66 protein-coding genes (2 of these 66 only partly in view) are annotated in these 53,744 nt (G+C 68.3%); 58 read left to right on the top strand and 8 right to left on the bottom strand.

Annotated elements, in window-relative coordinates; all coding sequences use genetic code 11:
- The 5 genes from ABZS64_RS06445 to tuf form a co-directional block, all read left to right on the top strand.
- Positions 1-1,830 carry the final stretch of a DNA-directed RNA polymerase subunit beta' gene (locus tag ABZS64_RS06445; protein ID WP_355823913.1) on the top strand. The gene continues 2,070 nt to the left of window position 1, outside the view, so only the last 1,830 of its 3,900 coding nucleotides appear in the window; its start codon lies beyond the left edge, outside the window; its stop codon occupies positions 1,828-1,830.
- Between the two features lie 317 nt (positions 1,831-2,147).
- Positions 2,148-2,519 carry a 30S ribosomal protein S12 gene (gene rpsL, locus ABZS64_RS06440; protein WP_003948652.1) on the top strand — a complete coding sequence of 124 codons (372 nt, stop codon included), beginning with the start codon at positions 2,148-2,150 and terminating at the stop codon, positions 2,517-2,519.
- 2 nt (positions 2,520-2,521) lie between these two features.
- Positions 2,522-2,992, top strand: a complete 471-nt coding sequence (gene rpsG / locus ABZS64_RS06435) for a 30S ribosomal protein S7 (RefSeq protein ID WP_014047773.1) — start codon at positions 2,522-2,524, stop codon at positions 2,990-2,992.
- A 38-nt stretch (positions 2,993-3,030) separates the two neighbouring features.
- A complete protein-coding gene (gene fusA, locus ABZS64_RS06430; protein ID WP_355823909.1) occupies positions 3,031-5,157 on the top strand; it encodes an elongation factor G in 2,127 nt (708 codons plus the stop codon).
- A gap of 153 nt (positions 5,158-5,310) precedes the next feature.
- The gene (gene tuf / locus ABZS64_RS06425; protein ID WP_142214210.1) at positions 5,311-6,504 is read left to right on the top strand and encodes an elongation factor Tu; all 1,194 of its coding nucleotides are present in this window, start codon (positions 5,311-5,313) and stop codon (positions 6,502-6,504) included.
- 112 nt (positions 6,505-6,616) lie between these two features.
- On the opposite strand, the gene ABZS64_RS06420 is transcribed toward tuf, so the two are convergent.
- Positions 6,617-8,713 carry a PIG-L family deacetylase gene (locus ABZS64_RS06420; protein ID WP_355823905.1) on the bottom strand — a complete coding sequence of 699 codons (2,097 nt, stop codon included), beginning with the start codon at positions 8,711-8,713 and terminating at the stop codon, positions 6,617-6,619.
- Between the two features lie 577 nt (positions 8,714-9,290).
- On the opposite strand from ABZS64_RS06420, the gene rpsJ reads away from it, so the two are divergent.
- The 31 genes from rpsJ (at position 9,291) to truA (ending at position 26,419) form a co-directional block, all read left to right on the top strand.
- Complete coding sequence (gene rpsJ / locus ABZS64_RS06415) at positions 9,291-9,599, top strand: 30S ribosomal protein S10 (RefSeq protein ID WP_003948644.1); 309 nt, start codon at positions 9,291-9,293, stop codon at positions 9,597-9,599.
- A 14-nt stretch (positions 9,600-9,613) separates the two neighbouring features.
- Entirely contained in the window at positions 9,614-10,258 is a 645-nt protein-coding gene (gene rplC, locus ABZS64_RS06410) for a 50S ribosomal protein L3 (RefSeq protein WP_327325483.1), read from the top strand.
- A 5-nt stretch (positions 10,259-10,263) separates the two neighbouring features.
- On the top strand, positions 10,264-10,914 hold the full coding sequence (gene rplD, locus ABZS64_RS06405; RefSeq protein ID WP_355823900.1) for a 50S ribosomal protein L4: 651 nt from the start codon (positions 10,264-10,266) through the stop codon (positions 10,912-10,914).
- Positions 10,914-11,237 carry a 50S ribosomal protein L23 gene (gene rplW / locus ABZS64_RS06400; protein WP_355823897.1) on the top strand — a complete coding sequence of 108 codons (324 nt, stop codon included), beginning with the start codon at positions 10,914-10,916 and terminating at the stop codon, positions 11,235-11,237. Before rplD ends, rplW begins: the two co-directional genes overlap by 1 nt.
- Before the next feature lie 40 nt (positions 11,238-11,277).
- Positions 11,278-12,114, top strand: coding sequence for a 50S ribosomal protein L2 (rplB, locus tag ABZS64_RS06395; protein ID WP_108151510.1), 837 nt, complete (start codon positions 11,278-11,280; stop codon positions 12,112-12,114).
- Positions 12,115-12,126: 12 nt separating this feature from the next.
- Positions 12,127-12,408, top strand: coding sequence for a 30S ribosomal protein S19 (rpsS, locus tag ABZS64_RS06390; RefSeq protein ID WP_142214205.1), 282 nt, complete (start codon positions 12,127-12,129; stop codon positions 12,406-12,408).
- Between the two features lie 40 nt (positions 12,409-12,448).
- Positions 12,449-12,796 carry a 50S ribosomal protein L22 gene (gene rplV / locus ABZS64_RS06385; RefSeq protein ID WP_004571827.1) on the top strand — a complete coding sequence of 116 codons (348 nt, stop codon included), beginning with the start codon at positions 12,449-12,451 and terminating at the stop codon, positions 12,794-12,796.
- Entirely contained in the window at positions 12,796-13,641 is an 846-nt protein-coding gene (gene rpsC / locus ABZS64_RS06380; RefSeq protein ID WP_355823893.1) for a 30S ribosomal protein S3, read from the top strand. Before rplV ends, rpsC begins: the two co-directional genes overlap by 1 nt.
- 5 nt (positions 13,642-13,646) lie before the next feature.
- Positions 13,647-14,066 carry a 50S ribosomal protein L16 gene (gene rplP / locus ABZS64_RS06375; RefSeq protein WP_014047785.1) on the top strand — a complete coding sequence of 140 codons (420 nt, stop codon included), beginning with the start codon at positions 13,647-13,649 and terminating at the stop codon, positions 14,064-14,066.
- The gene (gene rpmC / locus ABZS64_RS06370; RefSeq protein WP_040024284.1) at positions 14,066-14,290 is read left to right on the top strand and encodes a 50S ribosomal protein L29; all 225 of its coding nucleotides are present in this window, start codon (positions 14,066-14,068) and stop codon (positions 14,288-14,290) included. Before rplP ends, rpmC begins: the two co-directional genes overlap by 1 nt.
- On the top strand, positions 14,290-14,574 hold the full coding sequence (gene rpsQ / locus ABZS64_RS06365) for a 30S ribosomal protein S17 (protein ID WP_142214202.1): 285 nt from the start codon (positions 14,290-14,292) through the stop codon (positions 14,572-14,574). Before rpmC ends, rpsQ begins: the two co-directional genes overlap by 1 nt.
- A gap of 100 nt (positions 14,575-14,674) precedes the next feature.
- Complete coding sequence (rplN, locus tag ABZS64_RS06360) at positions 14,675-15,043, top strand: 50S ribosomal protein L14 (protein WP_003956455.1); 369 nt, start codon at positions 14,675-14,677, stop codon at positions 15,041-15,043.
- 2 nt (positions 15,044-15,045) lie between these two features.
- Complete coding sequence (rplX, locus tag ABZS64_RS06355; RefSeq protein ID WP_142214201.1) at positions 15,046-15,369, top strand: 50S ribosomal protein L24; 324 nt, start codon at positions 15,046-15,048, stop codon at positions 15,367-15,369.
- A complete protein-coding gene (gene rplE, locus ABZS64_RS06350) occupies positions 15,369-15,926 on the top strand; it encodes a 50S ribosomal protein L5 (RefSeq protein ID WP_142214200.1) in 558 nt (185 codons plus the stop codon). The genes rplX and rplE overlap by 1 nt, the downstream gene beginning before the upstream one ends.
- Positions 15,927-15,931: 5 nt before the next feature.
- Positions 15,932-16,117, top strand: a complete 186-nt coding sequence (locus ABZS64_RS06345) for a type Z 30S ribosomal protein S14 (protein ID WP_003956452.1) — start codon at positions 15,932-15,934, stop codon at positions 16,115-16,117.
- Between the two features lie 210 nt (positions 16,118-16,327).
- Positions 16,328-16,726, top strand: a complete 399-nt coding sequence (rpsH, locus tag ABZS64_RS06340) for a 30S ribosomal protein S8 (RefSeq protein WP_067163170.1) — start codon at positions 16,328-16,330, stop codon at positions 16,724-16,726.
- 21 nt (positions 16,727-16,747) lie between these two features.
- The gene (gene rplF, locus ABZS64_RS06335; protein WP_355823886.1) at positions 16,748-17,287 is read left to right on the top strand and encodes a 50S ribosomal protein L6; all 540 of its coding nucleotides are present in this window, start codon (positions 16,748-16,750) and stop codon (positions 17,285-17,287) included.
- A 3-nt stretch (positions 17,288-17,290) separates the two neighbouring features.
- The gene (rplR, locus tag ABZS64_RS06330) at positions 17,291-17,674 is read left to right on the top strand and encodes a 50S ribosomal protein L18 (protein ID WP_142214198.1); all 384 of its coding nucleotides are present in this window, start codon (positions 17,291-17,293) and stop codon (positions 17,672-17,674) included.
- Positions 17,675-17,720: 46 nt separating this feature from the next.
- On the top strand, positions 17,721-18,326 hold the full coding sequence (rpsE, locus tag ABZS64_RS06325) for a 30S ribosomal protein S5 (RefSeq protein ID WP_006376045.1): 606 nt from the start codon (positions 17,721-17,723) through the stop codon (positions 18,324-18,326).
- The gene (gene rpmD / locus ABZS64_RS06320) at positions 18,326-18,508 is read left to right on the top strand and encodes a 50S ribosomal protein L30 (protein WP_005313525.1); all 183 of its coding nucleotides are present in this window, start codon (positions 18,326-18,328) and stop codon (positions 18,506-18,508) included. Before rpsE ends, rpmD begins: the two co-directional genes overlap by 1 nt.
- 1 nt (position 18,509) lies before the next feature.
- Positions 18,510-18,965: a 50S ribosomal protein L15 gene (gene rplO / locus ABZS64_RS06315; protein WP_355823882.1), complete on the top strand. Its 456-nt coding sequence runs from the start codon at positions 18,510-18,512 to the stop codon at positions 18,963-18,965.
- Positions 18,966-19,217: 252 nt separating this feature from the next.
- Positions 19,218-20,537, top strand: a complete 1,320-nt coding sequence (gene secY, locus ABZS64_RS06310; RefSeq protein ID WP_355823879.1) for a preprotein translocase subunit SecY — start codon at positions 19,218-19,220, stop codon at positions 20,535-20,537.
- Positions 20,537-21,196: an adenylate kinase gene (locus ABZS64_RS06305; RefSeq protein ID WP_355823876.1), complete on the top strand. Its 660-nt coding sequence runs from the start codon at positions 20,537-20,539 to the stop codon at positions 21,194-21,196. Before secY ends, ABZS64_RS06305 begins: the two co-directional genes overlap by 1 nt.
- A gap of 98 nt (positions 21,197-21,294) precedes the next feature.
- On the top strand, positions 21,295-22,137 hold the full coding sequence (map, locus tag ABZS64_RS06300; protein ID WP_355823873.1) for a type I methionyl aminopeptidase: 843 nt from the start codon (positions 21,295-21,297) through the stop codon (positions 22,135-22,137).
- Positions 22,138-22,277: 140 nt separating this feature from the next.
- Positions 22,278-22,499 carry a translation initiation factor IF-1 gene (infA, locus tag ABZS64_RS06295; RefSeq protein ID WP_003956442.1) on the top strand — a complete coding sequence of 74 codons (222 nt, stop codon included), beginning with the start codon at positions 22,278-22,280 and terminating at the stop codon, positions 22,497-22,499.
- Positions 22,500-22,562: 63 nt separating this feature from the next.
- Entirely contained in the window at positions 22,563-22,676 is a 114-nt protein-coding gene (gene rpmJ / locus ABZS64_RS06290; RefSeq protein WP_003956441.1) for a 50S ribosomal protein L36, read from the top strand.
- A gap of 191 nt (positions 22,677-22,867) precedes the next feature.
- A complete protein-coding gene (rpsM, locus tag ABZS64_RS06285) occupies positions 22,868-23,248 on the top strand; it encodes a 30S ribosomal protein S13 (protein WP_142214193.1) in 381 nt (126 codons plus the stop codon).
- A 64-nt stretch (positions 23,249-23,312) separates the two neighbouring features.
- The gene (gene rpsK, locus ABZS64_RS06280) at positions 23,313-23,717 is read left to right on the top strand and encodes a 30S ribosomal protein S11 (protein ID WP_003956432.1); all 405 of its coding nucleotides are present in this window, start codon (positions 23,313-23,315) and stop codon (positions 23,715-23,717) included.
- A gap of 109 nt (positions 23,718-23,826) precedes the next feature.
- Complete coding sequence (locus tag ABZS64_RS06275) at positions 23,827-24,849, top strand: DNA-directed RNA polymerase subunit alpha (protein WP_003956430.1); 1,023 nt, start codon at positions 23,827-23,829, stop codon at positions 24,847-24,849.
- Between the two features lie 134 nt (positions 24,850-24,983).
- Positions 24,984-25,472, top strand: coding sequence for a 50S ribosomal protein L17 (gene rplQ, locus ABZS64_RS06270; protein ID WP_324986086.1), 489 nt, complete (start codon positions 24,984-24,986; stop codon positions 25,470-25,472).
- A gap of 77 nt (positions 25,473-25,549) precedes the next feature.
- Positions 25,550-26,419: a tRNA pseudouridine(38-40) synthase TruA gene (truA, locus tag ABZS64_RS06265; RefSeq protein WP_355823870.1), complete on the top strand. Its 870-nt coding sequence runs from the start codon at positions 25,550-25,552 to the stop codon at positions 26,417-26,419.
- Here the strand turns inward: truA and ABZS64_RS06260 are convergent.
- Positions 26,390-27,373 (bottom strand): hypothetical protein, encoded by a 984-nt coding sequence (locus ABZS64_RS06260; RefSeq protein ID WP_355823868.1) that lies wholly within the window; start codon positions 27,371-27,373, stop codon positions 26,390-26,392. The genes truA and ABZS64_RS06260 overlap by 30 nt on opposite strands.
- 55 nt (positions 27,374-27,428) lie before the next feature.
- Between ABZS64_RS06260 and ABZS64_RS06255 the strand changes: the two genes are divergently transcribed.
- The 4 genes from ABZS64_RS06255 to glmM all read left to right on the top strand — a co-directional run bounded on the left by ABZS64_RS06255 (position 27,429) and on the right by glmM (position 32,220).
- A complete protein-coding gene (locus tag ABZS64_RS06255; protein ID WP_355823865.1) occupies positions 27,429-29,051 on the top strand; it encodes an ATP-binding cassette domain-containing protein in 1,623 nt (540 codons plus the stop codon).
- 656 nt (positions 29,052-29,707) lie between these two features.
- On the top strand, positions 29,708-30,151 hold the full coding sequence (gene rplM, locus ABZS64_RS06250; RefSeq protein ID WP_266381617.1) for a 50S ribosomal protein L13: 444 nt from the start codon (positions 29,708-29,710) through the stop codon (positions 30,149-30,151).
- Between the two features lie 42 nt (positions 30,152-30,193).
- Entirely contained in the window at positions 30,194-30,721 is a 528-nt protein-coding gene (gene rpsI / locus ABZS64_RS06245) for a 30S ribosomal protein S9 (protein WP_355823860.1), read from the top strand.
- A 140-nt stretch (positions 30,722-30,861) separates the two neighbouring features.
- Positions 30,862-32,220, top strand: a complete 1,359-nt coding sequence (gene glmM, locus ABZS64_RS06240; RefSeq protein ID WP_355823858.1) for a phosphoglucosamine mutase — start codon at positions 30,862-30,864, stop codon at positions 32,218-32,220.
- Between the two features lie 30 nt (positions 32,221-32,250).
- Here glmM and ABZS64_RS06235 read toward each other — a convergent pair whose 3' ends face one another.
- Together ABZS64_RS06235 and coaA are read right to left on the bottom strand one after the other, a co-directional pair.
- Positions 32,251-33,201 carry a DUF389 domain-containing protein gene (locus ABZS64_RS06235; protein ID WP_355823856.1) on the bottom strand — a complete coding sequence of 317 codons (951 nt, stop codon included), beginning with the start codon at positions 33,199-33,201 and terminating at the stop codon, positions 32,251-32,253.
- 12 nt (positions 33,202-33,213) lie between these two features.
- Positions 33,214-34,209 (bottom strand): type I pantothenate kinase, encoded by a 996-nt coding sequence (coaA, locus tag ABZS64_RS06230; protein ID WP_355823853.1) that lies wholly within the window; start codon positions 34,207-34,209, stop codon positions 33,214-33,216.
- A 136-nt stretch (positions 34,210-34,345) separates the two neighbouring features.
- On the opposite strand from coaA, the gene glmS reads away from it, so the two are divergent.
- From glmS to ABZS64_RS06195, 7 genes are all read left to right on the top strand, one after another.
- Complete coding sequence (glmS, locus tag ABZS64_RS06225) at positions 34,346-36,193, top strand: glutamine--fructose-6-phosphate transaminase (isomerizing) (RefSeq protein ID WP_355823851.1); 1,848 nt, start codon at positions 34,346-34,348, stop codon at positions 36,191-36,193.
- On the top strand, positions 36,190-36,558 hold the full coding sequence (locus ABZS64_RS06220) for a holo-ACP synthase (RefSeq protein ID WP_355823849.1): 369 nt from the start codon (positions 36,190-36,192) through the stop codon (positions 36,556-36,558). Before glmS ends, ABZS64_RS06220 begins: the two co-directional genes overlap by 4 nt.
- A 4-nt stretch (positions 36,559-36,562) precedes the next feature.
- Positions 36,563-38,008, top strand: a complete 1,446-nt coding sequence (locus ABZS64_RS06215) for an NAD(P)H-hydrate dehydratase (RefSeq protein WP_355823846.1) — start codon at positions 36,563-36,565, stop codon at positions 38,006-38,008.
- Positions 38,009-38,123: 115 nt separating this feature from the next.
- A complete protein-coding gene (gene alr, locus ABZS64_RS06210; protein WP_355823844.1) occupies positions 38,124-39,281 on the top strand; it encodes an alanine racemase in 1,158 nt (385 codons plus the stop codon).
- 10 nt (positions 39,282-39,291) lie between these two features.
- The gene (locus ABZS64_RS06205; protein ID WP_355823842.1) at positions 39,292-40,518 is read left to right on the top strand and encodes an alpha/beta hydrolase; all 1,227 of its coding nucleotides are present in this window, start codon (positions 39,292-39,294) and stop codon (positions 40,516-40,518) included.
- Positions 40,490-41,002, top strand: a complete 513-nt coding sequence (gene tsaE, locus ABZS64_RS06200; RefSeq protein ID WP_355823839.1) for a tRNA (adenosine(37)-N6)-threonylcarbamoyltransferase complex ATPase subunit type 1 TsaE — start codon at positions 40,490-40,492, stop codon at positions 41,000-41,002. Before ABZS64_RS06205 ends, tsaE begins: the two co-directional genes overlap by 29 nt.
- Positions 41,003-41,148: 146 nt before the next feature.
- A complete protein-coding gene (locus ABZS64_RS06195) occupies positions 41,149-41,334 on the top strand; it encodes a hypothetical protein (RefSeq protein ID WP_355823837.1) in 186 nt (61 codons plus the stop codon).
- A 62-nt stretch (positions 41,335-41,396) separates the two neighbouring features.
- On the opposite strand, the gene ABZS64_RS06190 is transcribed toward ABZS64_RS06195, so the two are convergent.
- Complete coding sequence (locus ABZS64_RS06190; protein WP_355823834.1) at positions 41,397-41,957, bottom strand: hypothetical protein; 561 nt, start codon at positions 41,955-41,957, stop codon at positions 41,397-41,399.
- A 102-nt stretch (positions 41,958-42,059) separates the two neighbouring features.
- On the opposite strand from ABZS64_RS06190, the gene tsaB reads away from it, so the two are divergent.
- From tsaB to ABZS64_RS06155, 7 genes are all read left to right on the top strand, one after another.
- Positions 42,060-42,713, top strand: a complete 654-nt coding sequence (gene tsaB, locus ABZS64_RS06185) for a tRNA (adenosine(37)-N6)-threonylcarbamoyltransferase complex dimerization subunit type 1 TsaB (RefSeq protein WP_355823831.1) — start codon at positions 42,060-42,062, stop codon at positions 42,711-42,713.
- A gap of 29 nt (positions 42,714-42,742) precedes the next feature.
- On the top strand, positions 42,743-43,195 hold the full coding sequence (gene rimI, locus ABZS64_RS06180) for a ribosomal protein S18-alanine N-acetyltransferase (RefSeq protein WP_355824121.1): 453 nt from the start codon (positions 42,743-42,745) through the stop codon (positions 43,193-43,195).
- Positions 43,196-43,198: 3 nt separating this feature from the next.
- Entirely contained in the window at positions 43,199-44,290 is a 1,092-nt protein-coding gene (gene tsaD, locus ABZS64_RS06175; RefSeq protein WP_355823829.1) for a tRNA (adenosine(37)-N6)-threonylcarbamoyltransferase complex transferase subunit TsaD, read from the top strand.
- Positions 44,287-44,550 carry a hypothetical protein gene (locus tag ABZS64_RS06170; protein ID WP_355823826.1) on the top strand — a complete coding sequence of 88 codons (264 nt, stop codon included), beginning with the start codon at positions 44,287-44,289 and terminating at the stop codon, positions 44,548-44,550. Before tsaD ends, ABZS64_RS06170 begins: the two co-directional genes overlap by 4 nt.
- Before the next feature lie 153 nt (positions 44,551-44,703).
- On the top strand, positions 44,704-45,060 hold the full coding sequence (locus ABZS64_RS06165; protein ID WP_355823824.1) for a YciI family protein: 357 nt from the start codon (positions 44,704-44,706) through the stop codon (positions 45,058-45,060).
- 103 nt (positions 45,061-45,163) lie between these two features.
- The gene (locus ABZS64_RS06160; protein WP_355823821.1) at positions 45,164-46,426 is read left to right on the top strand and encodes an RNA polymerase sigma factor; all 1,263 of its coding nucleotides are present in this window, start codon (positions 45,164-45,166) and stop codon (positions 46,424-46,426) included.
- A 64-nt stretch (positions 46,427-46,490) separates the two neighbouring features.
- Positions 46,491-47,114 carry a hypothetical protein gene (locus ABZS64_RS06155; RefSeq protein WP_355823819.1) on the top strand — a complete coding sequence of 208 codons (624 nt, stop codon included), beginning with the start codon at positions 46,491-46,493 and terminating at the stop codon, positions 47,112-47,114.
- Between the two features lie 39 nt (positions 47,115-47,153).
- On the opposite strand, the gene ABZS64_RS06150 is transcribed toward ABZS64_RS06155, so the two are convergent.
- On the bottom strand, positions 47,154-48,341 hold the full coding sequence (locus tag ABZS64_RS06150; RefSeq protein WP_355824118.1) for an SAM-dependent methyltransferase: 1,188 nt from the start codon (positions 48,339-48,341) through the stop codon (positions 47,154-47,156).
- A gap of 82 nt (positions 48,342-48,423) precedes the next feature.
- Between ABZS64_RS06150 and ABZS64_RS06145 the strand changes: the two genes are divergently transcribed.
- The 4 genes from ABZS64_RS06145 (at position 48,424) to groL (ending at position 52,328) form a co-directional block, all read left to right on the top strand.
- Positions 48,424-49,350 (top strand): polysaccharide deacetylase family protein, encoded by a 927-nt coding sequence (locus ABZS64_RS06145; RefSeq protein ID WP_355823816.1) that lies wholly within the window; start codon positions 48,424-48,426, stop codon positions 49,348-49,350.
- The gene (locus ABZS64_RS06140; RefSeq protein ID WP_355823813.1) at positions 49,347-50,000 is read left to right on the top strand and encodes a polysaccharide deacetylase family protein; all 654 of its coding nucleotides are present in this window, start codon (positions 49,347-49,349) and stop codon (positions 49,998-50,000) included. Before ABZS64_RS06145 ends, ABZS64_RS06140 begins: the two co-directional genes overlap by 4 nt.
- Positions 50,001-50,302: 302 nt before the next feature.
- Positions 50,303-50,611: a co-chaperone GroES gene (gene groES, locus ABZS64_RS06135; RefSeq protein WP_266486653.1), complete on the top strand. Its 309-nt coding sequence runs from the start codon at positions 50,303-50,305 to the stop codon at positions 50,609-50,611.
- A 94-nt stretch (positions 50,612-50,705) separates the two neighbouring features.
- Positions 50,706-52,328: a chaperonin GroEL gene (gene groL / locus ABZS64_RS06130; protein ID WP_355823811.1), complete on the top strand. Its 1,623-nt coding sequence runs from the start codon at positions 50,706-50,708 to the stop codon at positions 52,326-52,328.
- Positions 52,329-52,426: 98 nt separating this feature from the next.
- On the opposite strand, the gene ABZS64_RS06125 is transcribed toward groL, so the two are convergent.
- Together ABZS64_RS06125 and ABZS64_RS06120 are read right to left on the bottom strand one after the other, a co-directional pair.
- A complete protein-coding gene (locus ABZS64_RS06125; RefSeq protein ID WP_355823808.1) occupies positions 52,427-53,122 on the bottom strand; it encodes an ester cyclase in 696 nt (231 codons plus the stop codon).
- A gap of 69 nt (positions 53,123-53,191) precedes the next feature.
- On the bottom strand, positions 53,192-53,744 hold the 3' portion of the coding sequence (locus ABZS64_RS06120; protein WP_355823805.1) for a hydroxyacid dehydrogenase. 476 nt of this gene lie beyond the right edge of the window; the window shows 553 of its 1,029 coding nt (coding positions 477-1,029); the start codon falls outside the window, past its right edge; it ends in the stop codon at positions 53,192-53,194.

The raw sequence follows: 53,744 nt of genomic DNA, 5'->3' as shown, positions 1-53,744 counted from the left end.
ATCGTCAACGACCTCGCCGAGCGCTACCCCAAGGTCATCGTGGCGGCGACGCTCGACAACCTGAAGGCGGCGGGCTTCTTCTGGGCCACCCGTTCCGGTGTCACGGTCGCCATCTCCGACATCGTCGTTCCCGAGGCGAAGAAGGAGATCGTCAAGGGCTACGAGGCGCAGGACGAGAAGGTCCAGAAGCAGTACGAGCGCGGTCTGATCACCAAGCAGGAGCGCACGCAGGAACTCATCACCATCTGGACCAAGGCGACCAACGAGGTTGCCGAGGCGATGAACGCGAACTTCCCGAAGACCAACCCCATCTTCATGATGGTCAACTCGGGTGCTCGCGGAAACATGATGCAGATGCGTCAGATCGCCGGTATGCGTGGTCTGGTGTCCAACGCCAAGAACGAGACCATCCCGCGGCCCATCAAGGCGTCGTTCCGTGAGGGTCTGTCAGTGCTGGAGTACTTCATCTCCACGCACGGTGCCCGTAAGGGTCTGGCGGACACCGCCCTGCGTACCGCCGACTCGGGTTACCTGACCCGTCGTCTGGTGGACGTCTCGCAGGACGTCATCATCCGCGAGGAGGACTGTGGCACCGACCGCGGTCTGAAGCTCAAGATCGCGGAGCGCGGCGCCGACGGTGTGCTGCGCAAGACCGAGGACGTCGAGACCTCCGTGTACGCGCGGATGCTCGCCGAGGACGTCGTCGTCGACGGCAAGGTCATCGCGCCGGCCAATGTCGACCTGGGTGACGTGCTCATCGACGCCCTGGTGGGCGCCGGTGTCGAAGAGGTCAAGACCCGCTCGGTCCTGACCTGTGAGTCGGCGGTCGGCACCTGTGCCTTCTGCTACGGCCGTTCGCTGGCCACCGGCAAGCTGGTCGACATCGGTGAGGCGGTCGGCATCATCGCCGCCCAGTCCATCGGTGAGCCCGGTACCCAGCTGACGATGCGTACCTTCCACACCGGTGGTGTGGCCGGTGACGACATCACCCAGGGTCTGCCCCGTGTCGTCGAGCTCTTCGAGGCTCGTACGCCCAAGGGTGTCGCCCCGATCTCGGAGGCGGCAGGCCGCATCCGTATCGAGGAGACCGAGAAGACCAAGAAGATCGTCGTCACCCCGGACGACGGCAGCGACGAGACGGCGTTCCCGATCTCGAAGCGTGCCCGTCTGCTGGTCGGCGAGGGCGATCACGTCGAGGTGGGCCAGAAGCTCACCGTGGGTGCCACCAACCCGCAAGACGTGCTGCGGATCCTCGGTCAGCGCGCGGTCCAGGTCCACCTGGTCGGCGAGGTCCAGAAGGTCTACAACTCGCAGGGTGTGTCGATCCACGACAAGCACATCGAGATCATCATCCGGCAGATGCTGCGCCGTGTGACGATCATCGAGTCCGGCGACGCGGAGCTGCTGCCGGGCGAGCTCGTCGAGCGCTCGAAGTTCGAGACCGAGAACCGTCGTGTGGTCACCGAGGGCGGTCACCCCGCCTCCGGCCGTCCGCAGCTGATGGGTATCACCAAGGCCTCGCTGGCGACCGAGTCGTGGCTGTCGGCGGCGTCCTTCCAGGAGACGACCAGGGTTCTGACCGACGCGGCGATCAACGCCAAGTCGGACTCCCTGATCGGCCTCAAGGAGAACGTCATCATCGGTAAGCTCATCCCGGCCGGTACGGGCCTGTCCCGCTACCGCAACATCCGGGTGGAGCCCACCGAGGAGGCCAAGGCCGCGATGTACTCGGCCGTGGGCTACGACGACATCGACTACTCGCCGTTCGGCACGGGCTCCGGCCAGGCCGTTCCGCTGGAGGACTACGACTACGGTCCGTACAACCAGTAAGAGCGTGTAGTAGGTCTACAGGGCGGTCATCCCTCGCGGGATGGCCGCCCTGTGTCGTATGTTGCAGGCTGGTGTGTCCTGCGCGTGTGCAGTTGTTTTGACCGGAGCCGATGCGGTAGGTACGCTCTGACCTTGTGCCTGGGGTGTGCCTGGGCTCGTGTGCGTGTCCTCAACCGCATGGCGAGTCCGCGAAAGGCCACCGCAATCTGCGCTCTCTTCCTTTGCGGGGGAGCCTGCAGCATTCGACACACCCGACCGCGTGGGTCGGCGACGTTCCAGGTTAGTTTCACATACGGCACACAGAAACCGGAGAAGTAGTGCCTACGATCCAGCAGCTGGTCCGGAAGGGCCGGCAGGACAAGGTCGAGAAGAACAAGACGCCCGCACTCGAGGGTTCCCCTCAGCGCCGCGGCGTCTGCACGCGTGTGTTCACGACCACCCCGAAGAAGCCGAACTCGGCCCTGCGGAAGGTCGCGCGTGTGCGTCTGACCTCCGGCATCGAGGTCACGGCCTACATTCCGGGTGAGGGACACAACCTGCAGGAGCACTCCATCGTGCTCGTGCGTGGTGGCCGTGTGAAGGACCTGCCGGGTGTTCGTTACAAGATCATCCGCGGTTCCCTCGACACCCAGGGTGTCAAGAACCGCAAGCAGGCCCGCAGCCGCTACGGCGCCAAGAAGGAGAAGTAAGAATGCCTCGTAAGGGCCCCGCCCCGAAGCGCCCGGTCATCATCGACCCGGTCTACGGTTCTCCTCTTGTCACGTCGCTGATCAACAAGATCCTGCTCAACGGCAAGCGTTCCACTGCCGAGCGGATCGTCTACGGCGCCATGGAAGGCCTCCGCGAGAAGACCGGCGCTGACCCGGTCATCACGCTGAAGCGCGCTCTCGAGAACGTCAAGCCGTCTCTCGAGGTCAAGTCCCGCCGTGTCGGTGGCGCCACCTACCAGGTGCCGATCGAGGTCAAGCCCGGTCGCGCCGCCACCCTCGCGCTCCGCTGGGTCGTGGGTTACTCCCGCGCCCGTCGCGAGAAGACCATGACCGAACGCCTCATGAACGAGCTGCTCGACGCCTCCAACGGCCTCGGCGCTGCGGTCAAGAAGCGTGAGGACACGCACAAGATGGCCGAGTCCAACAAGGCCTTCGCGCACTACCGCTGGTAGTCGCTACCCACATCGAGACCGAGAGAAGATTGAGCCTTATGGCCACCACTTCGCTTGACCTGGCCAAGGTCCGCAACATTGGGATCATGGCCCACATCGACGCGGGCAAGACGACGACCACCGAGCGCATCCTGTTTTACACCGGTGTGAGCTACAAGATCGGTGAGGTCCACGACGGCGCTGCCACGATGGACTGGATGGAGCAGGAGCAGGAGCGCGGCATCACGATCACGTCCGCCGCGACGACCTGTCACTGGCCGCTCGAGGACGTCGATCACACCATCAACATCATCGACACCCCGGGTCACGTCGACTTCACGGTCGAGGTGGAGCGTTCGCTCCGCGTGCTCGACGGTGCCGTCACGGTGTTCGACGGTGTTGCCGGCGTTGAGCCCCAGTCCGAGACTGTTTGGCGTCAGGCGGACCGTTACGGCGTTCCGCGTATCTGCTTCGTCAACAAGCTCGACCGCACCGGCGCGGAGTTCCACCGCTGCGTCGACATGATCGTGGACCGCCTCGGCGCGACCCCGATCGTGATGCAGCTGCCGATCGGTGCCGAGGCGGACTTCAAGGGCGTCATCGACCTCGTTCGTATGAAGGCACTGCTCTGGTCCGCCGAGGCGACCAAGGGCGAGATGTACGACGTCGTCGACATTCCGGGCACGCACACGGAGGCTGCCGAGGAATGGCGCGGCAAGCTCCTTGAGGCCGTTTCCGAGAACGACGACGAGATGATGGAGCTGTACCTGGAGGGCCAGGAGCCCACCGAGGAGCAGCTCTACGCCGCGATCCGTCGTATCACCATCGCGTCCGGCAAGGGCGGCGGCACCACCGTCACCCCCGTCTTCTGCGGTACCGCGTTCAAGAACAAGGGCGTTCAGCCTCTGCTCGACGCGGTTGTGCGCTACCTCCCCTCCCCCCTCGACGTCGAGGGCATTGACGGCCACGACGTCAAGGACCCGGAGAAGGTCGTCACGCGCAAGCCGTCGGACGACGAGCCGCTGGCCGCGCTGGCCTTCAAGATCGCGAGCGACCCGCACCTGGGCAAGCTCACCTTCATCCGGATCTACTCCGGCCGCCTGACGTCCGGCACCGCGGTGCTGAACCCGACGAAGGGCAAGAAGGAGCGCATCGGCAAGATCTACCGTATGCACGCGAACAAGCGTGAGGAGATCGAGTCGGTGGGCGCCGGTGACATCGTCGCCGTCATGGGCCTGAAGCAGACCACCACCGGTGAGACGCTGTGCGACGACAAGAACCCGGTGATCCTGGAGTCCATGGACTTCCCGGCGCCGGTCATCCAGGTCGCGATCGAGCCCAAGACCAAGGGTGACCAGGAGAAGCTGGGTGTCGCCATCCAGCGTCTCGCGGAGGAGGACCCCTCCTTCCAGGTCCACTCGGACGAGGAGACCGGCCAGACCATCATCGGTGGTATGGGCGAGCTTCACCTCGAGGTGCTCGTCGACCGCATGCGGCGCGAGTTCCGCGTCGAGGCGAACGTCGGCAAGCCCCAGGTCGCGTACCGCGAGACGATCCGCAAGGCCGTCGAGCGTATCGACTACACGCACAAGAAGCAGACCGGTGGTACCGGTCAGTTCGCGAAGGTGCAGATCGCGCTGGAGCCCATCGAGGGCGGCGACGCGACCTACGAGTTCGTGAACAAGGTCACCGGTGGCCGCATCCCCCGTGAGTACATCCCCTCGGTGGACTCGGGTGCGCAGGAAGCCATGCAGTTCGGCATCCTGGCCGGCTACGAGATGGTGGGCGTCCGCGTCACCCTTCTCGACGGTGGTTACCACGAGGTCGACTCCTCCGAGCTCGCGTTCAAGATCGCTGGTTCGCAGGCGTTCAAGGAGGGTGCCCGCAAGGCGTCCCCCGTGCTCCTCGAGCCGATGATGGCCGTCGAGGTCACCACGCCCGAGGACTACATGGGCGATGTCATCGGCGACCTCAACTCCCGCCGTGGCCAGATTCAGGCCATGGAGGAGCGCAGCGGTGCCCGGGTCGTCAAGGGCCTGGTTCCGCTGTCGGAGATGTTCGGCTACGTCGGAGACCTCCGCAGCAAGACCTCGGGTCGCGCAAGCTACTCGATGCAGTTCGACTCCTACGCCGAGGTTCCGCGGAACGTCGCCGAGGAGATCATCGCGAAGGCCAAGGGCGAGTAACTCAAACGAGTTCACGCTTTAGGCTTGTCACCGGAGCCTGCTGGGGCATTCCCTCCGATACCCGGAGAGAATGCCCAGGGCCCCGGCATCCCAGCAAAGATCACCTGGCGCCGATGAGTAAGGCGTACAGAACCACTCCACAGGAGGACCCCAGTGGCGAAGGCGAAGTTCGAGCGGACTAAGCCGCACGTCAACATCGGCACCATCGGTCACATCGACCACGGTAAGACGACCCTCACGGCCGCCATTACCAAGGTGCTGCATGACGCGTACCCGGACCTGAACGAGGCCTCGGCCTTCGACCAGATCGACAAGGCTCCTGAGGAGCGCCAGCGCGGTATCACGATCTCGATCGCGCACGTCGAGTACCAGACGGAGTCGCGTCACTACGCGCACGTCGACTGCCCCGGTCACGCGGACTACATCAAGAACATGATCACGGGTGCGGCGCAGATGGACGGCGCCATCCTCGTGGTCGCCGCGACCGACGGCCCGATGCCGCAGACCAAGGAGCACGTGCTCCTGGCCCGCCAGGTTGGCGTTCCGTACATCGTTGTCGCCCTGAACAAGGCCGACATGGTGGACGACGAGGAGATCCTGGAGCTCGTCGAGCTCGAGGTCCGCGAGCTGCTCTCCGAGTACGAGTTCCCGGGCGACGACCTTCCGGTCGTCAAGGTCTCGGCGCTCAAGGCGCTCGAGGGTGACAAGGAGTGGGGCCAGACCGTCCTCGACCTGATGAAGGCCGTCGACGAGTCCATCCCGCAGCCCGAGCGTGACGTCGACAAGCCGTTCCTCATGCCGATCGAGGACGTCTTCACGATCACCGGTCGTGGCACCGTCGTCACCGGTCGTATCGAGCGTGGTGTCCTCAAGGTCAACGAGACCGTTGACATCGTGGGCATCAAGCAGGAGAAGACCACCACCACGGTCACCGGCATCGAGATGTTCCGCAAGCTGCTCGACGAGGGCCAGGCCGGTGAGAACGTCGGTCTGCTCCTCCGTGGCATCAAGCGCGAGGACGTCGAGCGCGGCCAGGTCATCATCAAGCCCGGTTCGGTCACGCCGCACACCGAGTTCGAGGCCCAGGCCTACATCCTGTCGAAGGACGAGGGTGGTCGTCACACCCCCTTCTTCAACAACTACCGCCCGCAGTTCTACTTCCGTACCACGGACGTGACCGGCGTTGTGACCCTCCCCGAGGGCACCGAGATGGTCATGCCGGGCGACAACACCACCATGACGGTCAACCTGATTCAGCCGGTCGCCATGGAGGAGGGCCTCAAGTTCGCCATCCGTGAGGGTGGCCGGACTGTGGGCGCCGGCCAGGTCACCAAGATCAACAAGTAATTGCTGATCTGACCTGGTTGCTCCTGGAGCATCAGCAAGGGCCCCGCACTTCGGTGCGGGGCCCTTTGCCGTGTGCTGTGCCAGGTGCTTTGCCTGTGCGCTGCGGGCTGTGTCAGCCGGCGGTTCCTGCCTCGGGCAGCCAGGTCCAGGGGTGCGCGTCTGCCCCCAGGCCCACGACAGTGGCGCCCGAGCGGCCTATGTGAAGGGCGGGTGCGTCCAGCGCCGCCATGCCCCGAGTGCGCGTCAGAAGCCTGTTGCCGGTGCGGAGTTGGAGCTGCCCGCGGATGTCCTTGCCGAGCAGTACGGGGCCGCCGGGTGCCGCGGCCGCGCTGATGGGGCCGTAACCGTCGAAGCCCTCCTTGCGGGGGCGGGCGGGGGCGCCACCGGCGCGTACGGCCATCACGGACGAGGCCGTCGGCCCGCGGTAGTACAGCTCGATGCCGCCGTCGCCGGTCAGCAGCGGGGCGAGCGGGTCACCGGGCAGGGGAAGGCCGCCGCCCGGGCGGTAGGTGAGCGGCAGGCCCATGGTGTCCTGCGTCCAGTGGTGCACTCCCTCGCGGCCGGCGGCGAAGACATGGACCCGGCCCGCGCCGTCCACGACCGTCGAGAGACCGTCCTGGATCTCCTCGCCGCCGAGGTCGCGCCAGCGGTCCCACTCCCCGGACGGTTCGCGCACCCGGGTGCTGATGCCCTGGTCGGCATTGCGGACGAAGATGTGGACCCGGCCGTCGGGGGCCGCGACGGCGACCGGTACGCCGATGCGGCGGCCGCGGTCGTCGCCACGCTCGGGATTGTCCAGACCCCTCCACGCGAGGAACTCGCCGCCGGGCGAGCCCTGCTCCAGCAGCACGACCTCGCGCCGGTTGGGGCCGCCGTGGCCGCCGAGCTCGGCGAAGCGCAGCGCGAACAGCAGCTGACGGCCGTCCTTCAGCGTTGCCGCGCCGAGGGCGGGCGCGAGCGGGCCGCCGCCGAGGTCGTCCGGGTCGCCCCACTGCCCGCTGCCCGGGCTGGTCTCCCGCCAGCGCACCGCACGCAGTCCGAGCACGCCGTAGGCGACCAGCCGGCCGGACGGCTGGGCGGCGACGACGGTGCGCGCTCCGGGGTGGCGGTAGTGGGTGGAGCGGACCCAGCCCTTCGTGTTCTTCAGCGGGCGGATTCCGCCGACGTTGTAGTCGCCGCAGCCGGCCGGGTTGCCGCACTGCCAGGCCGGGTCGCCGCCGTACGGGACGAGGTTCCCGGCCTTCTCCCTGAGCACCGCGGCCGGGAGGTTCTTGGGCCAGTGGCGGTTGTAGTAGCCGCGGAAGGCGGTGGCCACGAAGGCGGGCACATGGCCGCCGTCCCTCGTCGCCCGGGCGACCCAGCGGACCATCGCGGCCCAGCTGAACGAGGCGACGGCGGTGTGGTCGGCGTGGTCCGAGTAGCCGCGCTGCTCGCTGTCCTTCTTGCGGGTCGCCTCGTCGCTGTGCTGGATGTCCGGGTCGGGGTCCAGGGTCTGGATCACGGTGGGCCGGTACTGATCCATCAGCCCGACGAGTACGTCGACGAGCGTGTCGTAGTCGTACGAGACCGTCTTGTGCAGCGGGGAGCCGGCGGCGACGACGGTGCTCAGGCCCAGCGCACGGTCCCGCCAGAGGCTGGGCAGGGCCATATAGCGGCGCGTCGTGTGCATGGGGAGGTTGAGGAAGATCAGCTCGACCCTGCGGTAGCCGTTGACGAGGGTGTTGATCTCGGCCAGGTGACCGTCGTGCAGCGAGGCGACGTCCCTTGTCCACTCGGTGAACTTGCCCAGCCCGAGCAGGGCCGCGTAGGCCTGGCGCAGGCCCTGGTGGCGGGCGGAGGAGTAGCCGGCCCTGTCCGCGGTGACGACCCGGTTCCCGGGTATGTGGTTCTTGCCGTCGTGCTCGCCCGCCGTGACGTAGACGCAGACAAGCGGAACCCCGGCGTCGAGCATCCGCTGGGTGTCGGGGTTCATGAAGTACAGATCGTCGTCCGGATGGGCCAGGATCTGCATCAGCTGCGCCCGCCGGGAGCTGGCGATGGGTATACCCGGTGCGGGGTCCGCGGTGGGACTGGAGCGCCGCTGGGCGGGCACGGAGCAGGAACTGAGAGCGGCGGCCGCGGCCAAGGCCGCTGTGGCGGTGACCACATTGCGTCTGCTCGGGCCGCCGACGCGCGCGGCGGCCGCCCCCCGGGCATGCTCGATGTTCATCTGTCCCGCTCCGTCCGCTTCCCCCGCAGCGGGCAGACAGGCCCCCCATGCTGCGTACTGTCACACTCAGGTGGTGGCGGACGGGCTGGTCACAGGCGTCCGCGGTCAGCAAGACGGCGGAACGACACGCCAGGTTGCTCTCAGTCGCAAGGGCGTGCGTGAGAAGCAGACGGGTGGGGTACTCTCTCCGGCCACGATTGGCCAGGGCTCTGCCCCATATGGCACACTAGCCAGGTTGCTCGGTTGAGTGCCGATGCTGCGCGCCTCCCGCCGGGAGGACCGGAAGCGAGTCCCACAGTACTCGTCGCCCCATCTGCCGTAAGGCAGCGCTGGAGCGGACGTACGGGAATCTTCCGGGAAGTGTCAGCGGGGTACCAGCCAGGCACTCGGTGGGTGTCTTTCCCCCGATGCGCGGTCTTCGGCCCGCACCCCCTTGGCAGGGAATTTCCCCGGAAATTTCTTTGGAGGGAGTGCGACACGCCCGACCGCGTGGGTCGGAGAAGGACAGCGCTTCGCTTGCGAAAGGCGCAGCCTCCCGAGTTCCAGAGCGTTTCGAGAGACAGGACTACTAGTAGCCATGGCGGGACAGAAGATCCGCATCCGGCTCAAGGCCTACGACCACGAGGTCATCGACTCCTCGGCGAAGAAGATCGTCGAGACGGTGACCCGCACTGGTGCGTCGGTCGCGGGCCCGGTGCCGCTGCCCACTGAGAAGAACGTGTACTGCGTCATCAAGTCGCCGCACAAGTACAAGGACTCGCGCGAGCACTTCGAGATGCGCACGCACAAGCGCCTGATCGACATCCTCGACCCGACGCCCAAGACCGTTGACTCGTTGATGCGCCTGGACCTTCCGGCCGGCGTTGACATCGAGATCAAGCTCTGAGAGGCGCGGAGAAGATGGCAAAGCAGATCAAGGGCGTCCTGGGCGAGAAGCTCGGCATGACCCAGGTCTGGGACGAGAACAACCGTGTCGTCCCGGTGACCGTCGTCAAGGCCGGGCCCTGCGTCGTTACCCAGGTCCGTAAGAACGACATCGACGGCTACGAGTCGGTCCAGATCGCCTTCGGCGAGATTGACCCGCGCAAGGTGAACAAGCCCCTCAAGGGTCACTTCGCCAAGGCCGACGTAACCCCGCGCCGCCACCTGGTGGAGCTCCGTACCTCCGACGCCAGCGAGTACACGCTCGGCCAGGAGATCACTGCCGCGGTGTTCGAGTCCGGCGTCAAGGTTGACGTCACGGGCAAGAGCAAGGGCAAGGGCTTCGCCGGTGTCATGAAGCGTCACAACTTCAAGGGCCTCGGCGCCGGTCACGGTACCCAGCGCAAGCACCGCTCGCCCGGTTCCATCGGTGGCTGCGCCACCCCTGGGCGTGTCTTCAAGGGCATGCGCATGGCGGGCCGCATGGGTAACGAGCGGGTCACCACCCAGAACCTGACCATCCACGCGGTTGACGCGGAGAAGGGCCTGCTGCTCATCAAGGGCGCGGTTCCTGGTCCGAACGGCGGCCTCGTCCTCGTCCGCACTGCGGCCAAGGGGGTCTGAGGACTATGAGCACCATTGACATTCTGTCGCCCTCCGGCGACAAGTCCGGGACCGTCGAGCTCCCGGCCGAGATCTTCGACGCCAAGGTCAGCATCCCGCTGCTCCACCAGGTCGTCGTCGCGCAGCTGGCCGCCGCCCGTCAGGGCACGCACAAGGTCAAGCGTCGTGGCGAGGTCCGTGGTGGCGGTAGGAAGCCTTACCGCCAGAAGGGCACCGGCCGCGCGCGCCAGGGTTCGACCCGTGCGCCGCAGTTTGCCGGCGGTGGCGTCGTCCACGGCCCCACGCCGCGTGACTACTCGCAGCGGACGCCGAAGAAGATGAAGGCCGCCGCCCTGCGCGGTGCCCTCTCCGACCGGGCCCGCAACAGCCGTATCCACGTCGTCACCGGCGTGGTCGACGGCGGCGTCTCCACGAAGGCCGCGAAGACCCTGCTGGGCAAGATCAGCGAGCGCAAGCATGTGCTCCTGGTTGTCGAGCGGGCCGACGAGGCCGCGTGGCTCTCCGCCCGCAACCTGCCCCAGGTGCACCTCCTGGAGCCGGGCCAGCTGAACACGTACGACGTGCTCGTCTCCGACGACGTGGTCTTCACCAAGGCCGCCTTCGAGTCCTTCGTGTCTGGCCCCAAGGCCGATGAGACCGAAGGGAGCGACGCCTGATGTCCGAGGCGACCGTAACCAGCAAGACCTTCTCGGACCCGCGTGACGTTCTCGTCAAGCCGGTTGTCTCCGAGAAGAGCTACGCCCTGCTCGACGAGAACAAGTACACGTTCATCGTCGCGCCCGGCTCCAACAAGACCCAGATCAAGCAGGCCGTCGAGGCGGTCTTCTCGGTCAAGGTCACCGGGGTCAACACGATCAACCGTCAGGGTAAGCGCAAGCGCACCAAGACCGGTTTCGGCAAGCGCGCCAACACCAAGCGCGCCATCGTGACCCTCGCTGAGGGCGACCGTATCGACATCTTCGGCGGTCCGACCGCCTAACGGCGGTCTGGATCGTCCGGAATCGGACGAGGACTGAGAAATGGGAATCCGCAAGTACAAGCCGACGACGCCGGGCCGCCGTGGCTCCTCCGTCGCCGACTTCGTCGAGATCACGCGGTCCACGCCGGAGAAGTCGCTGGTCCGCCCGCTGCACAGCAAGGGCGGCCGTAACAACACCGGTCGTGTGACCGTCCGTCACCAGGGCGGTGGCCACAAGCGCGCCTACCGCGTGATCGACTTCCGTCGTCACGACAAGGACGGCGTGCCGGCCAAGGTCGCTCACATCGAGTACGACCCGAACCGCACCGCGCGCATCGCGCTTCTGCACTACGCAGACGGCGAGAAGCGCTACATCATCGCGCCCAAGGGCCTGACGCAGGGCGACCGTGTCGAGAACGGCCCGGCCGCCGACATCAAGCCCGGCAACAACCTGGCGCTGCGCAACATCCCGGTCGGTACGACCATCCACGCCATCGAGCTGCGGCCCGGCGGCGGCGCGAAGTTCGCCCGTTCCGCGGGTGCCTCCGTGCAGCTGCTGGCGAAGGAGGGCACGATGGCCCACCTTCGTATGCCGTCCGGCGAGATCCGGCTGGTCGACGCCCGCTGCCGCGCCACCATCGGCGAGGTCGGCAACGCCGAGCAGTCGAACATCAACTGGGGCAAGGCCGGCCGTCTGCGCTGGAAGGGCGTCCGCCCGACCGTCCGCGGTGTCGCCATGAACCCGGTCGACCACCCGCACGGTGGTGGTGAGGGCAAGACCTCCGGTGGTCGCCACCCGGTCAGCCCGTGGGGTCAGAAGGAGGGTCGTACTCGCTCGCCGAAGAAGGCATCGAGCAAGTACATCGTCCGCCGCCGCAAGACGAACAAGAAGCGCTAGGAGCGGGTTTAGATGCCGCGCAGTCTCAAGAAGGGGCCCTTCGTCGACGACCACCTGATCAAGAAGGTGGACGTACAGAACGAAGCAGGCACCAAGAACGTCATCAAGACCTGGTCCCGTCGCTCGATGATCATCCCGGCCATGCTCGGCCACACGATCGCGGTGCACAACGGCAAGACCCACGTCCCGGTGTTCGTCACCGAGTCGATGGTCGGCCACAAGCTCGGCGAGTTCTCGCCGACTCGCACCTTCCGCGGCCACGTCAAGGACGACCGGAAGTCGAAGCGCCGCTAACGCGGGGTGACTGACTATGACTTACACCGAAGGGACAACCATGGAAGCCAGGGCCCAGGCGCGGTACATCCGCGTCACGCCCATGAAGGCCCGCCGCGTGGTGGACCTCATCCGTGGCATGGATGCCACGGAGGCTCAGGCGGTCCTGCGTTTCGCCCCGCAGGCCGCGAGCGTGCCGGTTGGCAAGGTGCTTGACAGCGCCATTGCCAACGCTGCACACAACTACGACCACACCGACGCCTCTTCGCTGGTCATCAGCGAGGCGTACGTGGACGAGGGCCCGACCCTGAAGCGGTTCCGTCCGCGTGCTCAGGGCCGTGCCTACCGGATCCGTAAGCGGACCAGCCACATCACCGTGGTCGTCAGCAGCAAGGAAGGAACCCGGTAATGGGCCAGAAGGTTAACCCGCATGGGTTCCGGCTCGGCATCACCACGGACTTCAAGTCCCGTTGGTACGCCGACAAGCTGTACAAGGACTACGTCAAGGAAGACGTCGCCATCCGTCGGATGATGACGTCCGGCATGGAGCGCGCCGGCATCTCGAAGGTTGAGATCGAGCGCACCCGTGACCGCGTGCGGGTGGACATCCACACCGCGCGTCCCGGCATCGTCATCGGCCGCCGTGGCGCCGAGGCCGACCGCATCCGCGGCGATCTCGAGAAGCTCACGGGCAAGCAGGTTCAGCTGAACATCCTCGAGGTCAAGAACCCCGAGGTCGACGCTCAGCTGGTCGCGCAGGCCGTTGCCGAGCAGCTGTCCTCCCGCGTCTCCTTCCGTCGGGCCATGCGTAAGAGCATGCAGTCGTCGATGAAGGCCGGCGCCAAGGGCATCAAGATCCAGTGTGGCGGCCGTCTCGGCGGCGCCGAGATGTCCCGCTCGGAGTTCTACCGCGAGGGCCGTGTGCCCCTGCACACGCTCCGTGCGAACGTCGACTACGGCTTCTTCGAGGCCAAGACGACCTTCGGCCGTATCGGTGTGAAGGTCTGGATCTACAAGGGCGACGTCAAGAACATCGCCGAGGTCCGCGCCGAGAACGCCGCTGCGCGCGCCGGTAACCGTCCGGCCCGTGGCGGCGCTGACCGCCCGGCCGGCCGCGGTGGCCGTGGTGGCGAGCGTGGTGGCGGTCGCGGCCGCAAGCCGCAGCAGCAGTCCGCGCCGGCTGCCGAGGCCCCCAAGGCCGACGCTCCCGCCGCCGCTGCCGCTCCGGCTGAGAGCACCGGAACGGAGGCCTGACCGACATGCTGATCCCCCGTAGGGTCAAGCACCGCAAGCAGCACCACCCGAAGCGCAGCGGTATGTCCAAGGGTGGTACGCAGGTTGCGTTCGGCGAGTACGGCATTCAGGCCCTCACTCCGGCGTACGTGACCAACCGCCAGATCGAGGCGGCTCGTATCGCGATGACCCGCCACATCAAGCGTGGCGGCAAGGTCTGGATCAACATCTACCCGGACCGCCCGCTGACGAAGAAGCCTGCCGAGACCCGCATGGGTTCCGGTAAGGGCTCCCCCGAGTGGTGGATCGCGAACGTCAAGCCCGGTCGGGTGATGTTCGAGCTGTCCTACCCGAACGAGAAGATTGCGCGTGAGGCGCTTACCCGCGCTGCTCACAAGCTTCCGATGAAGTGCCGGATCGTGCGGCGCGAGGCAGGTGAGTCGTGATGGCGGCCGTTACTAAGGCGTCCGAGCTGCGCGAACTGGGCGACGAGGAGCTTGTTGCCAAGCTTCGCGAGGCCAAGGAAGAGCTGTTCAACCTCCGCTTTCAGGCGGCGACCGGTCAGCTCGAGAACCACGGTCGGCTGAAGGCCGTCCGCAAGGACATCGCGCGGATCTACACCCTGATGCGTGAGCGCGAGCTGGGCATCGAGACGGTGGAGAGCGCCTGATGAGCGAGAGCAACGTGACTGAGAACAAGACCGACCGCGGATTCCGCAAGACCCGTGAGGGTCTGGTCGTCAGCGACAAGATGGACAAGACCGTCGTCGTCGCTGTCGAGGACCGCGTGAAGCACGCGCTGTACGGCAAGGTCATCCGCCGTACCAACAAGCTCAAGGCGCACGACGAGCAGAACGCTGCCGGCGTCGGCGACCGCGTCATCATCATGGAGACGCGTCCGCTGTCGGCGACCAAGCGCTGGCGCATCGTCGAGATCCTCGAGAAGGCCAAGTAATTACTTGAAGGGGTAACCCTTCGAGTCAGTTCCGCCAGGCTCGGCCGGGGCTGTCCAGTACAGCCCCGGCCGGGAACCGGCAGACAAACAGGAGATAGACGTGATCCAGCAGGAGTCGCGACTGCGTGTCGCCGACAACACTGGTGCCAAGGAGATCCTTTGCATCCGTGTTCTCGGTGGCTCCGGTCGCCGCTACGCGGGCATCGGTGACGTCATTGTCGCCACCGTCAAGGACGCGATCCCCGGTGGCAACGTGAAGAAGGGTGACGTCGTCAAGGCGGTCATCGTTCGCACCGTGAAGGAGCGCCGCCGCCAGGACGGCTCGTACATCCGCTTCGACGAGAACGCCGCTGTCATTCTGAAGAACGACGGCGACCCTCGCGGCACCCGTATCTTCGGCCCGGTGGGCCGTGAGCTGCGCGAGAAGAAGTTCATGAAGATCATCTCGCTCGCGCCGGAGGTGCTGTAAGCATGAAGATCAAGAAGGGCGACCTGGTTCAGGTCATCACCGGCAAGGACAAGGGCAAGCAGGGCAAGGTCATCGCGGCCTTCCCCCGCGAGGACCGCGTCCTGGTCGAGGGTGTCAACCGGGTCAAGAAGCACACCAAGGCCGGTCAGACCGCTCGCGGTTCGCAGACCGGTGGCATCGTCACGACCGAGGCCCCTGTCCACGTGAGCAACGTTCAGCTCGTCGTGGAGAAGGACGGCAACAAGGTCGTCACGCGCGTCGGTTACCGCTTCGACGACGAAGGCAACAAGATCCGCGTTGCCAAGCGGACGGGTGAGGACATCTGATGGCTACCACCACCACTCCGCGTCTGAAGACGAAGTACCGCGAGGAGATCGCGGGCAAGCTGCGTGAGGAGTTCTCGTTCGAGAACGTCATGCAGGTTCCCGGCCTCGTCAAGATCGTGGTCAACATGGGTGTGGGCGACGCCGCCCGCGACTCCAAGCTGATCGACGGCGCGATTCGCGACCTCACCACGATCACCGGCCAGAAGCCGGCCGTCACCAAGGCCCGTAAGTCCATCGCGCAGTTCAAGCTGCGTGAGGGCCAGCCGATCGGTGCCCACGTCACGCTTCGTGGCGACCGCATGTGGGAGTTCCTGGACCGCACCCTGTCGCTCGCGCTTCCGCGCATCCGCGACTTCCGTGGCCTGTCCCCCAAGCAGTTCGACGGCCGTGGCAACTACACCTTCGGTCTCACGGAGCAGGTCATGTTCCACGAGATCGACCAGGACAAGATCGACCGCGTCCGGGGTATGGACATCACCGTGGTCACCACGGCGACCAACGACGCTGAGGGCCGCGCGCTCCTTCGTCACCTCGGCTTCCCGTTCAAGGAGGCGTAAGCGAGATGGCGAAGAAGGCTCTTATTGCCAAGGCTGCTCGTAAGCCCAAGTTCGGTGTGCGCGCCTACACCCGCTGCCAGCGCTGTGGGCGTCCGCACTCCGTGTACCGCAAGTTCGGCCTGTGCCGCGTGTGCCTTCGTGAGATGGCTCACCGTGGCGAGCTGCCGGGCGTGACCAAGAGCTCCTGGTAATTCCCTACTTGGGAATTACCGGAGGCTCTCGGTAAGTATCTGGTCGGCGGGAGCCCTCCTTCACATGCCGTAGGCTTGTGGGGTTGGGCGCCCGCCGCCCTGACCGACTTACTACGCCGTAGGTCCCCGCACCGCACCCGTCCCGCCACTGAGTGGGGAGAGGGATGGCGCATACAGGAAACCCCGGCGAGAGAGGCCGAAGGCCAATTCATGACCATGACTGATCCCATCGCAGACATGCTCACGCGTCTGCGTAACGCGAACTCGGCGTACCACGACACCGTCGTGATGCCGCACAGCAAGATCAAGTCGCACATCGCGGAGATCCTCCAGCAGGAGGGCTTCATCACCGGCTGGAAGGTCGAGGACGCCGAGGTCGGCAAGAACCTCGTCCTGGAGCTGAAGTTCGGCCCGAACCGCGAGCGTTCGATCGCCGGCATCAAGCGCATCTCCAAGCCGGGTCTGCGCGTGTACGCGAAGTCCACCAATCTGCCGAAGGTTCTCGGCGGCCTGGGCGTGGCGATCATCTCCACGTCCCACGGTCTCCTGACCGGTCAGCAGGCAGGCAAGAAGGGCGTAGGTGGGGAAGTCCTCGCCTACGTCTGGTAGTAGGGAACGGAGGAAAAGCTAATGTCGCGAATCGGCAAGCTCCCCATCCAGGTTCCCGCCGGTGTGGACGTCACCATCGATGGCCGTACGGTCGCCGTGAAGGGCCCCAAGGGTTCCCTCTCCCACACCGTTGCCGCGCCGATCGATGTCACCAAGGGCGAGGATGGCACCCTGCAGGTGCTGCGCCCGAACGACGAGCGTCAGAACAAGGCCCTGCACGGCCTGTCCCGCACGCTGGTGGCGAACATGATCACCGGCGTGACCCAGGGTTACGTCAAGGCGCTCGAAATCAGCGGTGTCGGTTACCGCGTCGCCGCGAAGGGCTCCAACCTGGAGTTCCAGCTCGGCTACAGCCACTCGATCCTGGTGGAGGCGCCCGAGGGCATCTCCTTCAAGGTCGAGTCGCCGACCAAGTTCTCGGTCGAGGGTATCGACAAGCAGAAGGTCGGCGAGGTCGCCGCGAAGATCCGCAAGCTGCGCAAGCCCGACCCGTACAAGGCCAAGGGCGTCAAGTACGCGGGCGAGGTTATCCGCCGCAAGGTCGGAAAGGCGGGTAAGTAAGCCATGGCATACGGTGTAAAGATCGCCAAGGGTGACGCGTACAAGCGCGCCGCCATCAAGCGTCGCCACATCCGCGTGCGCAAGCACATCTCGGGTACGCCGGAGCGTCCGCGCCTCGTCGTGACGCGCTCCAACCGCAACATCGTTGCGCAGGTCATCGACGACATCGCGGGCCACACGCTCGCGTCGGCGTCGACCCTGGACACCTCGATCCGCGGCGGCGAGGGCGACAAGAGCGCCCAGGCCAAGCAGGTCGGCGCACTTGTCGCCGAGCGTGCTAAGGCTGCGGGCGTCGAGGCCGTCGTGTTCGACCGTGGTGGCAACAGGTACGCCGGGCGCATTGCCGCTCTGGCTGACGCCGCCCGCGAAGCCGGGCTGAAGTTCTAAGCCCCGGTTCCGGGACTAACGGACGTAACAGAGAGAGGTAAATCCAATGGCTGGACCCCAGCGCCGCGGAAGCGGTGCCGGTGGCGGCGAGCGGCGGGACCGGAAGGGTCGCGACGGTGGCGCTGCTGCCGCCGAGAAGACCGCCTACGTTGAGCGCGTTGTCGCGATCAACCGCGTTGCCAAGGTTGTGAAGGGTGGTCGTCGCTTCAGCTTCACCGCGCTGGTCGTGGTGGGCGATGGTGACGGCACCGTCGGTGTCGGTTACGGCAAGGCCAAGGAGGTGCCGGCCGCCATCGCCAAGGGTGTTGAGGAGGCCAAGAAGCACTTCTTCAAGGTCCCCCGTATCCAGGGCACCATCCCGCACCCGATCACGGGCGAGAAGGCTGCGGGCGTCGTCCTGCTCAAGCCTGCTTCCCCCGGTACCGGCGTTATCGCCGGTGGCCCGGTGCGTGCCGTCCTGGAGTGCGCCGGCGTTCACGACATCCTGTCGAAGTCGCTCGGCTCGTCCAACGCGATCAACATCGTGCACGCGACCGTGGCGGCCCTCAAGGGCCTGCAGCGTCCCGAGGAGATCGCGGCTCGCCGTGGTCTGCCGCTCGAGGACGTCGCCCCCGCGGCTCTGCTTCGTGCACGTGCGGGAGCGGGTGCGTAATGGCCCGCCTCAAGATCACGCAGACGAAGTCGTACATCGGAAGCAAGCAGAACCACCGCGACACCCTTCGTTCGCTCGGGCTCAAGCGCCTGAACGACGTGGTTGTCAAGGAGGACCGTCCCGAGTTCCGCGGCATGGTGCACACCGTCCGCCACCTCGTCACGGTTGAGGAGGTCGACTGACATGGCGGAGAACAACCCGCTGAAGGTCCACAACCTCCGGCCCGCCCCGGGCGCCAAGACCGCCAAGACCCGTGTGGGTCGTGGTGAGGCGTCCAAGGGTAAGACCGCTGGTCGTGGTACCAAGGGCACCAAGGCCCGTTACCAGGTTCCGGAGCGCTTCGAGGGTGGGCAGATGCCCCTCCACATGCGTCTCCCGAAGCTCAAGGGCTTCAAGAACCCGTTCCGCACCGAGTACCAGGTCGTGAACCTGGACAAGCTGGCCGCGCTCTACCCGCAGGGTGGCGAGGTCACTGTGGCCGATCTGGTCGACAAGGGTGCGGTTCGCAAGAACAGCCTCGTCAAGGTCCTCGGCCAGGGCGAGATCTCCGTGGCGCTGCAGGTGACGGTTGACGCCGTCTCCGGCGCCGCCAAGGAGAAGATTGCCGCTGCCGGCGGCACCGTCACCGAGCTCGTCTGAGACGAGTTCGATGGCTGAAAGCTGAAAACCGACCGGGGATGCCTCTCAAATGGGGCATCCCCGGTTGGTCGTTCCTAGGGGGGCACATCCGCCGGTAAGGTGGCGTGCACTGTTGCTGTAAACAAAGAGGGTTCTGCCCCCTTGGCCGCTCGGTCTGACCCACTAAGATCGTGCGGATTTGCCTGATACGTATTCGTTGATCCTCAATACCGTCACCTCTGACGCAGTAGCGCGGGGGTCGCAGGAGGCACCGTGCTCACCGCGTTCGCCCGGGCGTTCAAGACGCCCGACCTGCGCAAGAAGCTGCTCTTCACGCTCGCCATCATCGTGCTGTACCGGCTGGGGTCACACATCCCGGTCCCGGGCGTCGATTACCAGAACGTACAGACCTGTGTTGATGCGGCCCAGAAGGGCAACAACAGCCTGTTCGGTCTGGTGAACATGTTCAGTGGCGGGGCGCTGCTGCAGATCACCATCTTTGCGCTGGGCATCATGCCGTACATCACGGCGAGCATCATCCTGCAGCTGCTGACCGTGGTCATTCCGCGGCTGGAGGCCCTCAAGAAGGAGGGCTCTTCCGGCACGGCGAAGATCACGCAGTACACCCGCTATCTGACCGTCGCCCTCGCCGTGCTCCAGGGCACCGGCCTGGTGGCGACGGCCCGCAGCGGTGCGCTCTTCAGCGGCTGCCAGGTCGCCGACCAGATCGTTCCGGACCGCTCGATCTTCACCACCATCGTCATGGTGACCACCATGACCGCGGGCACCGCCGCCGTCATGTGGCTCGGTGAGCTCATCACCGACCGCGGCATCGGCAACGGCATGTCGATCCTGATGTTCATCTCGATCGCCGCCGGTTTCCCGGGCGCCCTGTGGGCCATCAAGCAGAGCGGCAAGCTCGCCAAGGGCTGGATCGAGTTCAGCACCGTCATCCTGATCGGCTTCGTGATGGTCGCCCTGGTCGTCTTCGTCGAGCAGGCTCAGCGCCGTATCCCCGTGCAGTACGCGAAGCGCATGATCGGGCGGCGTTCGTACGGTGGGACGTCCACGTACATCCCGCTCAAGGTGAACCAGGCGGGTGTGATTCCCGTCATCTTCGCCTCGTCGCTGCTCTACATCCCGGCGCTGGTCGCCCAGTTCTCCAACTCCCAAGCGGGCTGGAAAACTTGGATCCAGCAGCACTTCGTCAAGGGTGACCACCCGTACTACATCGCGACGTACTTCCTGTTGATCGTGTTCTTCGCCTTCTTCTATGTGGCGATCTCGTTCAACCCCGAGGAAGTCGCGGACAACATGAAGAAGTATGGTGGCTTCATCCCGGGTATCCGGGCAGGTCGACCTACTGCCGAGTACCTGAGCTACGTGCTCAACAGGATCACTTGGCCGGGCTCGCTGTACCTGGGTCTGATTGCTCTTGTCCCGACGATGGCGTTGGCAGGCTTCGGAGGCGCGAACCAGAACTTCCCGTTCGGCGGGACGAGCATCCTGATCATCGTGGGTGTGGGTCTGGAGACCGTGAAGCAGATCGAGAGCCAGCTCCAGCAGCGCAATTACGAAGGGTTCCTCCGCTGATGCGAATCGTCCTCGTCGGACCGCCCGGTGCCGGCAAGGGAACGCAGGCCGCGTACCTTGCCAAGAACCTGTCGATCCCGCACATCTCCACGGGCGACCTCTTCCGCGCCAACATCAGCCAGGGCACGGACCTCGGTCTGCAGGCCAAGGCGTACATGGACGCGGGAGACCTGGTGCCCGACGAGGTCACCATCGGCATGGCCAAGGACCGGATGGAACAGCCGGACGCCGAAGGCGGCTTCCTGCTGGACGGCTTCCCGCGCAATGTCTCGCAGGCCGAGGCGCTGGACGCGATGCTGAAGTCCGAGGGCATGACGCTGGACGCGGTGCTCGACCTGGAGGTCCCCGAGGACGAGGTCGTGAAGCGGATCGCGGGTCGCCGCATCTGTCGCAACGACTCCAGCCATGTCTTCCACGTCACGTACTCCCGGCCGCAGCAGGACGGTGTCTGCGACATCTGCGGCGGTGACCTCTACCAGCGCGACGACGACTCCGAGGAGACCGTGCGCCGGCGCCTCGAGGTCTACCACACGCAGACCGAGCCGATCATCGACTACTACCGGGCGCAGAACCTGGTGGTCACGATCTCCGCGCTCGGCAAGGTCACGGACGTGACGCAGCGGGCGATGGACGCGCTGAAGAAGTCCGCGAAGAGCTGAGCAGTACCCCGTAGTAACTCCAGGTACGGCCGCGGTGTCCGACGGACGCCGCGGCCGTACTGTTGAGCAGAGACACGTCAGAGGTGGAAGGCAAGGCCATGGTGCAGATCAAGACCCCGGAGCAGATCGCGAAGATGCGTGAGGCGGGGCTGGTCGTCGCCGCGATTCATGCGGCGACGCGTGAGGCCGCGGTGCCCGGCGCCACCACCAAGGATCTGGACGAGGTCGCCCGCAAGGTGATCGCCGACCACGGTGCGAAGTCGAACTTCCTCGGGTACGGCGGCTTCCCCGCAACCATCTGCACCTCGGTCAACGAGGTGGTCGTGCACGGCATCCCGGACGAGAAGACCGTCCTCAAGGACGGCGACATCATCTCGGTCGACGCCGGCGCGATCATCGACGGCTGGCACGGCGACGCGGCGTACACCGTCTTCGTGGGCAGCGGTCACGCTCCGGAGCTGATCGAACTCTCCCGGGTGACCGAGGAGTCGATGTGGGCCGGTATCGCCGCGATGAAGAACGGCAACCGGCTGGTGGACGTCTCCCGCGCGATCGAGACGTACATCCGCCGCCAGCCCAAGCCGGGCGGCGGACGGTACGGGATCATCGAGGAGTACGGCGGCCACGGCATCGGCACCGAGATGCACATGGACCCGCATCTGCTGAACTACGTCGCGCGCAAGCGCGGCAAGGGCCCGAAGCTGGTCCCCGGCTTCTGCCTGGCGATCGAGCCGATGGTCTCGCTGGGCACCCCGCACACCGAGGTGCTGCAGGACGACTGGACGGTCATCACGACGGACGGCACGTGGTCGTCGCACTGGGAGCACTCGGTGGCCCTGACGGAGGAAGGCCCGCTGGTGCTCACGGCGCCCGATGGCGGTAAGGCGAAGCTGGCGGAGCTGGGCATTACGGCCGCGCCGGATCCGCTGGCCTCTGCTTAAGGATCTTCGCGAGTGGGCAAACTTGCCGGATTCGTCTTTTCGGATGGCCTGACGTAGACTGATGCGTCGGCTCTCGTGTACTCGTGTGTCCGCATACAGCGACGAGAGTCGATCAAGGTAGCCGATTCGAAAGGCGAAGCGTGGCCAAGAAGCAAGGTGCCATCGAAATTGAGGGCACCGTGATCGAGTCCCTCCCGAACGCCATGTTCAAGGTGGAACTCCAGAACGGTCACAAGGTCCTCGCGCACATCTCCGGCAAGATGCGGATGCACTACATCCGTATTCTCCCGGACGACCGGGTCGTCGTGGAGCTGTCTCCGTACGACCTGACGCGTGGCCGGATCGTCTACCGATACAAGTAGATCTTGCCCCCGCACCCCGCTCCGGCGTGGGTGGTGGCACTGACCCGGAGAACCTCACATCCCATGAAGGTCAAGCCGAGCGTCAAGAAGATCTGCGACAAGTGCAAGGTGATCCGCCGTCACGGTCGGGTCATGGTCATCTGCGACAACCTGCGCCACAAGCAGCGCCAGGGCTGAAGCACGACCTGCACCTCGCAGTTTTTCGCGCGACGCAAGTAACAGGTACATACGCAGAGCCCGTCCAAGCCACGGCTGACGACACCTCCGGCGGGGGCCGGGGACCCGGGCCGTACCACCTCTCCTCCGGGAGAGGTCGGCGGTCGGGAGCGGTTCTGTGGAAGACCCCCGAAAACAACTGGAGCCATTGAATGGCACGCGTTTCAGGTGTTGACATCCCGCGCGATAAGCGTGTGGAGGTTGCCCTCACCTACGTCTTCGGCATCGGGCGCACCCGGTCCAAGGAGATCCTCGCCACCACCGGCGTGAACCCGAACACCCGCGTTCGTGACCTGGCCGAAGAGGACCTCGTCAAGATCCGCGAGTACGTCGACGCCAACCTCCGCACCGAGGGTGACCTCCGTCGCGAGGTTCAGGCCGACATCCGCCGCAAGGTCGAGATCGGCTGCTACCAGGGTCTGCGGCACCGCCGTGGCCTGCCGGTCCACGGTCAGCGCACCAGCACGAACGCTCGTACCCGCAAGGGCCCGCGTCGCGCCATCGCCGGTAAGAAGAAGCCGGGCAAGAAGTAGTCCTCAGCGGACGCTCATCAGCGGTCTTCGCTGTAGGACCGACCACCTCCCGTAGGAGATATAGATGCCCCCCAAGGGTCGTCAGGGCGCTGCCAAGAAGGTGCGCCGCAAGGAAAAGAAGAACGTCGCTCACGGGCACGCCCACATCAAGAGCACGTTCAACAACACGATCGTCTCGATCACGGACCCCTCGGGCAACGTGATCTCCTGGGCCTCCGCCGGCCACGTCGGCTTCAAGGGCTCGCGCAAGTCCACTCCCTTCGCCGCGCAGATGGCCGCCGAGTCGGCCGCCCGCCGCGCGCAGGAGCACGGCATGCGCAAGGTTGACGTCTTCGTCAAGGGTCCCGGCTCCGGCCGTGAGACCGCGATCCGCTCCCTCCAGGCCACGGGCCTCGAGGTCGGTTCGATCCAGGACGTCACCCCCACCCCGCACAACGGCTGCCGCCCCCCGAAGCGTCGCCGCGTCTGACCCCTCGCGGGTAGGACTTTCCGGGCGGTATGGCGCTTCGGTGCCGTACCGCCCGTACCCTTGTTCCGTTGGCATCAAATAGTGGGTGCCAAGACTGGAGGCATTTCTCATGCTTATCGCTCAGCGTCCTTCGCTGACCGAAGAGGTCGTCGACGAGTACCGCTCACGGTTCGTGATCGAGCCGCTGGAGCCGGGCTTCGGCTACACCCTCGGTAACTCGCTCCGCCGTACGCTCCTCTCCTCGATCCCCGGCGCTGCTGTCACCAGCATCCGGATCGACGGTGTCCTGCACGAGTTCACCACCGTGCCGGGTGTCAAGGAGGACGTCACCGACCTCATCCTGAACATCAAGCAGCTGGTCGTCTCCTCGGAGCACGACGAGCCGGTCGTAATGTACCTGCGCAAGCAGGGTCCCGGCCTGGTCACCGCTGCTGACATCGCCCCGCCGGCCGGCGTCGAGGTCCACAACCCGGACCTCGTTCTCGCGACGCTGAACGGCAAGGGCAAGCTGGAGATGGAGCTGACCGTCGAGCGCGGTCGCGGCTACGTCTCCGCCGTGCAGAACAAGCAGGTGGGCCAGGAGATCGGCCGTATCCCGGTCGACTCCATCTACTCGCCGGTGCTCAAGGTCACGTACAAGGTCGAGGCGACCCGTGTCGAGCAGCGCACCGACTTCGACAAGCTGATCGTCGATGTCGAGACCAAGCAGGCCATGCGTCCGCGTGACGCCATGGCGTCGGCCGGTAAGACCCTGGTCGAGCTGTTCGGTCTGGCGCGCGAGCTCAACATCGACGCCGAGGGCATCGACATGGGTCCGTCCCCGACGGACGCCGCGCTCGCTGCCGACCTGGCGCTGCCGATCGAGGAGCTCGAGCTCACCGTTCGTTCGTACAACTGCCTCAAGCGCGAGGGCATCCACTCCGTGGGTGAGCTCGTTGCCCGCTCGGAGGCCGACCTGCTCGACATCCGCAACTTCGGTGCGAAGTCGATCGACGAGGTCAAGGCGAAGCTGGCCGGCATGGGCCTGGCCCTCAAGGACAGCCCGCCCGGATTCGACCCGACCGCCGCCGCCGACGCCTTCGGCGCCGACGACGACGCGGACGCGGGCTTCGTGGAGACCGAGCAGTACTGAGCCGCTGTTCCGGCGGTTGAGGAGTTGTCCTCAATCGCCGGACAGGCTTGATCTTGATTTCCGGCGGGCGGCCGCCCGCCGGTAGCTGACACCGGTACCTGATACGGCCGGTGCAGATCACAAGGAGAAACACCATGCCGCGTCCCACCAAGGGAGCCCGTTTCGGCGGCAGCGCCGCGCACGAGCGTCTGCTTCTCGCGAACCTCGCGAAGTCGCTGTTCGAGCACGGCCGCATCACGACGACCGAGGCCAAGGCCCGCCGCCTGCGTCCGGTCGCCGAGCGCCTGATCACCAAGGCGAAGAAGGGCGACATCCACAACCGTCGCCTGGTGCTGCAGACGATCACCGACAAGGGCATCGTCCACACGCTCTTCACCGAGATCGCTCCGCGCTACGCCGAGCGCCCGGGTGGCTACACCCGCATCACCAAGATCGGCAACCGTCGTGGCGACAACGCCCCGATGGCTGTGATCGAGCTGGTCGAGGGTGAGATCGCCAAGAAGGCGACCGTCGCCGAGGCCGAGGCCGCCACCAAGCGTGCGGTCAAGGAGTCCGAGACCAAGGCCGCCGAGGCCGAGGTCGTCGAGGACGCCAAGCCGGCCGATGAGGCCAAGGACGCCTGAGCGTTCTGACCTGGCTGTGCGAGCGGGCCCGTTCCCTCCGGGGAGCGGGCCCGTTCCGCTTTGAGAGGATCTGATACGTGAGTGATGAGGTGGAGCCCGGACACGTCCGGGTGCGGCTGGACCTGTCGTACGACGGCAAGGACTTCTCCGGCTGGGCCAAGCAGCCCCGTGGGCGGCGGACCGTCCAGGGGGACATCGAGGACGCGCTGCGTACGGTGACGCGGTCCTCGCGGACATACGAACTGACCGTCGCCGGGCGGACGGACGCCGGCGTACACGCGCGCGGGCAGGTCGCGCACGTGGATCTGCCCGAGGACGTGTGGGCCGAGCACCGCGAGAAGCTGCTGAAGCGGCTGGCCGGGCGGCTCGCGCGCGATGTGCGGATCTGGCGGGTCGAAGAGGCTCCGGCCGGGTTCAACGCGCGCTTCTCGGCGATCTGGCGGCGGTACGCGTACCGGGTGACCGACAACCCCGGTGGCGTCGATCCGCTGCTGCGCGGTCATGTGCTGTGGCACGACTGGCCGTTGGACGTCGATGCCATGAATGCCGCCGCCGAGAGGCTGACCGGCGAGCACGACTTCGCGGCGTACTGCAAGAAGCGCGAGGGCGCCACGACCATCCGGACGCTGCATCAGCTCTCGTGGGAGCTGGACAAGGCAGGCATCATCACCGCGACCGTCCGGGCCGATGCCTTCTGCCACAACATGGTGCGCTCGCTGGTGGGCGCGCTGCTGTTTGTGGGGGACGGGCACCGGCCGGTGGAGTGGCCGGCGAAGGTGCTGGCCGCGGGCGTACGGGACTCGGCCGTCCATGTGGTGCGGCCGCACGGGCTCACGCTGGAGGAAGTCGGTTACCCCGCCGACGAGTTGCTGGCCGCCCGGAACCGGGAGGCCCGCAACAAGCGGTCGCTGCCCGGGTCAGCCGGCGGGAGCGGTGGCTGCTGCTGAGGCCTGGGCCTCGCCGCGCCTGCGGATCTGACGGAACGTGAACTCTCCCAGGTCGTCGCCGATCTGGAAGGCCTTGGCGTCGCCCTTGGTGACGGACTTGGCCTTGATGTAGCCGGTGTAGGTGAAGTAGGCATACCGGCCGTAGGAGTTGTACGTGGACCGGCAGACCGGACCACCCTTGCAGAAGGTCGGGACGCCGGCGCCGGGCAGCGGCGCGATGCTGCCGGACGCCTGCTGCACGGCCTTCTTGGCCTTGGCCTCGTTCTCGAACGTGGCGACGCCGACGGTGACCGCGATGCCGCCCGCGCTGTAGGTGGCGCGGAAGACCTGGTCGCAGCCGTTGCTTTCGAGGACCGAGCCGAGGGCGCCCTGGGTCGCTGAGGCGCAGTTGCCGGTGCGGGCGGTGGCGCCCTTGGCGTAGACCCGCTCGCCCATCGTCAGCTTCCTGCCCGGGAAGAGGGTCTCCGCGCTGAGCGGTGCGGTGTCCTTCTTCCGGTCCGAGATGAAGTCCTTCGGGTCCGGCGGCGGCAGCGGCGCGACCGAGGAGAAGGACGGCTCGGGCTGCGTGGTGTCGCTGGGCAGGTCCTGTGGCGCGGGCAGCTGGCTCGCGTTCTTGTCCGAAGCCGCGTTGCCCTCATCGCTGTTGGAGGAGACGATCGCGGTCGCCACGATGCCGGCGATCGCGGCGGTGGCGAGTGCGCCGCCGCCGATCAGCAGCCAGCGCTTGCGGCGGGTGCGGGCCGCGGAGGCGTCGGCGAGCGCCGCCCAGTCCGGGGTGTTGTCCGCCGCTGCCGCCCTGGCCCGCAGGCCGAACGGGTCCGGGACGGCTTGGCCCGGGTTGTACGGGTCTTGTGCGCCGTACGGGTCTTGCGCCCGGTACGGGTCCTGCCCTCCGTACGGATCCTGGTTCTGTCCACCGGACCCCCACTGAGGTCCCCCCTGCCCAAAGCTCATGCCGCGCATCCTAAACCTGTTGGGCCGGGGGGACGTCGGCGGTGAGAATCGGAGCATGGGACATCTTGAGGCGGCGCATCTGGAGTACTACCTACCTGACGGGCGGGTGCTCCTCGGCGACGCCTCGTTCCGCGTGGGCGAGGGCGCGGTGGTCGCCCTGGTCGGGGCGAACGGCGCGGGCAAGACGACACTGCTGCGGCTGATGGCGGGTGAGCTGCAGCCGCACGGCGGGACGGTGTCATCGAGCGGCGGGCTCGGCGTGATGCGGCAGTTCGTCGGATCGGTACGGGACGAGCGGACCGTACGCGACCTGCTGGTGTCGGTGGCCCAGCCGCGGATCAGGGAAGCGGCCGCGGCGGTGGATGCCGCGGAGCATCTGATCATGACGGTCGACGACGAGGCCGCGCAGATGAAGTACGCGCAGGCGCTGAGCGACTGGGCTGAGGCGCGGGGGTACGAGGCCGAGACGGTCTGGGACATGTGCACGACGGCGGCGCTGGGTGTTCCCTACGAGAGCGCGCAGTGGCGGCACGTCCGCACGCTCAGCGGGGGCGAGCAGAAGCGGCTGGTGCTGGAGGCGCTGCTGCGGGGGCCCGACGAGGTGCTGCTGCTCGACGAGCCGGACAACTATCTGGACGTGCCGGGCAAGCGGTGGCTCGAGGAACGGCTGAAAGAGACCCGTAAGACGGTCCTCTTCGTCTCGCACGACCGCGAGCTGCTGGCCAGGACCGCGGAGAAGATCGTGGCCGTGGAGCCGGGGCCCGCGGGGTCGGACGTGTGGGTGCACGGCGGGGGCTTCGGGACGTTCCACGAGGCGCGGCGGGAGAGGTTCGCGCGGTTCGAGGAGCTGAAGCGGCGCTGGGAGGAGGAGCATGCGCGGCTGAAGGCGCTGGTGCTGCGGCTGCGGCAACAGGCGGCGATCAGCCCGGACATGGCGTCGCGGTACCGGGCGATGCAGACCCGCTTCAAGAAGTTCGAGGAGGCGGGGCCGCCGCCGGAGCCGCCGCGGGAGCAGGACATCCGGATGCGGCTGCGCGGCGGGCGGACCGGGGTGCGCGCGCTGACCTGCGCGGGGCTTGAGCTGACCGGCCTGATGAAGCCGTTCTCGCTGGAGATTTTCTACGGGGAGCGGGTCGCCGTGCTGGGCTCGAACGGGTCCGGGAAATCCCACTTCCTGCGGCTGCTGGCCGGAGACGCCTCGGTGGCGCACAACGGGGAGTGGAAGCTGGGTGCGCGGGTGGTGCCGGGGCACTTCGCGCAAACGCATGCGCATCCGGAGCTGCTGGCGCGGACGCTGGTCGACATTCTGTGGACGGAGCACGCGAAGGACCGGGGCGGGGCGATGAGTGTGCTGCGCCGGTACGAGCTGGAGGGGCAGGGGGACCAGCGCTTCGAGAAGCTGTCGGGCGGACAGCAGGCGCGGTTCCAGATCCTGCTGCTCGAGCTGGCGGGCACGACGGCGCTGCTCCTGGACGAGCCGACGGACAACTTGGACCTGGAGTCGGCGGAGGCGCTGCAGGAGGGTCTCGAGGCGTACGAGGGGACGGTGCTGGCGGTGACGCACGACAGGTGGTTCGCGAAGTCGTTCGACCGGTATCTGGTGTTCGGCTCGGACGGGGTGGTGCGGGAGGCGGGGGAGCCGGTGTGGGACGAGGGGAGGGTGGAACGGGTGCGGTGACGGGGCGCCGGGGGCCGCCGTGCCGGTGCGGTGGCGGGCGGGGCGTGTGGGGCCGGGGGCGGGGCGTGTCGGGCGGTGGCGGGCGGGGGCGCCTGCGGCGGGCTGTTCCCCCACCCCGCCCCTTCCCTGAACCGGGGCTCCCGCCCAGGGACCCCGCGAGGCGGCAGCTTCGCGCCGCCGGGCGCCCAGAGGAGCTCGATCACGCCGCCGGACACGGGCGGGGGCTCTGCCCCGGACCCCAGGGAGGGCCGGGGCTGCGCCCGGGCCGCCACAGCGGGGCGGGAACTTTGAGCCGGGGGCGGCACCCGCGGGCTGCGCCGTGCGTCCGGGGCCCGGCGGGGGTGGCACCGGCCCTGCTGTGGCGGGCCCACGCGGCCCGCGCGGCGGGAACCGGCCATGGCTCGCAGGCGCGCATTTTGACCCAGGTGGGGGACCGCGGGTATTCTTCTGGTTCGTTATGCGTATTGGCTTGCTCTATCTCACGTGAGGGGCCCTTACGCCGGTCCACCGGGCCGATGACCAGCGGCAGGCACTCGGGTTGCGTCCCCGTAGCGCCGCCAAGGCTGTCGTGATCGTCCGGGTGACCTGTCAGGACCCTTCCCCTAAGCCTTGGGGCTTGGGGAGGCCCCATCACTGAAGAAGCGAAGGCTACGACCGTGCGTACGTACAGCCCCAAGCCCGGCGATGTCACGCGCCAGTGGCACATCATCGACGCGCAGGACATTGTCCTGGGCCGTCTGGCGACTACGGCAGCGAACCTCCTCCGGGGCAAGCACAAGCCGATTTACGCCCCCCACATGGACATGGGCGACTTCGTCATCATCATCAACGCCGAGAAGGTTCACCTCTCCGGCAACAAGAAGACCCAGAAGATGGCGTACCGCCACTCCGGGTACCCGGGTGGTCTGCGCTCCGTCCGCTACGACGAGCTGCTTGCCAAGAGCCCGGAGAAGGCCGTGGAGAAGGCCATCAAGGGCATGATCCCCAAGAACACCCTGGGCCGTCAGATGCTCTCGAAGCTGAAGATCTACGCGGGCGAGAACCACCCGCACGCTGCTCAGCAGCCGGTCCCGTTCGAGATCACCCAGGTCGCGCAGTAGTTCCGGCCACCCCCTAAGAACGAAAGAAATCTGAGGAGAATCGTGGCCGAGACCACTGCAGAGACCGCCGTCGAGGGCACCGAGGGCGAAGAGACCTTCGCCGAGGTGACCACCTTCGAGTCGGAGACCCCCGTCGAGGGCGAGTACACCAGCGAGTCGCTGGCGTCCCGCTTCGGCGACCCCCAGCCGGCTGCCGGCCTGGGCCGTCGTAAGAACGCCATTGCCCGCGTCCGGATCGTCCCGGGCACCGGCAAGTGGAAGATCAACGGTCGCACCCTTGAGGAGTACTTCCCCAACAAGGTGCACCAGCAGGAAGTCAACGAGCCCTTCAAGGTGCTCGAGCTCGACAACCGCTACGACGTCATCGCCCGCATCTCGGGTGGCGGCGTCTCCGGCCAGGCCGGCGCCCTGCGCCTCGGTGTGGCCCGCGCGCTGAACGAGGCGGACGTTGACAACAACCGCCCGGCGCTCAAGAAGGCCGGCTTCCTCTCCCGCGACGACCGTGCGGTCGAGCGCAAGAAGGCCGGTCTGAAGAAGGCCCGCAAGGCCCCGCAGTACAGCAAGCGCTAAACGCTCGCTGGCCTGTACGGCTTTCGTTCGCCCCGGCGGCACTCAGTGCTGCCGGGGCGTTCTTTTATCGACTACCTCGGGCGTATAACGGGCTATGGCGCTCAGGGGCTTGCATTTTCGGAGCATTTCGGAGGACAGCTGTGGGACGACTCTTCGGCACGGACGGCGTGCGCGGTGTCGCCAATGCGGATCTGACGGCTGAGCTCGCGCTCGGCCTTTCGGTCGCTGCGGCGCATGTGCTCGCCGAAGCGGGGACCTTTGAAGGGCATCGGCCGACCGCCGTGGTCGGCCGTGATCCGCGAGCGTCGGGAGAGTTCCTCGAGGCCGCCGTCGTGGCGGGTCTCGCAAGCGCGGGCGTCGACGTCCTGCGCGTAGGCGTCCTGCCCACCCCCGCGGTGGCGTATCTCACCGGCTCCCTCGGGGCCGACCTCGGCGTGATGCTCTCCGCGAGCCACAACGCCATGCCGGACAACGGCATCAAGTTCTTCGCGCGCGGCGGACACAAGCTCGCCGACAAGCTCGAGGACCGTATCGAGACGGTCTACGAGCAGCACCGCACCGGCGAGCCGTGGGAGCGGCCCACCGGCGCCGGCGTGGGCCGGGTCACCGACTACGACGAGGGCTTCGACAAGTACGTCGCCCATCTGATCGCCGTGCTGCCGAACCGGCTCGACGGGCTCAAGGTCGTCCTCGACGAGGCGCACGGTGCGGCCTCCCGCGTCTCGCCCGAGGCCTTCGCACGGGCCGGGGCCGAGGTCATCACCATCGGTGCCGAGCCCAACGGTCTGAACATCAACGACGGCTGTGGGTCCACGCACCTCGGCCTGTTGAAGGCCGCCGTCATCGAGCACGGCGCCGACTTCGGCATCGCGCACGACGGTGACGCCGACCGCTGCCTGGCCGTCGACGGCGCGGGCGAGGAAGTCGACGGGGACCAGATTCTTGCCGTGCTCGCCCTGGCGATGCGCGAGGCCGGGACGCTGCGCAAGGACACCGTCGTCGCCACCGTCATGTCCAACCTCGGCTTCAAGCTGGCGATGGAGCGCGAGGGCGTACACCTGGTGCAGACCGCGGTCGGCGACCGGTACGTACTGGAGTCGATGAAGGCCGAGGGGTACGCCCTGGGCGGCGAGCAGTCCGGGCACGTCATCGTGCTCGACCACGCGACCACCGGCGACGGCACGCTCACCGGACTGATGCTGGCGGCCCGTGTCGTCGCGACCGGCCGTTCGCTGGCCGAACTGGCCTCGGTCATGGACCGGCTGCCGCAGGTCCTCATCAATGTGCCGGACGTGGACAAGTCCCGCGTGAACACCTCGCCGGAGCTGGCGAACGCCGTCGCCGAGGCCGAGCGCGAGCTGGGTGCCACCGGCCGCGTACTGCTGCGTCCTTCGGGCACGGAGCCGCTCGTACGCGTCATGGTCGAGGCCGCGGACATCGAGCAGGCGCGCTCGGTTGCGGGCCGCCTCGCGGACGCGGTCAAGTCGGCGCTCGGCTGACCTGCTCAGTAGCCGGAGGGGCTTGAGTTCTCAAGCCCCTCCGGACTTCGCCGCCGTACGCTCCCGCTGCTTCGCCCACAGGACCTTCTGGACGAGGAGCGTCAGCGTGCCGGCCAGCACAATGCCCAGCAGATTCAGCAGCAGTTGCTCGGTCGAGCCCCAGGCCTGCTTGTACTCGTGATAGCTGAAGGCCACCGCCGCGTTCGCCGCCGCCGGAACCGTCGTGACCGAGATCGCCACGCCCACCAGCGCTCCCGACTTCGCCGAGGTCAGCGAGAGCATGCCCGCCGAGCCCGCGAGCACCGCGACCACGAACGAGAACGCGTCGGGGCGGTAGATGAAGTTGGTGTTGGGGCGTTCGGCGTCCAGTTTCACCACTTCGAAGAGGTTCACCCAGTCCATGAAGTAGGTGAACGCCACCGTCACCAGCATGGACACCGCGAAGCCCACGATCAGCGCCACGAACGAGCGCCACGCAAGGCGCGGGGCTCGCTGGACCAGGGCCGTGCAGAAGCCCGCCAGCGGGCCGAACTCCGGGCCCACCGCCATCGCGCCCACGATCAGGATCGCGTTGTCGAGCACCACACCGCACGCCGCGATCATCGTCGCCAGCGTCAGGAAGGCGATGTAGGTGACCGAGAGCGTCGACTCCTCGTGGGTCGCCTCCGTCAGGTGCTCCCACAGCACCGCGTCCGCGCCCTCGCCCGGAGCCTCGGCCTCCGCCTTGTCGGCGCGCCGGGACAGCGACAGGTCGATGTTCTCGACGGCGATCGAGCCGGACTCGTCGATACCGAGCGCCCGCAGACCGCCGATCAGCTCGTCGCCCGCCTCGCGCGCCACGTCGCACATCACCAGGTCGCCCTGGGGATTGCGGGCGGCGCCCGGCACGACCGCGAGATGTGTCGTGCCGACGGTCCTCTCGATCAGGCGGACGACGTCGGCCGTCCGGTCGGCGGGGGTGATCAGGCGCAGATGCAGCACGCGCGCGGCTCCTCAGAGTTTGCGCAGAGACAGGCGCTGGACCTTGTGGTCGGGGCCCTTGCGGAGCACCAGCGTGGCTCGGCCGCGCGTCGGCGCCACATTCTCCAGCAGGTTGGGCTTGTTGATGGTCCGCCACATCGTACGGGCGTAGTCCAGGGCCTCCTCCTCGGAGACCTGGGTGTACTTCCTGAAGTACGAGAAGGGGTTCTGGAAGGCCGTCTCGCGCAGCTTGCGGAAGCGGTTGAGGTACCAGGTCTCGATGTCCTCTGGGCGCGCGTCGACGTACACACTGAAGTCGAAGTAGTCGGCGAGGCCGACGCGGGTGCGGCCGTCCTTGCCGGGCAGGGCGGGCTGCAGGACATTGAGGCCCTCGACGATCAGGATGTCGGGGCGGCGGACCGTGAGGCGCTCGTCCGGGACGATGTCGTAGATCAGGTGGGAGTAGACCGGTGCGGTGACCTCGTCCTTGCCAGCCTTGATGTCGGCGACGAAACGTGTCAGGGCGCGGCGGTCGTACGACTCGGGGAAGCCCTTGCGCGACATCAGGCCCCGGGACTCCAGCTCCTTCATCGGGAGCAGGAAGCCGTCGGTGGTGACCAGCTCGACCCGCGGATGCTCCGGCCAGCGGGCCAGCATCGCCTGGAGGACACGGGCGACGGTGGACTTGCCGACCGCGACGGAGCCGGCGACTCCTATGACGAAGGGGGTGCCGCGCTGTTCGCCGTGGCCGTTGCCCGCGTCGCCCAGGAAGGTGTTGAGCGCGCCCCGCAGACCGGCCGTGGCCTGTACGTACAGATTGAGCAGCCGGGACAGCGGCAGGTAGACGTCCCGTACCTCGTCCAGGTCGATGACATCGCCCAGACCGCGCAGCCGCTCGACCTCGTCGGCGGTGAGGGGGAGCGGGGTTTTGTCGCGCAGGGCGCTCCACTCCGCGCGGGTGAGGTCGACATACGGGGTCGACGCAGGCTCTGCCCGGCGGTGGGCGCTTCGTGGCGGCGAAGAGATCACCTGAACATTGTCGTGGCTCGGGCCGATGAGTGGGGGGTGGAGTCGGTCACGTGGGGCCGGGGGCACGCGCGCGTGGGGGTCGCTCCCTGCTGACGGCATGGCCGGGAATCCGGGTGCGCGGTCGTAGGCTGCCGACATGTGCGGAATCGTGGGTTACGTCGGCGGACAGTCGGCGCTTGATGTGGTCATCGCGGGCCTCAAGCGGCTCGAGTACCGGGGCTACGACTCGGCCGGTGTGGCGGTACTCGCCGACGGCGGGCTTGCCGCGGCGAAGAAGGCGGGCAAGCTCGTCAATCTGGAGAAGGAGCTGGTGAGCCGGCCGCTGCCGAGCGGCTCCACCGGCATCGGGCACACCCGGTGGGCCACGCACGGCGGGCCGACCGACGCCAATGCCCATCCCCATCTGGACAACGCGGGACGCGTCGCCGTCGTGCACAACGGGATCATCGAGAACTTCGCCGCCCTGCGGGCAGAGTTGACCGAACGCGGGCACGAGCTGGCGTCGGAGACCGACACCGAGGTCGTCGCGCATCTGCTCGCCGAGTCCTTCTCGTCCTGCGGCGACCTGGCCGAGTCGATGCGCCAGGTGTGCCGGCAGCTTCAGGGCGCCTTCACGCTGGTCGCCGTGCACGCGGACGAGCCGGACGTGGTGGTCGGCGCGCGGCGCAACTCCCCGCTGGTGGTCGGCGTCGGCGAGGGCGAGTCCTTCCTCGCCTCCGATGTGGCCGCCTTCATCGCGTACACGCGCTCGGCCATCGAGCTGGGGCAGGACCAGGTGGTGGAGCTGCGCCGGGACGGTGTGACGGTCACCGACTTCGATGGGGCGCCGGCGCAGGTGCGCTCGTACCACGTGGACTGGGACGCGTCGGCCGCCGAGAAGGGCGGTTACGACTACTTCATGCTCAAGGAGATCGCCGAGCAGCCGAAGGCGGTCGCCGACACCCTGCTGGGACGGATCGACGCGGAGGGCCACCTCAGCCTCGACGAGGTGCGGATCCCGGTGTCGGTGCTGCGCGAGGCGAACAAGATCGTCATCGTGGCCTGCGGCACCGCCTTCCACGCGGCGATGATCGCCAAGTACGCCATCGAGCACTGGACGCGAATCCCCTGCGAGGTGGAGCTGGCGAGCGAGTTCCGATACCGGGACCCGATCCTGGACCAGCGGACGCTGGTGATCGCGATCTCGCAGTCCGGCGAGACGATGGACACCCTGATGGCGCTGCGGCACGCGCGCGAGCAGGGCGCGAAGGTGCTGGCCGTATGCAATACGAACGGTTCGACGATCCCGCGGGAGTCGGACGCGGTGCTGTACACGCACGCGGGTCCGGAGGTCGCGGTCGCCTCCACGAAGGCGTTTCTGACGCAGCTGGTGGCCTGCTATCTGCTGGCGCTGTATCTGGGCCAGGTCCGCGGCACCAAGTGGGGCGACGAGATCGGCGCCGTCATCAGGGACCTGGCCAAGATCTCGGGCGAGGTCGAGCGGGTCCTGGAGACGATGGAGCCCGTACGGGAGCTGGCACGCTCGCTCGCGGACAAGAACACCGTGCTGTTCCTGGGGCGCCATGTGGGCTATCCGGTGGCGCTGGAGGGCGCGCTCAAGCTCAAGGAGCTCGCGTACATGCACGCGGAGGGCTTCGCGGCGGGCGAGCTCAAACACGGTCCGATCGCGCTGATCGAGGAGGATCTGCCGGTGGTGGTCGTGGTGCCGTCGCCGCGCGGGCGCTCGGTGCTCCACGACAAGATCGTCTCCAATATCCAGGAGATCCGGGCGCGGGGTGCGCGGACGATCGTGATCGCGGAGGAGGGGGACGAGACGGTCGTGCCGTACGCGGACCATCTCATCCGGATTCCGGCGACGCCGACGCTGCTGCAGCCGCTGGTGGCGACCGTGCCGCTGCAGGTCTTCGCCTGCGAGCTGGCGACGGCGCGCGGCAACGAGGTCGACCAGCCGCGCAACCTCGCGAAGTCTGTCACCGTCGAATGATCATCGGGGTGGGCATCGACGTCGCAGAGATCGACCGGTTCGCCGCATCCATGCGGCGTACGCCCGGAATGGCCGAACGGGTCTTCCTGGAGCGGGAGTTGTTGCTCCCCAGCGGCGAACAGCGAGGCTATGCCTCCCTCGCGGCACGGTTCGCCGCGAAGGAGGCCGTCGCCAAGGCACTCGGCGCACCCGGCGGACTCCACTGGACGGACGCAGAGGTGTACGTCGAGGACAGCGGGCAGCCGCGGCTGCGGGTGCGCGGGACTGTGGCGGCCCGAGCCGCCGAGCTCGGTGTGCGCTCTTGGCATGTGTCGCTCAGTCACGACGCGGGGGTGGCGTCGGCAGTGGTGATCGCGGAGGGTTGACCGTATGCGTACCGCTTACAGCGTCGAGACCGTACGGGCCGCCGAGGCCGAGCTGATGGCGCGCCTGCCGCAGGGCGCCCTCATGCAACGCGCGGCCGCCGGACTGGCCGCCGCCTGCGCCGATCTGCTGGGGCGGGTGTACGGAGCCAGAATCGTGCTGCTCGTCGGCAGCGGGGACAACGGCGGCGACGCGCTGTACGCGGGGGCGCGCCTTGCCCGGCGCGGGGCCGGCGTCTCGGCCGTGCTGCTCGGCTCGCGCGCCCACGAGGGCGGCCTCGCGGCGCTGCTCGCAGCTGGCGGACGGGTCGCGGAAGACCCCTTCGAGGTGCTGGCCTTCACCGATCTGGTGCTGGACGGCGTTACCGGGATCGGTGGCCACGGCGGGCTGCGCCCGGACGCGGTGCCGGTGGTCCGGGCCGCGCGCGGGTCCAACGCGGCGGTTGTCGCCGTCGATCTGCCGAGCGGCGTCGAGGCGGACAGCGGAGAGGTGCTCGGCGAGGCGCTGCACGCCGACGCGACGGTGACGTTCGGCACGTACAAGCCGGGGCTGCTGATCGATCCGGCACGGGAGTACGCCGGGACGGTACGGCTCGTCGGTATCGGTCTTGAGGACCATCTGCCGTCCGTGCCCGATGTCGAGGCGCTCCAACACGCGGATGTGGCACAGCTGTTGCCGGTGCCTGCCGCGGAAAGCGACAAATATCGGCGGGGTGTGGTCGGCCTCGTCGCCGGGTCGGCGCGCTACCCGGGCGCGGCCGTGCTCGCGGTCGCGGGCGGGCTGCGCGGCGGGGCGGGAGCCGTGCGGTACGTCGGGCCCGCGGCCGATGCCGTGATCGCCCGGTTCCCGGAGGCCCTGGTGCACGCCGGGCCGCCGTCGAAGGCGGGGCGGGTGCAGGCGTGGGTCGTCGGGCCGGGGCTCGGCGACGGGAGCGCCGCGGTGGACGCGGTACAGGACGTGCTGGACTCCGACGTTCCGGTGCTGGTCGACGCGGACGGGCTGCGGCTGCTGGGCGCCGCGACGGTACGGGGCAGGAGCGCGCCCACGCTGCTGACGCCGCACGCGGGCGAGGCGGCCGCGCTGCTGGGCGTACCGCGCGAGGAGGTCGAGTCCGCGCGGCTCGCCTCCGTACGGGAACTGGCCGCGCGCTACGGGGCGACGGTGCTGCTCAAGGGCTCGACCACCCTGGTCGCCGCCCCGGACGGCGGCCGGTCCCCGGTCCGGGTGAACCCGATGGGCACACCCTGGCTGGCGACGGCGGGCAGCGGCGACGTCCTCTCGGGCCTCGCGGGGTCGCTGCTGGCCGCGGGGCTCGACGCGCGGGACGCGGGGTCCGTGGCGGCGTATCTGCACGGCCTGGCGGCCCGGCACGCGGCGTCGGAGGGGACGCCGATCACGTCGTACGAGGTGGCGGAGGCGCTGCCGTACGCGTGGCGCGACGTACGAGCCTGAGCCCGGTTCGGGAACGGGCGGGGCGGGGAAGGGCCCGCCACCGGGCGGCACGCCGTGAGCAACCGCACAACTGTTGTACGAGCACTGTCGTACGGCTCTGAGACACTTGGGCGCGATGAGCCAGACACCACCCCTGAGAGCCCGTGCCGAGATCGACCTCGCGGCCCTGCGCGCCAACGTGCGCGCGCTTCGTGCCCGCGCGCCCCGTGCTGCCCTGATGGCCGTGGTGAAGTCGGACGCGTACGGACACGGGATGGTGCCCTGCGCGAAGGCAGCGCTCCAGGCGGGCGCCACGTGGCTCGGCACCGCCACGCCCCACGAGGCCCTCGCCCTGCGCGCGGCGGGCATCCAGGGGCGCGTCATGTGCTGGCTGTGGACCCCCGGTGGGCCCTGGCACGAGGCCATCGAGGCCGATCTCGACATGTCCGTGAGCGGCCTGTGGGCCCTTCGGGAGGTCACCGCCGCGGCCCGCGAGGTCGGGCGCCCGGCCAGGATCCAGCTCAAGGCCGACACCGGCCTCGGGCGCAACGGCTGCCAGCCCGCCGACTGGCCCGAGCTCGTGGCCGAAGCGCTCGCCGCCGAGGCCGAGGGCACGGTCAAGGTCACCGGCCTCTGGTCGCACTTTGCCTGCGCCGACGAGCCTGGGCACCCCTCGATCACCGCCCAGCTGGAGGTGTTCCGCGAGCTGGTGGCGTACGCCGAGAAGGAGGGCATCGAGCCCGAGGTCCGGCACATCGCCAACTCCCCGGCGACGCTGACCCTTCCGGAGACGCACTTCGATCTCGTCCGGACCGGCATCGCCATATACGGCGTCTCGCCCAGCCCCGAGCTGGGCACGCCCGCGGGCTTCGGGCTGCGGCCCGTGATGACGCTCGCCGCATCCGTGGCCCTGGTCAAGCAGGTCCCGGCGGGGCACGGCGTCAGCTATGGGCATCACTACGTCACCGCGGACGAGACCACGCTCGGCCTCGTCCCCATCGGCTACGCGGACGGTATTCCGCGACACGCCTCGGGCCGGGGACCCGTTCTGGTCGGCGGAAAGTGGCGCAGGGTCGCGGGCCGGGTCGCCATGGACCAGTTCGTCGTCGACCTCGGCCCGGACGGCGGGGCGGTCGCCGAGGGCGCGGAAGCGCTCCTGTTCGGCCCGGGCGACCGGGGCGAGCCGACCGCCGAGGACTGGGCCCAGGCGGCGGGCACCATCGCGTACGAGATCGTCACCCGCATCGGAACGAGGGTTCCGCGCGTCTACCTGAACGAGGACTCCGACGAGTAGGAGCGGCACGGTGAGCGAGACCAGCACGGGGGACGTCGTGGCGGCCGCAGTGACGGCCGCCACCACGGGCAACTGGCGCAAGGCGGGCATCGCCGGCGCCGCGATAGGTGTGATCGCCGCGGGCGCGGCCGCGGGCGTCGCGATCGAGCGCCTCACGGTCGGCCGCGGCATGCGCCAGAAGGCCAGGCTCGCGCTGGACGCCTCGGGGCCGTACGGCTCCCTGCGCGGCCTGCCGGGCAAGGCGGTCGCCGACGACAGCACGCAGCTGTACTACGAGGCGGACGAGGTCGACCCGGAGGCGGGCGCCCCCCGCCGCCGCAGGCTCTTCGGCCGCAAGGTGCCCGCACCGGTCACCGTCGTCTTCAGCCATGGCTACTGTCTGAGCCAGGACTCCTGGCACTTCCAGCGCGCCGCCCTGCGCGGCCTGGTGCGCACGGTGCACTGGGACCAGCGCAGCCACGGCCGCTCGGCAAGAGGCGCATCCCAGTCGGGCCCGGACGGCGTGCCGGTCTCCATCGACCAGCTGGGCCGTGACCTGAAGGCGGTCATCGACGCGGCGGCGCCCGACGGTCCGCTGGTGCTGGTCGGCCACTCCATGGGCGGCATGACGATCATGGCGCTCGCCGACCAGTTCCCCGAGCTCGTACGGGACAGGGTCGTCGGGGTCGCCTTCGTCGGCACCTCGTCCGGGCAGCTCGGCGAGGTCAACTACGGGCTGCCGGTCGCGGGCGTGAACGCCGTACGGCGGGTGCTGCCCGGCGTGCTCAAGGCGCTCGGCTCGCAGGCCGAACTGGTCGAACGGGGCCGCCGGGCCACCGCCGATCTCTTCGCGGGCCTCATCAAGCGGTATTCGTTCTCGTCCAAGGACGTGGACCCGGCGGTCGCGCGGTTCGCGGAACGGCTCATCGAGTCGACCCCGATCGATGTGGTCGCGGAGTTCTACCCGGCCTTCGTCGAGCACGACAAGGCCGCGGCGCTGGAGATCTTCCAGGAGGTCCCGGTACTCGTCCTGGCCGGTGACAAGGATCTGGTGACGCCGAGCTCGCACAGCGAGGCGATCGCGGACCTGCTGCCGGACTCGGAGCTGGTGATCGTGCCGGACGGCGGTCATCTGGTGATGCTGGAGCATCCGGAGGTCGTCACCGACCGGCTCGCGGACCTGCTGGCCCGGGTCGGCGCGGTCCCGGCACCGGCTAACGTTGGCCCGTATGGAAGCACCGCACAGCCCGGCGGCTGAGTCTGCCGCCCGTCTCCCCGTCGAGTCCCCCGAGCAGATGCAGGAGTTGGGGCGCAGCATCGCGAAACTGCTGCGCCCCGGTGACCTGGTGATGCTCACCGGCGAGCTCGGCGCGGGCAAGACGACGCTGACCCGGGGCCTCGGCGAAGGCCTCGGGGTCCGCGGCGCCGTCACATCCCCGACCTTCGTCATCGCCCGCGTCCACCCCTCGCTGACCGGCGGCCCGGCCCTGGTCCATGTGGACGCATACCGCCTGGGCGGCGGTCTCGACGAGATGGAGGACCTCGATCTCGATGTCTCGTTGCCCGAGTCGGTGGTGGTCGTGGAGTGGGGCGACGGCAAGGTCGAGGACCTCTCGGAGGACCGCCTGCATGTGCTGATCCACCGGGTCGTCGGTGATACGGAGGACGAGCGGCGCGAGGTCACCCTGACGGGCTTCGGCCCGCGCTGGGCCCCGGTCGATCTGGCGCTGCTGGCCAGCTGAGCGCCACGCCGGGGCACTGAGGGTTGGTCGTTCCGACAAGACGTCGGCAAAATGTTGCGCGGGCCGTGCCGGGCGTGGTCACATGGTAGTGAGAGCTGGTTAGGTCTACCTAACCACGCCTGCCCCCGGAGCCCCAGGAGGCATCCATGTCGGCATCCGAGCGCGAGTCCCAGCCGCGGCAGCAGCAGTCGGCGCCGTCGGCGCCCGTGTCACCGTCGGGCCTGTCGATGCGTGATCTGCTGGCGTCGTGTGCCGCGGCGAGCGCGGTCTCCACCCCGCCCCGCGACGAGCGCCTCGCCGGGGAGCGTGAACCGCGCCGCGACGCGGCGTAGTCCGTTCGGGTTAGGGACACCGGCTTACGGTTCGGCTCACCGGACGGGACGAGGACGAGGACTTACGGGACGACGACGACCTTCGAGCCGATCGTCGCGAACTTCCACATCGCGTCGCCGTCCGCCCGCTTCATCCGTACGCCGCCGGTCTTCATCTCCGGGTCGGGGCTGGCCATCGACCCGTTCACCGCGGCGCTGAAACCGATCGCCACATCGTCGACGCTCGCGAACCGCACCACATGCTCGATCCGCACCCCGTCCGAGCCGGGTACGGTCCCGGAGCGCGAGGTGACGGTGTACGCACCGGGCGCCGGACCGACCGTAGACGGCATGACCTCGAACGTCCGCTCCGGCTTGCCGTTCTGGCCCACGAGCCATACGCGCCGCTCGCCGAGCCCGTACACCACGCGCACGCCCTTGCCCGATCTCGCGGGCAGCGCCAGCGGGTTCTTGGGCTTCTGGCCGGGGCCGCCCGAAGCCTGCGACGAGGGGACCGTACTGTGGCTCGCCGGCCTGCCGAGCTGATCGGGGGCGCTCGCCGACGCCTGGTAGGCGAGGAATGCGACGACGGCGAGAGCCGCCGCCGTGAGCCCGGCCACGAGACCCGAGCTGCTCCGTGCCACCGTGCCCACCTTTCTGATGTACGTATCCGTGGTGACGGTAGCAGCAGCCGCATGCTCCTACGGGGCACCGTGCCCCGGCCGCCGGAGCCGTAGGCTGTTTGCGTGCTCCTGCTTGCCGTTGATACCGCTACGCCCGCCGTCACCGCCGCTCTCCACGACGGCACCTCCGTCGTCGCCGAGTCCTCTCGCGTCGACGCGAGACGCCACGGGGAGCTGCTGCTGCCCGCCGTCGACCGCGTCCTCGCCGAGGCCGGGGTGAAACTCGACGCCGTCACCGCCGTGGTGGCCGGGGTCGGCCCCGGTCCGTACACCGGACTGCGGGTCGGTCTGGTGACGGCCACGACCTTCGGCTCGGCGCTGGGGGTGCCGGTGTACGGGCTGTGCACGCTGGACGGGCTCGCGTACGCCTCCGGTCTGGAGGAGCCGTTCGTGGTGGCGACGGACGCGCGCCGCAAAGAGGTGTACTGGGCGCGGTACGAGTCCGCGCGCGGCCGCGTTGGCGAGCCGTCCGTCGACCGGCCCGCCGACATCGCCGAGCAGGTCGCGGGCCTGCCCGCCGTCGGCGCCGGTGCGCTCATCTACCCGGAGACCTTCCCGGACGCCCGGGAGCCGGAGCATGTCTCGGCTGGGGCGCTGGCCTCGCTGGCCGCCGAGAAGCTGGCCGCCGGTGAAGAGTTCCTGCCGCCGCTGCCGCTGTATCTGCGCAGGCCCGACGCCCAGGTGCCGAAGAACTACAAGGTGGTCACACCCCAGTGACCGTCACCGTCACCGCTGTGCTGCGTGAGATGCGCTGGTGGGACCTGGAGCCGGTGCTCGCGCTGGAGCATGTGCTCTTCCCGGAGGACGCCTGGTCGGCCGGGATGTTCTGGTCCGAGCTCGCCCATGCGCGTGGCCCGCAGGCCACCCGCCGCTATGTGGTGGCCGAGGCGGAGGGGAAGATCGTCGGTTACGCGGGCCTCGCTGCGGCGGGCGGCCTCGGTGACGTACAGACCATTGCCGTCGCCCGCGACCAGTGGGGCACCGGGCTCGGGGCCCGGCTCCTGACCGATCTCCTGCAGCACGCCACCGCCTTCGAGTGCGACGAGGTGCTCCTCGAAGTGCGCGTGGACAACACCAGGGCCCAGAAGCTGTACGAACGCTTCGGCTTCGAGCCCATCGGATTCCGCCGCGGCTACTACCAGCCGGGCAATGTCGACGCCCTCGTCATGCGGCTCCACGTACAAGGAACAGAGACTTAACAGATGGCTGACGAACCGCTCGTACTGGGCATCGAGACCTCCTGCGACGAGACCGGCGTCGGCATCGTCCGCGGCACGACCCTGCTCGCGGACGCCGTCGCCTCCAGCGTGGACACGCACGCCCGCTTCGGCGGCGTGGTGCCCGAGATCGCTTCGCGCGCGCATCTGGAGGCGATGGTGCCGACCATCGAGCGCGCCCTGAAGGAGGCCGGCGTCTCGGCGCGCGACCTCGACGGCATCGCGGTGACGGCAGGGCCGGGGCTCGCGGGTGCGCTGCTGGTCGGCGTATCGGCGGCGAAGGCGTACGCGTACGCGCTGAACAAGCCGCTCTACGGCGTGAACCACCTGGCCTCGCACATCTGCGTCGACCAGCTGGAGCACGGGCCGCTGCCCGAGCCGACGATGGCGCTGCTGGTGAGCGGTGGCCATTCGTCCCTGCTGCTCGCGCCCGACATCACGTCGGACGTACGGCCGCTCGGCGCGACGATCGACGACGCCGCGGGCGAGGCCTTCGACAAGATCGCGCGGGTGCTCGACCTCGGCTTCCCCGGCGGACCTGTGATCGACCGTCTCGCGAAGGAGGGCGACCCGGCGGCGATCGCGTTCCCGCGCGGACTCACCGGCTCGCGCGACGCGGCGTACAACTTCTCCTTCTCGGGACTCAAGACCTCCGTCGCCCGCTGGATCGAGGCCAAGCGGGCCGCGGGCGAGGAGGTGCCCGTACGCGATGTGGCGGCGTCCTTCCAGGAGGCGGTCGTCGACGTGCTGACCCGCAAGGCCGTACGCGCCTGTCAGGACGAGGGCGTGGACCACCTGATGATCGGCGGGGGAGTGGCCGCGAACTCGCGGCTGCGGGCGCTCGCCGAGGAGCGGTGCGGGCGGGCCGGGATCCGGCTGCGGGTGCCGCGGCCGAAGCTGTGCACGGACAACGGCGCGATGGTCGCGGCGCTGGGCGCGGAGATGGTGGCGCGGGGCAGGCCGGCCTCGGATCTGGAACTGTCGGCGGACTCCTCGCTGCCGGTGACGGACCCGCACGTGCCCGGTCACAGCCACGACCATGTGCACGAGGTCAGCAAGGAGAACCTGTACAAGTGACCGTCGCCCTGATGTGGGAGGCCCGGGCCGTCCAGGGCCGGGGTGGTGAACTGCTGGAGTGGGCGCGGGCGCAGGAGCTGGCACGCGAGCCGCTGCGCCGGGAGACGTTCCGGGCCCCGGGGGACCGGGTGCTGGTGATCACCTGGTGGGACGCGGACGACGTGGCCGCGGAACTGCCGGAACTGCCGGAGCCCGCGCCGGACTTGATCACGAGGGCGGTCCACCGCTGGCGCTTCGAATCGGTGGAGACTCAGCCGTAGCGCTGCGCTGCCGGGCCCGTACCGGACCGTAGCGGTGGCCGCCCGGAAAGTTTCTCGGAAGAATTCCCGGGAGGCTGTCGATCCGGCCGTCTCCCTTTCGACATAGGGGTGAGAGGCGGGGAAGAGCCCGGCCTTCCGACCCGAGGAGTCACCATGCCGCGCTACCTGACGATGGTCCGTATCGACGAGCAGAACGCCCCGGCGGAGGGCCCCAGCCCCGAGCTCATGCAGCGCATGGGCGCGCTGATCGAGGAGATGACCAAGGCCGGAGTCCTGCTGGACACGGCCGGGCTCACCCCGACCTCCGAGGGCACCCGGGTGACCTGGTCCGACGGGAAGCTGACCGTCACCGACGGGCCCTTCACCGAGAGCAAGGAAGTCGTCGGCGGCTACGCCATCCTCCAGGCCAAGGACAAGGCCGAGGTCCTCGAGTGGACCAAGCGCTTCCTGCAGGTTCACGAGGAGCACTGGACCGTCACCTCCGAGGTTCGCGAGATCGCCGAGGGCTGAGGGTGTCCGGCGGATCATGCCGGGCTGCCTGATCCGCCGGACACCTGTCGAGCGGCCCGTCGCTGCTTGCCCGCCATCCCCGCGGCTGCTCTGATGGGTGGCCGTGACGGCAGCAAGCGCGGTTGAGGCGGTATTCAGGATCGAGTCGGCGCGGATCATCGCCGGTGTCACCCGCATCGTGCGGGACGTGGGCATCGCCGAGGAGCTCGCGCAGGACGCTCTGGTCGCCGCGCTGGAGCAGTGGCCGGAGTCGGGTGTCCCGGAGAAGCCGGGAGCCTGGCTCATGGCCACGGCCAAACACCGGGCGATCGATCTTGTACGCCGTAAGGAGACGTACGCCCGCAAGCTGGCCGAGGTCGGGCGGGACCTGGAGGACGTACAGCCGCCGCCCGAGCCGTCCGACGCCGACGACATCGACGACGACCTGCTGCGGCTGATGTTCACCGCCTGCCATCCGGTGCTCAGCACCGAGGCACGGATCGCGCTCACGCTGCGGCTGCTGGGCGGTCTGACGACCGAGGAGATCGCCAGGGCCTTCCTGGCCGCGGAGCCGACGGTGGCCCAGCGCATCGTCCGCGCCAAGCGCACCCTCGCCAAGGCGGGCGTCCCCTTCGAGGTGCCGTACGGCCCCGAGCGTGCCGCACGCCTGTCGTCGGTGCTCGAAGTCATCTACCTCGTCTTCAACGAGGGCTACGCCGCGACCGCCGGCGACGACTGGGTGCGCCCCGCGCTGTGCGAGGACGCGCTGCGGCTCGGCCGGGTGCTGGCGGGCCTGATGCCGAAGGAGCCCGAAGTCCACGGTCTGGTCGCGCTGTTGGAGATCCAGGCCTCGCGCACGGCGGCCAGGACCACTCCCGACGGCGCGCCGGTGCTGCTCGCCGACCAGAACCCGACGCGCTGGAACCAGATGCTGATCCGGCGCGGCTTCGCGGCGCTCGGACGCGCGAACGCGACGAGCGGGGGCGGCGCCCCCGGCCCGTACGCCCTCCAGGCGGCGATCGCCGCCTGCCACGCCCAGGCCGTGCGCTACGAAGAGACGGACTGGTCGGCCATCGCCACCCTGTACGGCCGTCTCGCGGTGCTCACACCGTCCCCGGTCGTCGACCTGAACCGCGCGGTCGCGATCTCGATGGCGGAAGGACCGGAGGCGGGCCTGGCCCTGGTGGATGCACTGGCGGCGGAACCGGCGCTGAAGGAGTACCACCTGCTGCCGAGCGTGCGCGGCGATCTGCTGGCGCGGCTGGGGCGCGGGGCGGAGGCGCGGGCGGAGTTCGAGCGTGCGGCGTCGCTGACGCGCAACGAGCGGGAGAGGGAACTACTGCTGAAGCGGGCTCAGGAGTCGGGCCGATCCGGCCGATCCGGCTGACCCCTGGTGATCATCGCTCCGATACGGTCGGGGAGTTGACGCCCCTGCACCGTGAAGGACCCGCATGCCCAGCCCCACGCTCCCGCCGCCTCCGCCGCCCGAACCGATACGGGCCTGGCCCGACCGTGAGTCGCTGCTCGCCGACCGGGCCAGGGCGATGGACGAGTTGAGCCGCCTGAGCATGGGGGCGTCGCGACTGGTGCTGCTGTGGCTGACGGCGGCGGGCTTCGCGGTGGGATGGGGTCTGGTCGGCGGGGCGTTGAAGATCTTCGAAGAACAACCCGACGTAGTGAGCGCCATGTTCGGAGTGATTCTTGCGTGCATGGGTGCCGGGTTCCTGCTGCCGACCGGGATCGTGGTCGGCCTGGGTATGCGCCGCGACAAGACCGTACGCGCACGGCTCCTCCAGTGGTCGTCCCTCGACAGCGACCCGAGAACCGACGCCCGCTTCCGCGCGCCGGGCCTGAGCCTGTGCTGGTTCGTACCGTCGTTCCTGCTGTGCGCACTGGGCCTGTGGCTGTCCATCGTGACCCCGGCGGACGCGCAGCCCGGCCGTGAGACCTACACCCAGGTCGCGGTGATGATGGGGCTGGGCCTGATCCTGTGGCTGACGGGCCTGCTCGGCATCACGAAGGCGGTGAGCCACTACCGGTGGGCGGTGCGGCTGTTGCCGTCATCCGCGGCGTAGTCGACCTGCCGGCAGTCGCGCCCGCGAGGCTGCAGCCCCTTACGCAGGCCGCCCCACCAGCATCGTCGGTGCCCCCGCCACCCTCGTCAGGAACACCGTCGCCGCATTCGGCCCCTGCGGCTTCACCTTGCGCCGCAGCTCCTCCGGTTCCACCGCCGAGCCGCGCTTCTTCACCGTCAGTACGCCGACTTCGCGTTCTCGCAGCAGTGCCTTCAACTTCTTCAGATTGAAGGGGAGTTCATCGGTGATCTCGTACGCGGTCGCGTACGGCGTCGGGCGGAGCTCGTCCGCCGTGATGTACGCGATCGTCTCGTCGATCAGTCCGCCGTTCAGCTGCTGGGCGGCCTCGGCGACCAGATGCGCGCGGATGACGGCGCCGTCCGGCTCGTACAGATAGCGGCCGACCTTCCTGACCTCCGGGTCCGGCAGGCCGCGGCCGGTGAGGGAGTGCGGGCCCGGCAGGAGGGTCGCGCCGATCGTGGACGGGCGTGTGCCGAACCAGAGCACCGCTTCCTTCACGTCGCCGCCGTCCGAGACCCACTCCGCCTCGGCGTCCTCGGGGATCGCCTCGTGCGGGATGCCGGGGGCGATCTTGAGCGCTGAGTGCGGGCGGGTGCGGGCCGCGCCGATCGCCCAGGACAGGGGCGGGGAGTACGCCTCGGGGTCGAAGATGCGGCCGCGCCCGCCCCGTCGGGCCGGGTCCACGAACACGGCGTCGTACCCGGTCGTGTCGATCTCCGTGACGTCCGCGCACCGGACTTCGATCAGCTCGGACAGCCCCAGCGCCGCGGCGTTCGCCCGTACGACCTCTGCCGTCAGCGGGTCCCGGTCCACCGCCAGCACCGAGATGCCCTCCCTGGCGAGCGCGATCGCGTCGCCGCCGATGCCGCTGCACAGGTCCGCCACGCTGCTCACGCCAAGAGCGGCGAAGCGCCCGGCGCGGTACGTGGCGACGGAGCGGCGGGTCGCCTGCTCGACGCCGTGCGGTGTGAAGAACATCCGCCGTGCGTCCTCGGGCCCGAATTTCGCGACTGCCCGCTGTCGCAGCCGGGCCTGTCCGAGGGCCGCCGAGACCAGTTCCGCCGGGTGCTCGCGGCGCAGTCGGGTGGCCGTGGCCAGCTCCTTCGCCGGGTCGTAGGCAACCAGGGAGTCGAGCAGCGTCCGCCCCTCCTCGGTGAGCAGTGCGGCGAAGGAGGCGAGGGGATCGAGGTCGTTCACCCGGCCCATTGTGGGCCAGGTGGGGGATGGTTCGCCCGCGGTGGCGGTGTCGGCCGGGCGGTACGGATTCGTGCTGACAAGATCCAGCGCCATGCAGCTAGTGCGACAAAACGAGAATAGACACGCAAAGCGGGGCCGGATGGTCCTGGCTGTGCTCCTGGTCGCCGCCATCGGCTCCGGCTGTGCGGCCGAATCCTCGGACGCCCCCGGCGGCTCGAGGCCCGCCCCCGGCCAACAGGCGAAGCAGCAGGCCGGCCCGGCCGGCGCGCTCTCCGCGTATGTGCAGAAGGTCAAGCGCGCCCAGGCCGCACGGGCCGTCGCCGCCAAGAAGTGGGGCCTGGCCAAGACCCCGCTCGCAGCCCCTCAGCCGCCCGCCGTCAAGCCGAAGATCACCACCCGCAAGGGCTTCGAGGTCGACGGCGGCGAGTCCTTGCCACCGGTCTTCACGACCGTGCCGGTGAAAGAGAAGATTGTCTTCCTGACGATCGATGACGGCGCGCAGAAGGACCCCGCCCTTCTGCGCATGATGAGCGATCTTCGGATCCCGTACAGCGCCTTCCTCAGCGACTACCTGATCAGCGACAACTACGGCTACTTCAAGCAGATGCAGGACCTCGGCGTCTCGCTGCACAACCACACCCTCAACCACCGCTACATGCCGGGTCTTTCGTACGCCCAGCAGAAGCACGAGATCTGCGACCAGCAGACCAAGCTGGAGAAGCGGTTCGGAAAGAGGCCCCGGCTCTTCCGCCCGCCGTACGGCAACTACAACGGGGACACGCTTCGCATCGCCCGGTCGTGCGGAATCAAGGCCGTGCCCCTGTGGGCCGCCGAGGCGTTTCCCGATCACATGGAGTGGCGGGAGTGGGACCGGGATCTGCACCCCGGCGACATCATCCTCACCCACTTCCGTGGCCGCGAGGACTGGAAGGGCACCATGCCCGACATGATCCGGCGGGTGATGAAGACGGTCACCGACAAGGGCTACGCCGTGGCAAAGCTGGAGGACTACGTATGAGGCAGGCGCACCGGCTGCTGGCCGGACTGCTGGCGGCCGGTGCGCTTCTCGCCGCGGGGTGCGCCCAGTCGGTCGACCCGATCGAGCGCCTCGGGCGCAAGGCCGCCCGGCAGGTCACCCCCGGCGCGGGTGCGCCAGGATCCGCGGTGCACAAGCGGTGGGGGCTGGCCGGGCCGCTCGCCCACGCGCCCGAGCCGCCCGCTCACCGGCTCTCGGCGGCGTATGTCGTGGACCGCGTGCCCACCCGCGACAAGGTCGTGTTCCTCGCCTTCGACGAGGGCGCGGCGCGCGATCCGCGGTTTGTGAGGATGACCGGCGAACTGAAGCTGTCCGTCAGCCTGTTCCGCGCGGAAGGGCGGCCCAATTTGCCCACGCTCTCGTACGAGAGACAGCACGCCGAGATCTGCGGGCAGCGCCTGAGCCGCCTGTTCCACCCGCCGCACGGCGCGTACAACGCGGACACGCTGCGGGCGGCGGCCGACTGCGGGATCCGCGCGGTGGTGCTCGGCCGGGAGTTCCGCGACTACGCGCAGGGCGAACGGCTGCGGCCCGGCGACATCGTCCGCGCGGACGCGAGCGCGACGGCGCCGCTGCTGCGCCGTATCCAGGAGCAGGGGTACGCGGTGGGGCGCCTGGAGGACTACGTCTGAGCTCGCGCTGCCTGCCAGGCGTGGGGTCGGACATACGGTCGTACGGAACCCTCGCGGTCGGGAGGACGTTGCCGTACCGGGATCAAGGCAGTTGTCCGTACCGAGACCGAACCGCCGCGCGCCGGTGAATTGGCACTCCGCTTGACCGAGTGCTAATCGCAGTCATAGTCTCGGGTCTGGCACTCCCCACTGGAGAGTGCCAACACAGCGACGGGCAGGTCCGGCACCCGCGACGACGGATCCACCTGGTCGCCACCCCAGACAGTTAACCCCGTGAGATCTCCGAAGGGGGAGGTCGGATCGTGACGACCGCCAGCTCCAAGGTTGCCATCAAGCCGCTCGAGGACCGCATTGTGGTCCAGCCGCTCGACGCCGAGCAGACCACGGCCTCTGGCCTGGTCATCCCGGACACCGCGAAGGAGAAGCCCCAGGAGGGCGTCGTCCTTGCCGTGGGCCCGGGCCGCTTCGAGAACGGCGAGCGTCTTCCGCTCGACGTCAAGACCGGCGACGTCGTGCTGTACAGCAAGTACGGCGGCACCGAGGTGAAGTACAACGGCGAGGAGTACCTCGTCCTCTCGGCTCGCGACGTGCTCGCGATCGTCGAGAAGTAATTCACCCACGTTTTTGATCTGCGCCCCTGGCCCCCGCACTGATGTAGCCGGGTGGTCAGGGGCGCAGTTCGTTTGAGAGGACAGAGAAGCTCCCATGGCGAAGATCCTGAAGTTCGACGAGGACGCCCGTCGCGCCCTCGAGCGCGGCGTCAACAAGCTTGCCGACACGGTCAAGGTGACGATCGGCCCCCGCGGCCGCAACGTCGTCATCGACAAGAAGTTCGGCGCCCCCACCATCACCAACGACGGTGTCACCATCGCCCGCGAGGTCGAGCTCGACGACCCGTACGAGAACCTGGGCGCCCAGCTGGTGAAGGAGGTGGCGACCAAGACCAACGACATCGCTGGTGACGGCACCACCACCGCCACCGTGCTGGCCCAGGCGCTGGTCCGCGAGGGCCTGCGCAACGTCGCCGCCGGTGCCTCCCCCGCCGCCCTGAAGAAGGGCATCGACGCCGCGGTCAAGGCCGTCTCCGACGAGCTGCTCGCGACCGCCCGCCCGATCGAGGACAAGGCCGACATCGCCGCTGTCGCCGCGCTCTCCGCGCAGGACCAGCAGGTCGGCCAGCTCATCGCCGAGGCGATGGACAAGGTCGGCAAGGACGGTGTCATCACCGTCGAGGAGTCCAACGCCTTCGGCCTGGAGCTCGACTTCACCGAGGGCATGGCCTTCGACAAGGGCTACCTGTCCCCCTACATGGTGAGCGACCAGGAGCGTATGGAGGCCGTCCTCGACGACCCGTACATCCTGATCAACCAGGGCAAGATCTCCTCGATCCAGGACCTGCTGCCCCTCCTCGAGAAGGTCATCCAAGCCGGTGGCTCCAAGCCGCTCCTGATCATCGCCGAGGACGTCGAGGGCGAGGCCCTCTCCACCCTGGTCGTGAACAAGATCCGTGGCACCTTCAACGCCGTGGCCGTCAAGGCCCCCGGCTTCGGTGACCGCCGCAAGGCGATGCTTCAGGACATGGCCACCCTCACCGGTGCCACCGTCATCGCCGAGGAGGTCGGCCTCAAGCTCGACCAGGCCGGTCTTGACGTGCTGGGCAGCGCCCGCCGCGTGACCGTCTCCAAGGACGACACCACCATCGTCGAGGGTGGCGGCAAGCACGAGGACGTCGTCGGCCGTATCAACCAGATCAAGGCCGAGATCGAGTCCACGGACTCCGACTGGGACCGCGAGAAGCTCCAGGAGCGCCTCGCGAAGCTGGCCGGCGGCGTGTGCGTGATCAAGGTCGGCGCCGCCACCGAGGTGGAGCTGAAGGAGAAGAAGCACCGTCTCGAGGACGCCATCTCCGCGACCCGCGCCGCGGTCGAGGAGGGCATCGTCTCCGGTGGTGGCTCCGCGCTCGTCCACGCCTCCAAGGTGCTCGAGGGCGGCCTGGGCAAGGACGGCGACGAGGCCACCGGTGTCGCGGTCGTCCGCCGCGCCGTCGTCGAGCCGCTGCGCTGGATCGCCGAGAACGCCGGCCTTGAGGGCTACGTCATCACCGCCAAGGTGGCGGAGCTCGAGGCGGGCCAGGGCTTCAACGCCGCGACCGGCGAGTACGGCGACCTGGTGAAGGCCGGCGTCATCGACCCGGTCAAGGTCACGCGCTCCGCGCTGGAGAACGCCGCGTCCATCGCCTCGCTGCTGCTCACGACCGAGACCCTGGTCGTCGAGAAGCCGGCCGAGGAGGAGGCCGACGCGGGTCACGGCCACGGCCACAGCCACTGACCTCTGAAGTCTGACGTCTGATTCGTACGACGTGTGAAGGCCCCCGTTTCCCGCCACTGGCGGGAAGCAGGGGCCTTTCCGTTTGGGCCGGGTGGTCCTCAGCCGACGGCGCCGAGCTGGCGCATCAGGCCCATAAGGTCCTCGTGCCACCAGCCTTCCTGGATCTTGTCGTTCTTGAACCGGAAGATCGTGGTGCCGGTCATCGTGCACTGCCTGCCCGTGGGCGCGATGCCCATGAACTCGCCCTTGTGGGTGCCGGTCCAGGTCCACAGGGTCACGACGTCGTCGCCCTCGCAGATCTGCCGGTCGAGGTCGAAGGTGAAGTCGAAGGCGGCCCGCCAGCCGGTGACATCGCGGCGGATGCCGTCGGACCCGACCACGGTCTCCTCTTCCTTGGCGATGTCGTGGTCGGCGTAGTCGGCCGCGAACAGCTCGTCGATGGCGTCGAGGTTGCCCCCGACGGCGACCTCGTGGAAGAACCGGCGGGAAGTTGCCTGGTTCAACTGCTCGTCGCGGACCACATCGAGGTCGGTGAAGGTGGGCATGCCGTCGCAGAGCGCCACCATCTCCTGGAAGATCCGGTCGGTCTCCGGAAGCTTGGAGTTCGCCATCGCTTCTTCGTACGAAGGAAATTCGACGATCTCGACGAGGTGGGACCCATCGGTGCGGTCCTTGCCGATGAGGCTGTGGGTGGCAGTCCGCCTGCCCTTGGTCTGTTCGACCCACTTGTCCATGAGCCGGTCCATCTCGTCGAACCGCTCGGTCTTACAGTCGATTATTTGTACGAATTTCATGGCGTCTCCCGATTCCACGGCCTAGGTGGGGATACGTCCAGTTTAGTGAGATTTGAGAAATATGCGGGCTCAGGCGGAGTGATTCAGGGCTGCCGAATGCACGGGGTCCGCGAAAGGCAGTCCGGCCGCGAACCTCTCCAGTTCGTCGAGGGACAGATCCGTGAGGCGATGCAGTTCATTGCCCAGTGAGCCTGCGATGTGCGGGGTCAGCAGGACGTTCGGCAGGGTGTACAACGGCGAGTCGGCGGGCGGGACTTCGGGGTCGGTGACGTCAAGTACGGCATGAAGTCGGCCCGATACGAGCTCCGCCAGCAGCGCCGTCTCGTCGATCAGGGAGCCGCGCGCGGTGTTGATCACGGTCGTCCCGTCCGGCATCAGCGCGAGCCGGCGCGCGTCGAGCATATGGCGGGTGGCCGGGAGCTGCGGGGCATGGACCGTGACGATGCCGCTGCGGCCGCAGAGCTCGTCGAGCTCGGCGGGAACGACGCCCAGTCCAGCCGCCTCTGCGGCGCTGACATACGGGTCGTAGAGCAGGACGTCCACGTCGAAGGGACGCAGCAGCTCGATGACGCGACGGCCGATCCGGGATGCTCCGACAATACCGACGGTGCGGCGGTAGTTG

Origin of the sequence: Streptomyces sp. NPDC005408, assembly GCF_040606445.1 — a bacterium.
In the GTDB taxonomy this organism is placed as follows: domain Bacteria; phylum Actinomycetota; class Actinomycetes; order Streptomycetales; family Streptomycetaceae; genus Streptomyces.
This window is presented reverse-complemented; position numbering and strand designations above follow the sequence as displayed.

What these genes read in the sequence shown, in the direction of transcription:
- rpmC (WP_040024284.1), top strand. Translation starts at nt 14,066, where the DNA reads ATGGCGGCCGTTACTAAGGCGTCCGAGCTGCGCGAACTGGGCGACGAG.
- rplF (WP_355823886.1), top strand. Translation starts at nt 16,748, where the DNA reads ATGTCGCGAATCGGCAAGCTCCCCATCCAGGTTCCCGCCGGTGTGGAC.
- rplV (WP_004571827.1), top strand. Translation starts at nt 12,449, where the DNA reads ATGGAAGCCAGGGCCCAGGCGCGGTACATCCGCGTCACGCCCATGAAG.
- ABZS64_RS06150 (WP_355824118.1), bottom strand. Translation starts at nt 48,341, where the DNA reads ATGGGCCGGGTGAACGACCTCGATCCCCTCGCCTCCTTCGCCGCACTG.
- ABZS64_RS06165 (WP_355823824.1), top strand. Translation starts at nt 44,704, where the DNA reads ATGCCGCGCTACCTGACGATGGTCCGTATCGACGAGCAGAACGCCCCG.
- rpmD (WP_005313525.1), top strand. Translation starts at nt 18,326, where the DNA reads ATGGCCCGCCTCAAGATCACGCAGACGAAGTCGTACATCGGAAGCAAG.
- tsaD (WP_355823829.1), top strand. Translation starts at nt 43,199, where the DNA reads ATGGCTGACGAACCGCTCGTACTGGGCATCGAGACCTCCTGCGACGAG.
- ABZS64_RS06155 (WP_355823819.1), top strand. Translation starts at nt 46,491, where the DNA reads ATGCCCAGCCCCACGCTCCCGCCGCCTCCGCCGCCCGAACCGATACGG.
- rpmJ (WP_003956441.1), top strand. Translation starts at nt 22,563, where the DNA reads ATGAAGGTCAAGCCGAGCGTCAAGAAGATCTGCGACAAGTGCAAGGTG.
- rpsH (WP_067163170.1), top strand. Translation starts at nt 16,328, where the DNA reads ATGACCATGACTGATCCCATCGCAGACATGCTCACGCGTCTGCGTAAC.
- ABZS64_RS06260 (WP_355823868.1), bottom strand. Translation starts at nt 27,373, where the DNA reads ATGAGCTTTGGGCAGGGGGGACCTCAGTGGGGGTCCGGTGGACAGAAC.
- ABZS64_RS06345 (WP_003956452.1), top strand. Translation starts at nt 15,932, where the DNA reads ATGGCGAAGAAGGCTCTTATTGCCAAGGCTGCTCGTAAGCCCAAGTTC.
- groL (WP_355823811.1), top strand. Translation starts at nt 50,706, where the DNA reads ATGGCGAAGATCCTGAAGTTCGACGAGGACGCCCGTCGCGCCCTCGAG.
- tsaE (WP_355823839.1), top strand. Translation starts at nt 40,490, where the DNA reads ATGGAAGCACCGCACAGCCCGGCGGCTGAGTCTGCCGCCCGTCTCCCC.
- fusA (WP_355823909.1), top strand. Translation starts at nt 3,031, where the DNA reads ATGGCCACCACTTCGCTTGACCTGGCCAAGGTCCGCAACATTGGGATC.
- rpsS (WP_142214205.1), top strand. Translation starts at nt 12,127, where the DNA reads ATGCCGCGCAGTCTCAAGAAGGGGCCCTTCGTCGACGACCACCTGATC.
- rplW (WP_355823897.1), top strand. Translation starts at nt 10,914, where the DNA reads ATGTCCGAGGCGACCGTAACCAGCAAGACCTTCTCGGACCCGCGTGAC.
- map (WP_355823873.1), top strand. Translation starts at nt 21,295, where the DNA reads ATGGTGCAGATCAAGACCCCGGAGCAGATCGCGAAGATGCGTGAGGCG.
- alr (WP_355823844.1), top strand. Translation starts at nt 38,124, where the DNA reads ATGAGCCAGACACCACCCCTGAGAGCCCGTGCCGAGATCGACCTCGCG.
- glmS (WP_355823851.1), top strand. Translation starts at nt 34,346, where the DNA reads ATGTGCGGAATCGTGGGTTACGTCGGCGGACAGTCGGCGCTTGATGTG.
- rpsQ (WP_142214202.1), top strand. Translation starts at nt 14,290, where the DNA reads ATGAGCGAGAGCAACGTGACTGAGAACAAGACCGACCGCGGATTCCGC.
- rplE (WP_142214200.1), top strand. Translation starts at nt 15,369, where the DNA reads ATGGCTACCACCACCACTCCGCGTCTGAAGACGAAGTACCGCGAGGAG.
- rplQ (WP_324986086.1), top strand. Translation starts at nt 24,984, where the DNA reads ATGCCGCGTCCCACCAAGGGAGCCCGTTTCGGCGGCAGCGCCGCGCAC.
- ABZS64_RS06420 (WP_355823905.1), bottom strand. Translation starts at nt 8,713, where the DNA reads ATGAACATCGAGCATGCCCGGGGGGCGGCCGCCGCGCGCGTCGGCGGC.
- rpsG (WP_014047773.1), top strand. Translation starts at nt 2,522, where the DNA reads ATGCCTCGTAAGGGCCCCGCCCCGAAGCGCCCGGTCATCATCGACCCG.
- ABZS64_RS06145 (WP_355823816.1), top strand. Translation starts at nt 48,424, where the DNA reads ATGCAGCTAGTGCGACAAAACGAGAATAGACACGCAAAGCGGGGCCGG.
- ABZS64_RS06215 (WP_355823846.1), top strand. Translation starts at nt 36,563, where the DNA reads ATGCGTACCGCTTACAGCGTCGAGACCGTACGGGCCGCCGAGGCCGAG.
- ABZS64_RS06220 (WP_355823849.1), top strand. Translation starts at nt 36,190, where the DNA reads ATGATCATCGGGGTGGGCATCGACGTCGCAGAGATCGACCGGTTCGCC.
- ABZS64_RS06275 (WP_003956430.1), top strand. Translation starts at nt 23,827, where the DNA reads ATGCTTATCGCTCAGCGTCCTTCGCTGACCGAAGAGGTCGTCGACGAG.
- rplR (WP_142214198.1), top strand. Translation starts at nt 17,291, where the DNA reads ATGGCATACGGTGTAAAGATCGCCAAGGGTGACGCGTACAAGCGCGCC.
- rpsJ (WP_003948644.1), top strand. Translation starts at nt 9,291, where the DNA reads ATGGCGGGACAGAAGATCCGCATCCGGCTCAAGGCCTACGACCACGAG.
- rplD (WP_355823900.1), top strand. Translation starts at nt 10,264, where the DNA reads ATGAGCACCATTGACATTCTGTCGCCCTCCGGCGACAAGTCCGGGACC.
- rplP (WP_014047785.1), top strand. Translation starts at nt 13,647, where the DNA reads ATGCTGATCCCCCGTAGGGTCAAGCACCGCAAGCAGCACCACCCGAAG.
- rpsM (WP_142214193.1), top strand. Translation starts at nt 22,868, where the DNA reads ATGGCACGCGTTTCAGGTGTTGACATCCCGCGCGATAAGCGTGTGGAG.
- rpsE (WP_006376045.1), top strand. Translation starts at nt 17,721, where the DNA reads ATGGCTGGACCCCAGCGCCGCGGAAGCGGTGCCGGTGGCGGCGAGCGG.
- ABZS64_RS06125 (WP_355823808.1), bottom strand. Translation starts at nt 53,122, where the DNA reads ATGAAATTCGTACAAATAATCGACTGTAAGACCGAGCGGTTCGACGAG.
- rplX (WP_142214201.1), top strand. Translation starts at nt 15,046, where the DNA reads ATGAAGATCAAGAAGGGCGACCTGGTTCAGGTCATCACCGGCAAGGAC.
- rplC (WP_327325483.1), top strand. Translation starts at nt 9,614, where the DNA reads ATGGCAAAGCAGATCAAGGGCGTCCTGGGCGAGAAGCTCGGCATGACC.
- ABZS64_RS06255 (WP_355823865.1), top strand. Translation starts at nt 27,429, where the DNA reads ATGGGACATCTTGAGGCGGCGCATCTGGAGTACTACCTACCTGACGGG.
- rplO (WP_355823882.1), top strand. Translation starts at nt 18,510, where the DNA reads ATGGCGGAGAACAACCCGCTGAAGGTCCACAACCTCCGGCCCGCCCCG.
- rimI (WP_355824121.1), top strand. Translation starts at nt 42,743, where the DNA reads ATGCGCTGGTGGGACCTGGAGCCGGTGCTCGCGCTGGAGCATGTGCTC.
- rplB (WP_108151510.1), top strand. Translation starts at nt 11,278, where the DNA reads ATGGGAATCCGCAAGTACAAGCCGACGACGCCGGGCCGCCGTGGCTCC.
- ABZS64_RS06305 (WP_355823876.1), top strand. Translation starts at nt 20,537, where the DNA reads ATGCGAATCGTCCTCGTCGGACCGCCCGGTGCCGGCAAGGGAACGCAG.
- ABZS64_RS06140 (WP_355823813.1), top strand. Translation starts at nt 49,347, where the DNA reads ATGAGGCAGGCGCACCGGCTGCTGGCCGGACTGCTGGCGGCCGGTGCG.
- rpsC (WP_355823893.1), top strand. Translation starts at nt 12,796, where the DNA reads ATGGGCCAGAAGGTTAACCCGCATGGGTTCCGGCTCGGCATCACCACG.
- rpsK (WP_003956432.1), top strand. Translation starts at nt 23,313, where the DNA reads ATGCCCCCCAAGGGTCGTCAGGGCGCTGCCAAGAAGGTGCGCCGCAAG.
- ABZS64_RS06195 (WP_355823837.1), top strand. Translation starts at nt 41,149, where the DNA reads ATGTCGGCATCCGAGCGCGAGTCCCAGCCGCGGCAGCAGCAGTCGGCG.